Source organism: Rhizobium sp. Nf11,1 (genome assembly GCF_050587665.1).
In the GTDB taxonomy this organism is placed as follows: Bacteria; Pseudomonadota; Alphaproteobacteria; order Rhizobiales; family Rhizobiaceae; genus Rhizobium.
Genome location: NZ_JBOBHU010000007.1, coordinates 168,916 through 226,094 on the forward strand (window position 1 = coordinate 168,916; position 57,179 = coordinate 226,094).

Below are 57,179 nucleotides of genomic sequence, written 5' to 3' on the forward strand. Positions count from 1 at the left end.
ACGCGCCAAGGCCATTCGCGTCGTCGAAGCCACGGCCTGATAGAACTGAACTGACAGTTGGAAACGCCACCTTCCGGATGCGGGAGGTGGCGTTCTTGTTTTGTGGCGGGCGATGCCGGCAGGAAGGACGTTGAAGGGCGTGCCGTGCAGCCCCCTCATCCGACCCTTCGGGCCACCTTCTCCCTCTGGGGAGAAGAGGAGAAGCAAGCTGCTCGCCCTCGTTTTCAAAAGGAATGCTTTAAGAAAGACAGGACGCTGCCACGATTCCCTTCTCCCCCTCGGGGAGGTGCCGGCAGGCGGATGAGGGGGCCGGTGGCACAACGCACCGAGACCCACTCACTGGCTCGTCGAGACATCCCCGAGTGCAGTCCACTCCTTGATGGCTGTATTGAAGGCATCCGTTCCCGTACCACCCTTTTCCATCGTCAGCAGCGCACGGCGGCCGTTGCGGTAGGTGATCGGAATATCGATCCAGTTGCGGGTCGACAGCAGATCGAGATTGGCCTTGCGCGCATCGGGATAGTCGTTGAGCGCGATCATGTGAAAATCATCCGTGATCTTGGCCGGAACCGCGATCAGCGCGTCGCCGCGATCCTGCTCGGTGCGCTTCATTGAGATGCGCTGGACGCTTTCGATGCTGCCGCCTTCAAAGTTGGGCGGCACCGAAAAGACGATCTCGACGAGATGGCTCGCCGGAAGCGACGGATCGGAATTGCGCTTGAAGGTGACGAGAGCCGAGAGGTTGCGCTCGGGAACGGTGACATTGCCTTGTACCGTCGCTTCCTGCCGGCCGTCCTGGCCGGCCTCGTGCTGGACGGTCCAGACGACTGTTCCCTCGATCGCCGTCGGCGAGCTCTGGCCGATACGCTCCTCATAGAGGAACATTTTTTCCGACGAACCAACCGGCGCAGCCTGCTGCGGCGATGCCGCAGGACCGTTGGGCGTCAGCGTTTCGGGCGGGGCCGCATCGCCTTGCGCGCTGGCCGCCGGCGTATCGGCCGCCGCGACGTTCTGCTCGGCCACCGATTTTCCTTCAGCCGTCGGCGTTCCCGGCACCGTCGCCGGGCCGCTGTCGACTTCGGTCCCGTCGGAAAGCAGTCGTTGCGTGAATTTGGAATTGGCCGCCGCGCCGTCATTGTTCAAGGACGCTACTTGCTGGTTAGGCTGTGCCGGCGCCGGCGGCGTATTCTGTGCTTCTGGTGCGGCTGGCTGGGTTGGCGTGGGCGCGGGCTGGGCCGGCGTCTCGGAGCCCGCCGGCGTCATTGCCGCCTCGTTCCTCGTAGCCTGCGACGGTGCCGAACTGACAAGCCCATCGACCATCGCCACCAGCGCTTCTCTGTTCACCCAGCCGGCATAGGCGCCGCCACCGATCAGGATAAGCGCGAAGAGAAGAGTAATTATCGTGCCGATGCCGAAGCGGCGGCGCTTCGGTTCCATGCGGAAATTCTTGCCCTGCAGCTTCGAGGCGACGATCTGATCGATATCCATCGCCGGGTTGGCGTCGTCATCGTCAGTGGCGATCGGGCCGCGGCGGTCATAGCCCCGCAGCGCCTTCGCTTCGCGCCATGCCTCGCTCGGCGCGCCGGCGGGAGGTGTAGGCTTGCCGTCGTGCACCTCCGCAAAGATATCAACGTCGTCGAAATGCGAGGACACCGGCGTCTTCTTGTCGGTGCCCGCCTCGAGCGGCGGCAGGTCGTCGAAGGCAGCCTTCTCCCAGGAGAAAGCTTCCTTGGCGGCCGGCATGACAGCGGCGGGCGCCATTTTTTCGAGGCTCGATATCACGTCTTCGAAGGCACGCGCCGAAGCGTCGGCGGTAACTGGCGCCGTTTCCGAATATTGGCGGAGCTCCTCTTCGGCCCATTCGGTCTCCGCATCCTTGGGCGCCGGAGCCGGCGTCTCGACGGCAGGCTCGGCCCAGACAGGATCGAAATGTCCCGCAGCATCCGCCTGCAGCGGCTGCTCGCGGCTATGTTCGACGAATTCCTGGGCACGATTGAAATCGGCGACCGGCTCCACGAGCCGGTTGGATGCATGCTCCAGGCCGCGTGTGATCGGCTGAAACGACTCGATGGGCTCGTAAGCGGCCTCGGCCTTGGGCTCATGGCTTTCCGCCATCGCCGGTTCGGCCGCGATCTCCTCGGCCTCCACGGAATGCTCTTCATCGGCACGATGCTCGTCGGCTTCCTCGTAGGAATGATCGGCAGGTGGCGTTTCGAAGCCGTGATGTTCCGGCTGCATTTCTTCGGCGGCGACGTCACGCGCCTCGCCGGCATGCCATTCCTCGGCCGGAGCCTCCTCCTCATGCGAGGGATGCCAATAGGTCTCGGCGGGTGCAGCTGTCTCAGCGGAAACAGGTGTTTGTGCGGCCTCAGCTTCCGCGGAAAGCGGCTCCTCGGCCGCGACCTCTTCCTCAGTTTCCTGCCGTGTGTCAGCTTCATGGTGATCCGGCTCATGGGCGGCGTCGGCCGTCGCCGGTTCCACATCGGCTTCACCCGCCGGCTCGCCGACAGCGGTCTGGGGCGCAGGCGGCAAGGTGCTTTCGTCAGGAACCGCTTGTTCTTCCAAGGTTTCCGGTGCAGCACCGGCGCCGGCCGTCTCCTCGAGGGGCAGCGCTTCGGAGTGTTCAGCCTCCACTTCGCGGATGGCGGCCTCGAGCTTTTCGAGCTGGCGTTGCAGCATGGCTTCCGGCGGACGCGGCTTCATGTTCTCGAGCTGCCGCTGCACTGCACCGCGAGCACGTTCGTAGACTTTCACCCGCATCTCGGGGGTGTTTTCAGCCAAGCCGTCGACGGCCCGCCGAATAACTGCAATAAAATCCGCCATTCTTACTTTCTCAAGAAGTCCGGCCTTCTGCCGAACTGTCCTCCACAGTGGGCCGTGACCTTAATCCTCAAACGGATCGGTCACAAGTATCGTGTCGTCTCGCTCCGGGCTGGTGGAAAGGAGCGCGACCGGCGCCCCAATCAGTTCCTCGACTTGGCGAACATATTTGATCGCCTGTGCCGGAAGATCCGCCCAGCTGCGGGCGCCGACGGTCGATTCCTTCCATCCCTCAAGCGTGACATAGATCGGTTCGACCCGAGCTTGCGCTCCCTGGCTTGCGGGAAGATGATCAATCTGTTCCCCGTCGAGCATATAACCGACGCAGATCTTCAGTTCCTCGAGACCGTCGAGCACATCGAGCTTCGTGAGCGCGATGCCGGTAATGCCGTTGGTCGCAACCGACTGACGCACCAGTGCCGCGTCGAACCAGCCGCAGCGGCGCTTGCGCCCTGTCACGGTACCGAACTCATGCCCCTTCTCACCCAGGAACTGGCCAATTTCGTCGGTCAGCTCCGTCGGGAACGGGCCTTCGCCGACGCGTGTCGTATAGGCCTTGGTGATGCCGAGGATATAGCCGAGCGAGCCTGGCCCCATGCCGGAACCGGCCGCCGCCTGGCCAGCCACGGTGTTGGAGGAGGTCACGAAAGGATAGGTGCCGTGATCGATGTCGAGCAGGCTGCCCTGCGCACCTTCGAACAGGATGCGGGCGCCCTTGCGGCGCTCCCTATCAAGCAAAAGCCAGACCGTGTCGCGGAACGGCAGCACCCGATCGGCGATTGAGGTCAGCTCGTCCATGATCGCCTGGTGGCTGATCTCGGCGACGCCGAGGCCGCGGCGAAGCGCATTGTGATGCGTTAGGATACGGTCGACCTTGCCGGAAAGACTGTCGAGATCGGCGAGATCCATGACCCGGATGGCGCGGCGGCCGACCTTGTCCTCATAGGCCGGACCGATGCCGCGGCGCGTCGTGCCAATCTTGGTGCCGCTGTTGGACGCGGCATCCTCGCGCATCGCGTCGAGCTCGCGATGCAGCGACAGGATGAGCGTCGCATTGTCGGCGATGCGCAGATTGTCAGGCGTAACCGTCACGCCCTGCGCCTCCAGTCGGCCGATCTCAGCGATCAGCGCATGCGGATCGACGACGACGCCGTTGCCGATCACCGCCATCTTGCCGGGACGCACGACGCCAGAGGGCAACAGCGAGAGCTTATAGCTCGTGCCGTCGATGACGAGCGTATGGCCGGCATTGTGGCCGCCCTGATAGCGCACGACAATATCCGCACGTTCCGAAAGCCAATCGACAATCTTGCCTTTGCCTTCGTCACCCCATTGCGAACCGACCACGACTACGTTCGTCATCCAACTCTTCCTGTTACCGGCGGAAAACCGCGCACCTGCTCAAACCCGCGCATCTATAAAGCTTTGTTTTTGGGAAAGCGACCCTGTTGTCACAGACGATTGGGCTTTTTACGTGACAAATCAGCAGCCGGCAGTCTATTTCCCCTGGGAAAAATCCGAACTTCGATCGCAAGAAGACGAGGAAGAACGCTCTTGCAAGCCACAGCCTATATCTGCCTCGTCATCGCCACCCTCTGCTGGGGCGGCAACTCCGTCGCCGGCAAACTCGCGGTCGGCCATATCAGCCCAATGATGCTGACCTTTCTGCGCTGGTTCCTCGCCGTCGCGTTCATCGCCATCATATCTGTGCCGCAACTGAAGAAGGATTGGCCCGTGGCGAGGAAAAACCTGCCGCTGCTTCTTTGCTACGGCGCCATTGGCTATACGCTCTTCAACGCCATGCTCTATTCGGCAGTGCAATATACAACGGCGATCAACGTCGCCATCGAGCAAGCCGGCATTCCGATGCTGATCTTCCTGTTGAATTTTTTCTTTTTCCGCACTGGCATCTCGCTGGCGCAATGTCTCGGCTTCGGCATGACGCTGATGGGCGTGGCGCTGACCGCCGCCCATGGCGACCTCGCCACGCTGCTGCAGTTGCAGCTCAACCGCGGCGACGGGCTGATGCTGATCGCTATTGCCGCCTATTCGCTCTACACGATTTTCCTGCGCTGGAAACCGCCGGTCGACTGGCGCACGCTAATGGCCTTCCCCGCCCTCGCCGCCATGCTGACCTCGCTGCCGCTGCTTCTCTGGGAGATCGGCCGCGGCGCTGCGCAGTGGCCTGACCAGGCCGGCTGGAGCATCACCTTCTATACCGCGATCTTCCCCTCATTGCTGGCGCAGATCCTTTATATTAAAGGCGTTGAGGCTATCGGCGCCAACCGCGCCGGTCTCTTCATCAATCTCGTGCCGGTATTCGGAACACTGCTTTCCGTCGTACTGATCGGAGAAAGGCTTCAGTCCTTCCATATGGTAGCGCTGATGCTGACCCTCGGCGGCATCGCAATCGCCGAAAAGGGCCGGCCGAAAGCGTCCGCTCCCACCGTGCCCGCCTCGCCCGTGGATTAGGCTTAACCAAGCTCCAGCGTCGTCACGCCGAAGACGTGTTTCAGCGGGATCGCCGGGGCGGGTCCTCGATACATCCGCATGGTCTCGAACACCGGCTGAAGACCCATGCCTTCGGCAAGTGCAATCGCCTCGCGATTCTCGGCGGGGATATCGATGAAGATCTGAGCGCCCTTTGCCTCGGGGATCAATCCGGCAAGCAGCGCCGCGGCGCTGTCTGCATCGTTGGCGAAAAGCGGGCCGATCTTGTAGCCCTCGTAACAGCGGCGAATCGTGCCGTAACCGCGGATCTTGTGGCTTTTGCGGACTACGGCCGTACGCCGCCCCTTGCGGCTGGTGCACCAGGCGGCGAGGAAGGCATCCCGCGGCTGCGGAAAGATCGCCGCATCATAACGCTGCAACCCTTCCAGGCGTGAATCCAGCGCCGGCTGCGCGACAAGCGTGGAGGCCGGCAAAGAGGAGGCAACACCGCCGTAACGAATGGTGGAATAGGCGGGCTCGAAGCCGGCCTTGCGATAGTTCCCCTGCTGCGCGGCAACGCCGTCGAGACCGATCGTCCGGCCTTCCGCCGTGGCAATCCCCGCTTCCCAGATCGCCTTGCCGTAACCCTTGCCGCGGAAATCCGGGTGGACGATGTAGAGGCCGAGAAAGGCGAAGCTGTCGCCATATTTGACGACCGAGATCGAGCCGACGGGGACTTCACCGATAGAGCCGACGAAAAATCCCGACGGATCGGCTTCGAGGAATGCAAGCGAATCGTCGAGACCCGGATTCCACCCCTCCTGACGCGCCCATTCGAGCACGAGTTCCAATTCGCCGGGCCGCATCGAACGAACGGCAAATTCCGAATTCATGCGACCTTCCCAGATTGAATGTCCCGCAAGTCCATCCCGCCAACGGCAAAGCAATTTTCAGATCACCGCCACCCGATCGCACCGGACGAACGATGGAGAAGCCGCGCCGATGGTCTTGACCACGCGTATAATCGTTTTCGATGCAATGCAGTAAGCTTCGTTTCCGCATTACCATGAAACAATGCCGTTGCAAGCTCAAGAAAATTACTTGGCGCCCAATAACTTCCGGCGCGGATAAATGTCGCGCCGAAATCTCTCGCGTACTCAACCCGGAGGACAGGAAGCATTTCAGCGGAAATTAGCCACTATCGCTGCCCTGCGCCGGAATCAATGGTTGTGCCGTGGCAGGTTTTTCGCGATCTGGCGAAACTCCGACGCACCTTCCAGAACCGCGCCGTCCGACAGCTGCGTCACCGAGCGGCGGTAGATCTGCTGCCACGGCGTGGCATCCGCGGGCACCGGCGGAATACCGTCGCTCCTGCGCCGCTCGATCTCCGCGTCGTCGACCAACATGTCGCAGCGCCCCTGGTTGAAGTCGATGCGGATGATATCGCCGGTGCGAAGCCAGGCGAGGCCGCCCCCGGCAGCGCTTTCCGGTGATGCATTGAGGATCGACGGGCTGTCGGCGGTGCCCGACTGACGTCCGTCGCCGATTGTCGGCAGGCTGCGAATGCCACGCTTCAACAGATGATCCGGCGGCTGCATATTGACGACCTCGGCTGATCCCGGCCAGCCGAGCGGCCCCGCGCCGCGGATGACGAGGATGGTATCCTCGTCGATGCCGAGTTCGGGGTCGTTGATGCGCTTGTGATAATCCTCGGAACCGTCGAAAACCACCGCCTTGCCCTCGAAGACACCTTCCCGCCCGGGTTCCAGAAGATAGCGCTGGCGGAAATCCTCCGAGACGACGCTCATCTTCATGATCGCGAAATCGAAGAGATTGCCCTTGAGAACGAGGAAGCCCGCCCGCTCCTTCAGCGGTTCGTCAAATGGCCGAATGACCTCGCGGTCGCTGGCCTGCCGACCGTCGAGGTTCTCGGCCATCGTCCTCCCCGTCACCGTGCGACAATCGCCGTCGAGTTTTCCGGCCTGCAGCAGCTCCCACATGATCGCCGGCGTGCCGCCGGCGCGGTGGTAGCGCTCGCCGAGATAGGCCCCCGCTGGCTGGACATTGGCCAAAAGCGGGATATCGAAGCCGTACACCTGCCAATCATCGGGATAAAGTTCGACGCCGGCGTGCTTGGCCATCGCAGCCAGATGCGGCTGCGCATTGGTCGAGCCGCCGATCGCCGAATTGGTGCGGATCGCATTGAGGAAAGCAGCCCGCGTCAGGATATCCGATGGCTTCAGATCCTCGAACACGATCTCGACGGCGCGCCGTCCGGTGCGGTAGGCCATCTGCCCCCGCTCGCGGTAGGCGGCCGGGATGGCGCCACAGCCGGTGAGCGACAGGCCGAGTGCTTCCGCCAGCGCATTCATCGTTGAGGCTGTGCCCATCGTGTTGCAATGGCCAACGGACGGAGCCGAGTCGAGCGCTGCCTGCAGGAACTCCTCCCGATCGATCTCGCCTGCCGCATATTTCCGCCGCATCCGCCAGATGACGGTGCCGGAACCGGCCAGTTCGCCTTCGTGCCAGCCATCGAGCATCGGACCGCCGGAAAGCACGATAGCCGGAATATCGACCGTCGAAGCAGCCATGATCGCCGAAGGCGTGGTCTTGTCGCAGCCGGTGGTCAACACGACACCGTCGAGTGGATAGCCGTAGAGGATTTCGACGAGGCCGAGATAGGCAAGATTGCGATCGAGGGCGGCGGTCGGACGCTTGCAGTTCTCGAAGATCGGATGTGTCGGAAACTCGATCGGTATTCCGCCTGCGTCGCGAATGCCGTCGCGCACGCGCTTGGCGAGCTCGATATGCACTCTGTTGCAGGGCGTTAGATCGCTGCCGCTTTGGGCAATCCCGATGATCGGCTTGCCCGAGCGCAGCTCTTCCGGGGTGATGCCGTAATTCATGAAACGCTCGAGATAGAGCGCCGCCATGTCAATATGATCGGGATTGTCGAACCAATCCTGCGAACGCAGGCGGCGTTTCTTCGTTTGGCGGTCCGTCATCATTATCCTCCCGATCGGCCACTCTTCTCTTCGAAATTTAGAAGCGAAGCGCTGCAGTCCGCCTCAGCAACTTCCGCAAGCGCGCCGGCTTTGCCGGTCTCGCTTATCCGGACAGCGGGGCCCGCGCCGATCCTCCCATCTGCTATCCGCCTTTGATAGTCCCCTCCTCCACGGTTGCAACCGTTTTGATGAACGTAACGCATTTTCATCGGGTGCCAGAAAAACGATACGGGCGAGAACCGAAGTTCCCGCCCGATTTACTCGACAAAGGAAGGTTGAATTTCGCTTATTCCGCCGCGAGCCGAATGACCTCGGCCTCTTCCTCCTTGTGTTCGTCCGGCTTGTGCTGGATGAGCGGGCGATTGCCCGTCAGCCGCCGCAGCAGCACGTAGAACACCGGCGTCATGAAGATGCCGAAGAAAGTCACGCCGATCATTCCCGAGAACACCGCAACGCCCATCGCCGCACGCATTTCCGCGCCCGCGCCGGTCGAGACGACGAGCGGCACGACGCCCATGATGAAGGCCATGGAAGTCATGAGGATCGGGCGAAGGCGCAGGCGACTGGCTTCGACCGCGGCTTCGCGCGGCGTCCGGCCCTCGAACTCCAGTTCGCGAGCGAATTCCACGATGAGGATCGCGTTCTTCGCCGACAGGCCGACAAGGACGACCAGGCCGATCTGGGTGAAGATGTTGTTATCTCCGCCGGTGAGCCAGACGCCTGTCAGAGCGGCCAGGACACCCATAGGTACGATCATGATGATCGCCAACGGCAGGGTCAGGCTTTCATACTGTGCGGCAAGCACCAGGAACACCAGCAACAGCGCGAGCGGGAAGACGACGACGCTCGAATTGCCGGCAAGGATCTGCTGATAGGTCAGGTCCGTCCATTCGAAGTCGATGCCAGCAGGCAACGTCTCGTGTAGGATCTTCTCGATCGCCGCCTGTGCCTGGCCAGACGAGAAGCCCGGCGCCGGCCCGCCGTTGATATCGGCGGCGAGGAATCCGTTATAGCGGTTCGCCCGCTCCGGACCCGTGCTCGGCTCCACCTTCAGAAGTGCCGAAAGCGGGATCATCTGGCCCGACGCCGAACGAACCTTCAGCTGACCGATATCTTCCGGCTGAGCGCGGAATTTCGCGTCGGCCTGCACACGGACGCTGTAGGTGCGGCCGAAGGCATTGAAGTCGTTCACATAGAGCGAGCCGAGATAGATCTGCAGCGTCTGGAAGACGTCGGTGACGGACACTCCGAGCTGCTCGGCCTTGGCGCGGTCGAGATCGGCATAGAGCTGCGGCACGTTGATCTGGAAGCTGGAGAACAGCCCGGCGAGCTCAGGCGTCTGGTAGGCCTTGGCAAGCACTGCCTTGGTCGCCTCGTCGAGCGCCTGGTTGCCCAAGCCTGCGCGATCCTCGATCTGCAGCTTGAAACCGCCCGTCGTGCCGAGACCGTTGACCGGCGGCGGCGGGAACATGGCGATGAAGGCATCCTGGATTGCGCCGAATTTCTGGTTCAGCGCCATGGCGATGGCGCCGCCAGAAAGATCCGGCGTCTTGCGCTCCTCGAAATCCTTCAGCGTCACGAAGACGATGCCGGCATTCGAGGAGTTGGTGAAGCCGTTGATCGACAGGCCGGGGAAGGCGATTGCATTGGCGACGCCGGGCTGCGCGAGCGCGATATCGGTCATGCGCTTGATGACGTCTTCCGTGCGATCGAGGCTTGCGGCATCCGGCAGCTGAGCGAAGCCGATCAGATATTGCTTGTCCTGCGACGGCACGAAGCCGCCGGGAACCGTGGTGAACATGCTGTAGGTCGCGCCGACCAGCGCCAGGTAGACCACCATGACGATGCTCTTGCGCGACACCAGGCCGCCAACACCTTTACCATAGGCATTCGAGCCTGCGCCGAAGACGCGGTTGAAGCCACGGAAGAACCAACCGAAGATCGCGTCCATGAAGCGCGTAAGCCAGTCCTTGGGCGCGTCGTGGCCCTTCAGCAGAAGGGCGGCAAGCGCCGGTGACAGGGTCAGCGAGTTGAAGGCCGAGATGACGGTCGAGATCGCGATCGTCAGCGCGAACTGACGATAGAACTGACCCGACAGGCCAGAGATGAAGGCGAGCGGCACGAAGACCGCGACGAGCACCAACGCGATCGCGATGATCGGACCGGACACTTCCTTCATCGCCTTATAAGTGGCCGCGCGCGGCGACAGACCATGCTCGATATTGCGCTCGACGTTTTCCACCACCACGATGGCGTCGTCCACCACGATACCGATCGCAAGCACCAACCCGAATAGACTGAGCGCGTTGATCGAGAAGCCGAAGACATACATGACCGCGAAGGTGCCGATGATCGAGACCGGAACCGCGATCAGCGGAATGATCGACGCGCGCCATGTCTGCAGGAAGACGATGACGACGAGGACGACGAGCGCGATGGCTTCGAGCAGCGTGTCGATGACCTTCTCGATCGAGGAGCGCACGAATTTCGTCGTATCGTAGACGATCTCGTATTTGACGCCCTCAGGCATGGCCAGTTGCAGCTGATCCATGGTTGCGCGCACATTGTCGGCGATTTCGATGGCATTCGAGCCGGGCGCCTGAAGGGCGGCCACGGCGACGGCCGGCTTGCCGTCGAGCAGCGACCTGAGCGTATAGTCGGCGGCGCCAAGCTCGATGCGGGCGACGTCGCGAAGGCGGGTGATCTCCCCATTGGCGCCCGTCTTGACGATGATGTTGCCGAACTCCTCGGGCGTGCGCAGGCGGCCCTGTGCATTCACGTTGAGCTGCAGGTCGACGCCCGGCTGGCTCGGCGACGCGCCGATAATGCCGGCGGCCGCCTGGACGTTCTGCGAGCTGATCGCGTTGCTGATGTCGCTGGCGGCAAGTTCATGCTCGGCGGCCTTCTGCGGGTCGATCCAGACACGCATCGAATAATCGCCGGCGCCGAAGACCTGCACCTGGCCGACGCCGGGGATGCGGGCGAGCCGATCCTTGATGTTCAAGGTCGCGTAGTTGCGAAGATAGGTGATGTCGTGGCTGTTCCCGTCGGAGACGAGGTTGACGACCATGATGAAGTCGGGCGAGCTCTTGACCGTGGTGATCCCGAGCGCGCGCACTTCCGCCGGCAGGCGCGGTTCGGCCTGGCTGACGCGGTTCTGCACGAGCTGCTGCGCCTTGTCGGGGTCAGTGCCGAGCTTGAAGGTGACGGTGACGTTGAGCACGCCGTCCGAGGTTGCCTGGCTCGACATGTAGAGCATGTCCTCGACGCCGTTGATCTGCTCTTCGAGCGGTGTCGCCACCGTTTCGGCAATGACGCTCGGATTGGCGCCGGGATAGGTGGCGCGCACGACGACCGACGGCGGCACGACGTTGGGATATTCGGAAATCGGCAGCGCGCGCAGGCCAATCAGGCCGGCAACCACGATGAGGACCGAAAGAACGCCGGCAAAGACCGGTCGGTCAACAAAGAATCTGGAGATGTTCATATCAAAGCCCTCTCCGGGGTGAACATGGATGCAACGTCCCTTTCCGGCGGTTTGGGGAGCCGCCGGTGGGTCCTGTCATTTCGGAAATTGGCCTTCCCCGAGAGGGGAAGGCTGCGTCTTACTGCGCGGTCGCGACTTTCTCTTCCATCTGCGGAATGACGACGGCGCCCGGACGGATGCGCTGCAAACCGTTGACGACGATCTTTTCGCCGGCGGTGAGGCCGCTTTCAACCACCCGCTGCCCCTCAGCCAGAGCGCCGAGCTGCACCTGCCGGTATGCGACCTTGTTGTCGCCGTCGACGACGAAGACGAACTTCTTGTCCTGGTCCGTGCCGACGGCGCGGTCGCTGATGACGATCTTGTTCTCAGCCTTCGGCTGGCCCATGCGCACGCGCACGAATTGGCCGGGGATAAGGCGTCCGCCCGGATTATCGAAGACGGCGCGCACGCCGATGGTGCCGCTCGATGCGTCGACCTCGTTGTCGATCAGCTGCAGCTTGCCCTTGATCGGCGTGCCTTCGTCGGCGAGCGTGCCGACCTCGACCGGAATCTCTTCGACGGGCGGCAGAGCGCCGTCCGTCTGCGGCAACTGGGCGAGAGCGCGGGTCACCATCTCTTCGCTGGCGTTGAAGCTCGCATAGATCGGATCGACCGAAACGAGTGTCGTCAGCGCAGGCGAAGCCGATCCGGCCGCAACCAGGTTGCCTGTCGTCACCTCGATCTTGCCGATGCGGCCGGAAACCGGCGCCCGCACCTGAGTGTAATCGAGATTGAGCTGAGCCGACTGCAACGCAGCCTGCGCTGATCGCAGTCCTGCCTGCGCCTCGGCCAGCGCGCTCTGGCGCTGATCAAGATCGCTCTGGGAGATGGTGCGGTTGTCGGACAGCCTGCGGCCGCGGTCAAGCTCGGTCTGCGCCAGGCTGACCTTGGCTTCGGCCGAAGCGACCTGGCCTTGAGCCTGCGCCACGCTAGCCTGGTAAGGAGCCGGATCGATGGTGAAGAGCAGGTCACCCTGCTTCACCAGCGCCCCCTCACGGAAAGCCACCGAAAGGATGGCGCCTTCGACACGGGGACGGACCTGGACACGATCGACCGCTTCGAGACGGCCGGAAAAGGTCTCCCAGGCCGTCACGTCGCGGGCTTCGACCATGGCCACCGTCACCGGTACGGCAGGAGGCTGCGCGGGAGCGGAAGCTGCCGTAGCCGTCGTGCTCATCGGCAGCTCGAAAAACAATGCAGCGCCTGAAACGGACGCAATAAGTCCTATGCCGGCGCCCACGAGGGCCCAGCGCTTGCTTCTGGACGTCATCAGTACTCTCCTTGCGGCCCCAGGCCGCCGAAATATCAGATCTTCTTCAATGCAATTGCGGTTGGACACTTACGTCCTGAAGGAAACTTCCGAAATGGCGGCTGACGTGTTCCTGCCAGTCGGGTGTCTCCCCAGATTTCCCACCATAAATCGAGGGCCAGCCCGTCCCGGCGGGAAGGACATGCTGGCGCACACCGACGCCGGCCTTTTTCAGGCGGGCACCGTAACCAAGTGTTTCGTCGTGCAGAGGATCATCCTCCGCGGTGAATATCAGCGCCGGCGCGAGGCCTGAAAGACGCGAACAGAGGCAGGGGGCCGCGTAGGGGTGGCAGCCGCCACCGCTCAGATAATGGCTCCAGCCGTCCGCCCAGCGCTGCCGCATACCGATCGCTTCGGCCTTGCGGATCGACGACGTGCCCATGAAGGGATCGAGCAGCGGTGAAATCAGTACCTGGCCGTCGAGCGCGTCCGGCATCTGATCGCGCGCCTTGAGCGCCACTCCGGCCGCGACATTGCCGCCCGCCTCCTCGCCGGCGACAAACAGCAGCGACTTCCGGTCGCCCAGACCGGCGGCGCGCTTGTTGGCGAGATAAGTGAAAACGGAGAAGGAGACTTCCAATGCCTTCGGAAAGAGGTTGCCGGACAGTGTGCTGTAGTCGACGGCGGCGACGATGGCGCCGGCTTTGGCGAGACTGACGGCAACCGGCCGGTCGACATTCGTTTCGCTGTCGAGAAATGCGCCCCCATGCAGGTAAAGCACGATGGGCGGACCCTTGCCGTAATCGGCGCCCTGGTAGACACGCGCGGAAACGGGGCCGATGGCCACCTTATCCAGCATCATGTCCTTCCATTCTACCGTCATCGGTCCGGTCTCTTTTGCACGCAACCGCAGGCACACAACACCTGCCGCTTGCATTTCGTATAAAAAAGATATTGTTATTCAGAACAGGGAATAAGAAGCAATATCACGATAACACTGTTCCGATTCTCGAATAATGGTGCAACGCAAACTGCGGACTTGAAACCGATGGATCAACTTTCGGCAATGCGCGTCTTCATCCGCGTCGTGGAGACGGGCAATTTCACCCGCGCCGCCGACATGCTCGCCATGCCCAAGGCGACGGTGACCAACCTCATTCAGGGTCTCGAAGCGCATCTGCGCACCAAGCTCCTGAACCGCACCACGCGCCGGGTCATGGTGACCACGGACGGCGCACTTTATTATGAACGCGCCGCCCAGATCATCTCCGAGCTGGAGGAACTCGATGGCAGCCTCTCCAATTCGCAAAGCCTGCCGAGCGGGCGGTTGCGCATCGAAATGAGCGGCGCTTTTGCCGACGCCATTATCGTTCCGGCACTTTGCGACTTCTACCAGCGCTATCCGGATATCCGTCTGGACCTAGGGGTCGGCGACCGCACGGTAGACTATCTGGTCGAAAACGTCGATTGCGCGCTGCGGGCCGGTACGCCCACCGATCAGTCACTGATCGCCCGGCGGGTTTCGGAGATGGAACTGATCACCTGCGCTTCGCCGAGCTACATTCAGAAATTCGGCATGCCCGAACGGCCGGAGGATTTGGAGACCACGCACTACTCCGTCAATTATTTCCGCGCCCAGAACAACCGAACGCTGCCTTTCGAATTTCGCAGGGGCAACGAAATGGTCGAGACGACCCCACGCTGCATTGCCTCGGTCAATGACAGCCGCACCTATCTGACCGCGGCCCTGACGGGGCTCGGCGTCGCGCAGGTGCCGACCTTCATGGCGCGTGAACCGATGCGGCGGGGCGAACTCGTCCGCGTGCTGCCGGACTGGCGCCGTGACCCGGTGCCGCTCTATGTGGTCTATCCGCCGAACCGCCACCTCAGCAACAAAGTCCGCGTCTTCGTCGATTGGCTGGTCAAGCTCCTGGTCGAGGCCAAGCTGAACGATTTCTAGAGCATGCCGCGCGGCGGCAAAACAGAGACGGCCCGGAAGGCAGAGAAACCTTCGACGGGCCGTAAAATTTGAACATCGAACCTGTCGCGCCGCAGACTGGACGCGGCAGGCTCTGGAGGTTCGGGAGAGAGCGTCAGGGAACTCCACTCTCTCGCGATAAAACAACTATAGGCACTCTCCACACGATTGTAAGGGGGGAGACCTACAATCTTCAATCACATGATTGCGATGAGGGCGCCTTCATCAGATCACGCCGCCGTTGGCGCGCAGTGTCTGACCATTGATCCAGCCGCCGTCCGGGCCGGCGAGAAAGGCGACTGCGGAGGCAATGTCCTCGGGCGATCCGAGCCGTTCCAGCGGATTCATCTTCGACATGCGGGTAATGAGTTCCTCCGTCTTGCCGTTCAGGAAAAGATCGGTCGCCACCGGCCCGGGCGCAATGGCGTTGACGGTGATGTTACGGCCGCGCATCTCCTTGGCCATGATTGCCGTCAGCGTTTCGACGGCGGCTTTGGTGGCGGCGTAAACGCCGTAGGTTTCGAGCTTCAAGCCGACGACCGAAGTCGAAAAGTTGATGACCCTGCCGCCATCGCGCAGACGCCGGGCCGCTTCCCTGAGTGTATTGAACGTGCCCTTGAGATTGACGCCGATCTGGCGATCGAAGTTTTCGTCGTCAGTCTCGGCGAGCGGCGACAGCATCATGATGCCGGCATTGTTGACAAGCACATCAACGCCGCCAAAGGCGCCTTCCGCAGCGTCGAACATCCGCCGGACGGCTTCAGCATTGCTGACATCCGCCTTGGCCGTCAGCGCCCTGCCGCCAGCCTGTTCGATCTCCCGGGCGAGGTCCTCGGCCGCTGCCGCACTGCCGGCATAATTGACGACGACGGTGAAACCCTCCCTGGCGAGGCGTCTGGCTACGGCCGCGCCGATACCGCGGGAAGCGCCGGTGACGAGTGCGACCTTGCTGTCTTTGTTGGAAGCCATTGTTCTTCTCCTTTTACGCCGCAGCGCGTTTTCGATGAGAAGAAGATGCGCCTTTTCTTCCGCCGGTTAATCGTGCATTCTCCGGCATCACTATCCGGAGAACACGAACAAACAAGATGGACAGATTCGATGCCATGCGTGTGTTCTGCCGTGTTGTGGAGCGCCGCAGCTTCACCCTCGCAGCGGAAGACACGGGCCTGCCGCGCTCGACCGTTACCGACGCGGTCAAGCAGCTCGAGGCCCGCCTCGGCGTGCGCCTGCTCCAGCGCACGACACGCCATGTCAGCCCGACGCTCGACGGCGAGGCCTACTACCAGCGCTGCCTGTCGATCCTCGCCGACATCGAGGATGCGGAAGGGGCCTTTGCCGGCGCCAGACCGAAAGGCCTGCTGCGTGTCGATGTGCACGGCACGCTCGCACGCCATTTCGTGCTGCCGAGCCTGCCGTCCTTTCTGGAGACCTATCCCGAGATCGAGTTCTATATGAGCGAAGGCGACCGGCTGGTCGATCTTGTGCGCGAAGGCATCGATTGTGTGCTGCGCGTCGGTACGCCTGCGGATAGCGACATGACCATCAGGCGTGTCGCCGTGCTTGATGAGATCACGCTAGCCTCTCCCACCTATGTCGCCGCCCGTGGCCTGCCGCAGCATCCGGACCGGCTTGCCGGCCACCGCATGGTCGGCTTCCGCTCCAGCAGCACCGGCGGTCTGCTGCCGCTCGAATTCATCGTCGATGGCGCGGCGCGCGACATAACCATTCCGGCGACCGTCACCGTCAACGCCGCCGAAAGCTATGTTGCTGCAGCGAGGATGGGCCTCGGCCTGATCCAGATCCCGCGCTACCACGCCGAAAAAGATCTGTCCGACGGCACGCTGGTCCAAGTGCTCGAGGATTTTCCGCTGACCCCCACGCCGGTCTCCCTGCTCTACCCCCGCAACCGCCAGCTTTCGCCGCGTGTGCGCGTCTTCATCGATTGGCTGGTGAAGGTCTTCGCTCGACAAAATTCCAAAAACACGCTTTGCTAACATGAGCGCGTTTGGGGGAACGGCCATGGCACTCAGCGATATCACCGTCTACCAGACGGAAGACGGCTTCGTCGTCGAATTCGGCGGTGAAGGCGAAGACAGCATTGCCGTAACGCTGCGAAGCGCACCCGAACTGACCTTGGAAAACGCGGTCGCGCGCGCCAAGGTCCTGCTTGCGGCAGCAATCGAACCAGCCCATGGCGACGGCGCGCGCAGCAAGGATCCGGCCTTGCTCGAAGAAGAATTGGAGGAGGGCCTGGAGGATTCCTTCCCGGCGAGCGACCCGGTCTCGGTTACATCATCCTCGATTCCCATGCGTGATCCGAATGCCGGCCGCTGACGCGGCCGGCCTCATCAAATGGTTTTGGGATGACGGCGACGGCAGCGAATGTTATCTGCTCGGTTATGACCGATGGTGGAATGACAAAGGGCGCGATCGGCGCCGGCGCGCTTGCCGGCGAAGGCCTCAGGGCGTTTTTCGAGCGCGACGCGATCACCGTGGCCCGCGACCTGCTCGGCTGCCATCTGAGCGTGGATGGCGCCGGCGGCCGCATCACCGAGACCGAAGCCTATTTCCCCGATGACGAAGCCTCGCACAGTTTTCGAGGGCCCACCAGGCGCAACGGCGCCATGTTCGGCCAGCCCGGCAATGTCTACATCTACCGCATCTACGGCATGTACTGGTGCCTGAACTTCGTCTGTCATCCGGGCTCGGCCGTGCTGATCCGGGCGCTCGAGCCGGAAACGGGAATTGCCGCTATGACGGAGCGGCGCGGCACTGATATGCTGACGGCGCTCTGCAGCGGCCCGGGCAAGCTCTGCCAGGCGCTCGGCATCGACATCGAAATCAACGACAGGCTGCTCGACCGCTCGCCTTACGCGCTGACACCCTCCGCGCCGGTGCCGATCGTCGCTGGCAAACGCATCGGCATCACCAAAAATGCCGAAGCACCATGGCGCTTCGGCATTCAGGGATCGCGATATCTCAGCAAGCCGTTTCGCTGATCACTCCATGACCGCACTGTGGTCGACGGCAGGCGCGGCCTTCGGCTTGCGCAGCAACAGCACCAGCGGAATGACCGCGAGCGACATCAACATCAAGAGCTTGAAATCGTCCATATAGGCGATGATGGTCGATTGCAGCGTGATCATCTCGTTGAGCGAAGCGCGGCCGGCGGCCGTGAGCGGGCTCAACCCCTGCGCCGCGGCCGCATTGAAGGCGTGGTTGAAAGGCGTCACATAGGCGGCGATCGACTCATGATTGCTCTGCGTGTTCTCGACGATCAGTGCCGAGACGATCGAGATGCCGACCGCCGAGCCGATGTTTCGCGACAGATTGTAGAGGCCGGTGCCGTCGCCACGCATTTGGGCGGGCAGCGTCGCGAAGGCGATCGTCGTCAGCGGCACGAAGAGAAAGCCGAGGCCGGCGCCCTGGATGAAGCCGACCGAGACGATCGTCCATTGCGAAACATCAGGCGTCCATCCCGTCATATCGTACATCGCCCAGGCTGTCAGGCCGAGACCGAGCACCAGCAGCAAGCGCGTATCGACCTTGCCGATCAGCCGCCCGACAATGAACATACAGAGCATGGTGCCGAGCCCGCGCGGCCCCATGACGATGCCGGCGGTGATGACGGGATAGCCCATCAGCGTCTGCAGATAGGGGGTCATCAGCGCCAGCGAGGCGAGGTAGGTGACGCCAACCACGAAGATGAAGATCATGCTCACCGTGAAGTTCTGGTCAAGAAACAGCTTCGGATTGACGAAGGATTTCTCTGCGGTCAGCGTGTGCACCAGAAGCAGATAGAAGGCGGCGGCGCAGACAATCGCTTCGACCATGATCTCGCCCGAAGAGAACCAGTCGAGCTGCTCGCCGCGGTCGAGGAAGAGCTGCAGCGCGGCGATGAACAGGCTCATCATCCCGAAGCCGAACCAGTCGAGTTTGGCGAGTGCATCCCGCTTGGTCTCGGCAACGAAGACGACGATGCCCATGAAGGCGAGCGCGCCGATCGGCACGTTGATATAGAACACCCAGCGCCAGCTGATATTGTCGGTCAGCCAGCCGCCGATGACCGGGCCGAGCACCGGCCCGACCATGACCGAGACGCCGAAAAGCGCCATGGCCGAGCCGCGTTCCTCCACCGTATAGATGTCGAGGAGAATGCCCTGGGAAAGCGGCACCAGCGAGGCGCCGAACAGGCCCTGCAGCAGGCGGAAGGCAACGATCTGGTTCAGCGATTGCGCCAGGCCGCAGAGAACGGAGGCGGCCACGAAGCCAGCGATAGCGACGAGCAGCACGCGCTTGCGGCCGAATTTGGCGGCGAGGAAACCGGAGGGCGGCGTCATGATCGCCGCCGCAACGATATAGGAGGTGAGCACCCAATTGATCTGGTCGGCGGAGGCCGACACGCTGCCCTGGATATAGGGCAGCGCCACGTTGGCGATCGTCGTGTCCAGCGCCTGCATGATGACGGCGAGAATGACGCAGGCCGTGATCGCGCCGCGATTGGCGACCCGGGTCGCCGGAGATGCGGGAGCGTTACTCATGGTCCTTGCCCTGAGGCCGGCCCAGAAGCGTGTTGACGAAATCGGGCAGGCCGCGGGCATGGCCGGTATCGACATCGACGACCGTGCTCATGCCGACGCGCAACGGCGGCTTGCCTGCGGCATCCTCGATGCTGACGCGCATCGGAATGCGCTGCACGACCTTCACCCAGTTGCCGGTGGTGTTCTGCGCCGGCAGCAGCGAGAAGCTGGAACCCGAAGCCGGGCTGATGCTCTCGACCTTGCCCCTCCAGCTCACGCCGGGATAAGTGTCGACATGGATCTCGGCCGACTGCCCAGGCTTGACGTAAGTCAGCTCGGTTTCCTTCGGGCTGGCGGCTATCCACAAATGGTCGGTAGCGACGAGCGAGAAGGCCTGCTGCGAGGCCTGCAGGTAGGAGCCGACCTGCAGCGCGTTGACATTGGTGACGATGCCGTCGAAGGGCGCCTTGACGACACTGTGGTCGAACTCGCGCTGGGCGTTGTCGACCTGCGATTTGGCCTGCAGGTAGAGCGGGTTTTCCTCGACCGGCTGGTCGGCCCTGCCGCCGAGCTGGGCGAGCGTCGTTGCTGCTTCCGCCTTGGCGACGGCAACCTTCTGCTGAGCGGCCTCGAGATTGTGCTTGGCCTCGTCATAGGCGGATTGCGTCGCGCTGCCGTTGTTGACGAGGGCCTGCTGCCGGTCGAACTGATCCTGGTAATAGGGCAGATCGGCTTGCGCCTGCGTGATCTCGGCAAGCGACTGCTGATAGCTGGCCTTGAGGTTCATGATCTGATTGCGCTGCACGCCGAGCTGCGCTTTGGCGCCGTCGAGCGCGATCTTGAAGGAATCGGCCCTCAGGCTGAAGAGCACCTGCCCCGCCTTGACCGCCTCGTTTTCATGCACGTCGATCCGGTCGACGATGCCCGAGACATCCGTGGTGACCCCGACCATATCGGCCTGGACATAGGCGTTGTCGGTCGACATCACCTGACCGCCATTGACGTAATAATAACCGCCGACAACGAGCGCGACCGGCAGCAGGGCGAAGAGAACGGGCCGCGTGAGACTGCGCCGGCGGCGGACCTTGTTGCCGCCAGGCGCAGCCACGGCGACAGCCGGCGCTGAACTGGATGAAGGCGCTTCGGCTACCGTTTCCTGCTGTTTCGCTTCATTTTCTTCAATAGGTGACTTTGCATTGGCGTCGGCAACGACGCGGAGGGGAGATTGATCAGCCATCGTTCATCTCATTCTCGTCAACCGGGGTCCGGCATGCCTGGACCAGGTTGGTCTTCATTATGGACAGGATGTGGAAAAGCTGCTCACGCTGCTCGACCGAGACACCTTCCAGCGCCTCTGCGCGGGTCACATCGCCAAGTTCGCGCATTTCGGCGAGCAGAGGATGCGCTTCGTCGCGCATGTAGAGCAGCCAGATCCGCCGGTCAGTCGGATGCTGGCGGCGCTCAATGAGCCCGCGTTCAGCGAGTTTGTCGAGAATACGCACCAGCGTGATCGGCTCGACTTCGAGAATTTCGGCAAGGCCGCCCTGATGGATGCCCTCGTTATTCGAGAGATAGGCGAGCGTCTGCCATTGCGAACGGGTCAGCCCAAGACACTTGGCGCGTTGCTCGAAGCGCTTGCGCAGCAGTCGTGCGACATCGTGGAGAAGGAATCCGAGTGTGGGCGTGGCGTTCATGGAAACCTATGCCGGATATTTATAAGCATACTTATGATGTGCTCACATATATTGAGCGCAGGCGCTCGCACAAGAGCGTAAGCCGCAGATTCTGCAACCGGAGCCAAAATGCCGCAGCCCGCAGCCGGCAGCTTGCCGTCCCTCACAGCTTTAGGCTCGAACGGTGGCCGTGGCATCGCCTGGCCCTAGTTTCTGGCAAGAACTATCCGCTGAAATGGTCTGGAGGGCCTATGGCGTTCTTCGAAAGCATGCTGACGCTGCTCTTGGTGGCGATCATCTTCCTGCAATTCTCCAGGAAGTTCCGCGTGCCTTATCCCACCATGCTGGCAATCGCCGGCATCATTGTCGCTGCTTTCCCGTGGGCTCCGGAGGTGGCGATCGATCCCAGGCTTGCGCTGGCGCTCTTCATCGCACCCGTACTTTTCGACGCCGCCTACGATTTGCCGCCGAGGACGTTGAGGCGCAACTGGCTGCCGCTCTTTTCGCTTGCCGCAATCGCCGTCATTTTGACGGCCGCGTCCGTTGCCGCAGTCGGCGTCGCAATGGCCGGTCTGCCGCTTGCCGTGGCCGTCGCACTCGGCGCCATCGTGGCGCCGCCGGATGCGGTCGCGGCGACCGTCATGCTCGACCGCTTCAATCTGCCCCGTCAGACCTATGTAATTCTCAAGGGCGAGAGTCTGCTCAACGATGCCGTCGCCCTCCTCATCTTCAGCGCCGCAGTGGCGGCCGCCACCAACCCCGCCTTCCTGACCAGCATTCTGGCAGAATTGACGCTGGCAGCGCCGGGTGGTCTCATCCTCGGTTATCTTCTTGGCCGTCTCTACATGATCGTTGGTCTGAAGCTCGCTGGCACGCTCGGCGGCACATTGCTCGAGTTCGTCGCCACGTTCGGCACGTGGATCATCGCCGAGCGACTGCACCTTTCGGCGATCCTGGCGATCGTCGCATATGCCATGGTGATCGCCCGCTACATGCCGGAGCGGCAGACGGCCCGCCACCGCATTCATTCCTATTCGGTTTGGGAAGCCGCGGTTTTCCTGCTTAACGTGCTCGCCTTCCTGCTGATGGGCTTGCAGGTCCGCCAGATCGTCCTCGATCTCGATCCCGGCCGGCTGAGTTTTGCGATCAGCTTGGCAACCGCGGTCTTTGTCACCGTCATCGTCGTGCGCCTAGCCTGGGTGCTCGTCTATAACCGCGCCATCACCTTTCTTGCCGAGCGCGGTCTCACGACACAAGCCGCTCCCTCATTTGCTGCGAGCCTGCTTGCCGGCTGGTGCGGCATGCGCGGTCTCGTCACGCTCGCAACTGCGCTCGCCCTGCCGATCGACTTCCATGATCGCGATATTATCCTGCTCAGCGCGCTGGCCGTCGTTCTCGGCACGCTCATTGTCCAGGGGCTGACGCTCGGGCCGCTGATCCGCTTCCTGAAATTCGATCCGGACAAATCCCTGAACCGCGATCTCACCAAAGCCCGCGTGGCATTGATCGACGCGGCTCTTGCCGAGCTTGAAGGCGAGGACAAATCCACCCGAATCCTGCGCGACGTTTACACCTCGGAGCGTGAGATTGCTGCCGACGGAAGACACCCGCGCGAAGTCAGCAGGCTCGATAGGCAGCGCCGCAGCGTCATCGCCGCGAAACGCCGAAAACTGGCGGAGATGCGTCGTGCCGACGAGATTGATGACGATGTTTTCCATGCGTTGGAACAGGAGCTCGACTGGGCAGAGCTCGCCGTCCTGCCGCCCGGCCGCGACGAAATCGTCGAGAGCTGACGCCGCCCATGAGTTTTGACGGATCGCTGAACGGCAGCCAATTGGCATTTGCTATTTTTCGCCGCTGCCGTTTATATCCAGTTTCATAGCGTTACGATTTTTCCGATTTGCATTGCATGCCGGCCTTCCTTTCCAGAATTGAACGCCGGGGGAAATCACGGAGGCAAGGCCTTCGTTCAAAGCAGCAAGACATGAATAGCATCACTTCATCTTAAGTTCGGTGGCAGTCGATCGGCCATCGCGATTGGAGGGACCGATTATGACTTTCGCGCTTCGACCGATATTGATGCTCGGCTGCATCGCCACGTTCATGCCTCTGGTCGCGATGGCGCAGGGCGCACCGTCCGCCCCTCCCCCTGTCACGGTCGCAAAGCCGGTGGTGCGCGATGTCATCGACAATGACGAATTCATCGGCCGTTTCCAGCCGGTCGACGAAGTCTCCGTGCGTTCGCGCGTCGGGGGCTACCTACAGGAAGTCCATTTCGAGGACGGCGCCTTGGTCAAACAGGGCGACCTGCTTTTCGTCATCGACCAGCGGCCGTTCGTCACCGCGCTCAACCAGGCAAAGGCCACGCTTGAAGCGTCGCAGTCCACTCTTGTCTTCGCCGACGCTCAGTACAAGCGCGCCCAGTCTCTCGCTTCGAGCGGCAGCCAATCCGCGCAGACGCTCGACGATCGCCGCCGCGAATTCGATTCCGCTGAGGCCAATGTCCGCGGCGCTCAGGCCGCGGCCGACCGCGCGGCTCTCGATCTCGAATATACCGAGATCCGGGCGCCACTCAGCGGCCGTATCGATCGCCGCTTGCTCTCGACCGGCAATCTCGTGCAGGCCGACCAGACGGTGCTCACGACGATCGTCTCCCTCGATCCAATCGACTTCTATTTCGATGTCGACGAGCGCCGCCTGCTGAATTTCGCCGACACCGCACGCAAGCAGGGCAAGGACCTGCAGCTCGGAGGCGGCGGTGTCGACGTATCCGTCACGATCTCCGATCCGACCGCCAAACCTTTTATGGGGAAGCTCGATTTTGCCGAGAACAGGGTGGACAACGAGAGCGGCACCATCCGCATCCGCGCCCGCCTTGCAAATCCTGATCTCGTCCTGCAGCCGGGCCTGTTCGGCCGTGTGCAGGTCGCAGCCTCCAATACATACAAGGCCATCCTCGTCCCGGACGAGGCTATCGGCTCCGACCAGAATGAACGTGTCGTCTATGTGGTCGATGCGCAAGGCAAGGTTTCGACCAAGCCCGTGAGGCCCGGACCGCGGCTCTACGGCTATCGCGTCATCCGTGAAGGCCTCGACGGCAACGAGACGATCATCGTCAACGGGCTGATGCGCGCCCGGCCTGGCTCGACCATCACGCCGCAGATGAGCGAGCTGCCGCAGGAGCGGCAGGACACTGCGCCCGAATCCGCGAATGCGGAGACCGGACAATGAGATTTGCGCACTTTTTCGTGGACCGGCCGATCTTCGCGGCCGTCATTTCCATCCTCTTTCTGGTCGTCGGCGGCATCGCCTATACGCAGCTGCCGGTCTCTCAATATCCGGAGATCGCGCCGCCCACCATCGTCGTGCGCACCTCCTATCCGGGCGCCGACCCGCAGACCATCGCCGACACCGTTTCGACCCCACTCGAGCAGCAGATCAACGGCGTCGAAGACATGCTTTACATGTCTTCCTATTCCAGCGCCGACGGCGCCATGTCGCTGACGATCACCTTCAAGCTCGGCACCGATCTAGATAAGGTGCAAGTCCTAGTCCAGAACCGCGTTTCCATCGCCCTTCCCCGCCTTCCCGAGGAAGTCCAGCGCCTCGGCGTGACCACGGACAAGAGCTCGCCCGACCTGATGATGGTGGTGCACCTCCTGTCGCCATCGCATCGCTACGACCAGCTCTACGTCTCCAACTACGCCCGCAACCGCATCCGCGACGTGCTCGTGCGTCTCGACGGCGTCGGCGACGTGCAGATCTTCGGCGAACGCCAGTATTCGATGCGCATCTGGCTCGATCCGGAAAAGCTCTCCGCCTACGGCATGACGTCCGACGACGTCGTTTCGGCCTTGAGGGACCAGAACGTCCAGGTATCGGGCGGCAAGATCGGCGCACCGCCGGTGACCGGCAGGAACGCGTTCGAATATACGGTGCGAACGGACGGGCGCTTTTCCGATGTGCGCGAGTTCCGCTATGTCATCGTCAAATCGACGGGAGCAGGCCGGCTCGTGCAGCTGCAGGATGTAGCCCGTATCGAACTTGGCGCCCAGGACTACGTCACCAACAGCTATCTCAACAACGACCCTGCGGTCGCGCTCGGCGTCTTTGCCCGGCCGGGAACCAATGCACTCGACACGGCCCACCAGGTCCAGACGCTGATGAAGGATATTTCCCAGAATTTCCCGGAAGGCCTGGAATATCGCATCGTTTACGACACGACCGAATTCATCTCGGACTCGATCAACGAGGTCTATAGAACCATCGCCGAAGCGGCCATCCTGGTGGCTATCGTCGTTCTGGTTTTCCTGCAATCCTGGCGGACCGCGATCATACCGATCGTCGCCATTCCCGTATCGCTGATCGGCACCTTCGCGGTTCTGCTCGCCTTCGGCTTTTCGCTCAACATGCTGACGCTCTTCGGCCTCGTGCTGGCGATCGGCATCGTCGTCGACGATGCGATCGTGGTGGTGGAAAACGTCGAGCGAAATCTGGCGCGCGGAATGACGCCGAAGCAGGCGTCGCACGTGACGATGGACGAAGTCGGAACCGCTGTCGTGGCGATCTCGTTGGTCCTGATCGCGGTATTCGTGCCGACGGCTTTCATCCCCGGTATATCGGGCCAGTTCTACAGGCAGTTCGCCGTGACGATCTCCGTCACCACTGCCATATCGGCCTTGAACTCCCTGACGCTTTCGCCGGCCCTCGCGGGCATATTGCTGAAAGCCCATGATCACCAGACGAAGCGCAAGAGCATCGCCTCACGGCTGGGGACAGGTCTTGCAAGCGGCTTCAATCGCGGCTTCGACCGGATGAGTTCGGGCTACTCATGGATTGTCCGGCACCTTGTCAGAAGCTGGGTAGGCCTGACCTGCTCGATGCTCGCCTTTGCCGCCCTTCTGGGCGCAACATGGTACATGAGCACCAGGGTTCCCTCGGGCTTCATCCCCACTATGGACCAGGGTTACGCGATCATCGTCGTGCAGCTTCCCGACGGTGCCTCGCTTGCGCGTACCGATGCAGTCGTCAAGAAGGTGGGCGATATCGCCCGAACCGTGCCCGGCGTCGGCAACGCCGTGCAGTTTGCCGGCTTCAGCGGAGCGACGTTTACCAATGCTTCGAATTCGGGCGTTGTCTTCGTTCCGTTCAAATCCTTTGCCGAACGCGAGGAAGGCGGAGAGAACGCCAACAAGATCATCGGCGAACTCTTCGGCAAGCTGCAGAGCATCCAGGAAGCCTTCATCATTGCCATCCCGCCGCCGTCCGTGCGCGGCGTCGGCAACTCCGGCGGCTTCAAGATGCAGATTTCCGATCTTGAAAACCCTGATATGACGCGCGTGCTCGGCCTTGCCCGCCAGATGATGGGGGCGGCGGCTACGACCGAGGGTCTCACCGGTGTCTTTACGACGTTCTCCGATGCCAGTCCGCAATATTTCCTGTCGATCGACCGCGACAAGGCGCGCTTCCTGAACGTGCCGATCCCCAATATCTTCAATGCGCTTTCGGTCAATCTCGGCGTCGCTTACGTCAATGATTTCAACGCGTTCGGCCGTGTCTACCAGGTTCGCGCCCAGGCCGACCGACAATACCGGATGGACAAGGAAGACATCCTCGCCCTGAAGGTGCGCTCGGCCACCGGTGCGCTCGTGCCTTTGGGAACGCTGATGGACATTCAGGATTCCAGCGGACCGGCGCTTGTCCAGCGCTATAACATGTATGTCTCGGTGCCGCTCCAAGGCAATCCGACCCCCGGCACCTCGACCGGCGATGCCATCAAAAAGATGGAGGAACTGGCCGCCAAGATCCTGCCGCCGGGAACGACTTTCGAATGGACGGAACTCGCCTATCAGGAGACTCATACCGGCAACACCGCCGTCTATATCTTCGCCCTCTCCGTCATTTTCGTCTTCCTGGCGCTGGCCGCCCAATATGAAAGCTGGGTTCTGCCACTTGCGATCATTCTCATCGTTCCGCTTGCTGTACTCGCGGCACTGATTGGAGTGTGGCTCAGAGGCATGGACAACAACGTCCTGACCCAGATCGGCCTGATCGTCCTGATCGGACTGGCGGCGAAGAACGCCATTCTGATCGTCGAATTTGCAAGACAGGCGGAAGAGGAAGGCAAATCGCCGGTGGAGGCCGCGATCGAGGCCAGCCATCTTCGCCTGCGCCCGATTCTGATGACGGCATTCGCCTTCATCTTCGGCGTTCTGCCGCTTGCCATCGCCACCGGCCCCGGTGCCGAAATGCGTCAGTCACTCGGAACAGCCGTTTTCTCGGGCATGCTCGGCGTGACGCTCTTCGGCCTGTTCCTGACGCCGGTCTTCTACGTCGTGCTGCGCGGCCGACGCCGCAGCCGCTTGGTTGAAAGGCCTGTCGAAGCCGTTCCGGCCGAAAGGGAGACAGTCTGATCACTCTAGCCTGTCGCGCAAAAGTGTGCAGCGGTTTTGCGGCAACGACATGTTTGAAAACTAAGGCTCAAGCGCAGGGGAGAATCTGAAAGATTGCGACGCGCCTTATGACACAGCCTCGTGCTGGGACGATGTCAGGTGGAAAACAAATGCACCCGGCCCTGCCAGAACCGTGCGACGGTCAGCTTGCCGCTGCGAAAGGCGCGTGTATCGAGATTGAGCCGCCTCGGGCGAATGTCAGGCTCATCGCTGGGCGTATGGCCATGCACGACGAGCTTCGGCAAAGGAACCCTGCTTTCGAGAAAGCGGTGGCGGATAAGGACCAGGTCCTCCTCCGTCTGAGCGGAGAGCGGCAGCATCGGATCGATGCCGGCATGCACGAACACCACGCTCGGTGTGTCCAGCATGATCGGCAGCGCCCGCATGAAATCGATATGCGTATGCGGCAGCGACTGCCGCAGAAAGGCGTCGAGCTGCGCGCCGGAGGGGAAGACGAGCGGCAGATGCTCCGGATCGAGCCCATAGGATTTAAGCGATTCCGCCGATCCCATCCGCATCCAGTCGTCATAAGGGAGCCAGCCGTCGACATAATCGAGCATGGCGATCTCGTGATTACCGGCAAGACAGATACGGTCGAAACCATCAGGCGGCGGCTCCATGAGGTGAGTAATGACCTGTGCCGATTCCGGGCCCCGGTCGATATAGTCACCCAGCGTCACGATCAGCTTTTGCCCGGGCAATCGCGCGCCATCTTGCAGAATCGCCTCCTCAGCCTTCAGAAGCAGGTCGTAGCGGCCGTGAATGTCGCCGATCGCATAAGTTGGAATCTCGGCGATATCCAGCGTCAGGCGCGGTCTCGGCTGGCGCCCCATTTTCCAAACCTCGCTATGGCGAGCAAGTGCTTCACCCATCATATTCCTCGATTGGATAGCCCGGTTAACCATAAGTAGAGTGCAAGGCGAGGCGATCAAGTTGGTGAGAAAATTCGAAGCTTTGGGTTTTTCTGGAAAAACCGTTCTTATCATCCGGAGGAAAATCCCTCACTCCTGTCACCCGTCGAGGAAAGAGTGAGCGATGGGAACAGTATCGCAGTTTCAAGACCGCATCCGGCCGCCGGCACGCCGCATCGAAAATGAAGAGGAGGCGATATCCACGGCTCGCAACCTCGCCGACACATTCCGTCACCAGGCAAGCGAGCGCGATATCAGCCGCATCCTGCCTTTTGCCGAGCTCGACGCGCTGTCGGTCTCGGGTTTGACGGCAATCTCTGTTCCGCCCGAACATGAAGGGCTCGACGTGCCGAACGCCCTGCTGGCCGAAATCATCGCGATCATTGCCGAGGCCGACGCCTCGATCGGCGAGACCATGGAAAATCACTTTTCCGTCCTGGAAACCCTCCGCACCCAGGCGCCCGAGGATCTGAAGGCATCGCTGTTTACCCGTGTGCTGCTCGGCGACCGCTTCGCTGGCGCAACCGTTGCCGACGGCAGCGAGCTGTCGCCCGAAGGATCGGGGTACCGCCTGAGCGGACGGATGCGGCAGGCGCCCGGTATTCTCTACGCCGATTGGATTGCCGCTGACCTCACACTTCCGCCCGGCCGCCCTGTGACGCTTTACTTCAGCCGCAACAGCGAGGACGTGCAGGTGGTCGATGATTGGGACGGTTTCGGTCAGCGCACCAATGGGTCGGCAACGACGATCGCCGGCGCAGTGCATGTTGATGCCGGCACAATCGCGCCGGCCCCCTCGTCCGCATATTCGACGGGCATTTCGCTCGGCCTGCTGCTTAAGGCGGGCGTAGGCCTCGGCATCGCGCGAGCCGCATGGGCCGACCTGATGACAGCTATTGGCGATCGCACCGTCTTCCCCTCCCGGCTCGGCGAACACGCTGTCGGCATCGAAATCACGGCGGCAGCTCTGGAGCGGGCGGGCCGCAAACTCGATATTGCCCAGGTCAATCCTGTAGAGGCGGCGATGGCGGACGCCTATTTTTCTGCCTCGGCGGCCGCAATAACTGCCGGGGAAACGGCCCTTAGCGCCGCAAATGCGCTGTTCGAACTTGCGGGCGAAGCGTCAACCGGCATCGGCCTCAATCTCGACCGCCATTGGCGCAATGCACGTATCCACGCGCTGTCGCTGCCGCGCGATCGATTGCTGCACCGCGCCGGCGACCATATGTCAAGATGAGCGCTGAACGATCACAGCATGACGCCCTGGGAGTAACGCAGACCACACGAAACAAAGCGTCTCAGCTGGCGGCGGAGATCGGCAGTTCATCCCCGGTGTCCTCAATGCGGCCACCGGCGGCGACGAATTGGTCGAGGGTCATATTGTCCAGAATGGCGGCGATCGCGTCCCGAACATCGGTCATCGAACGCCGCACTTGGCAGGTTTCCGGGTCGGCGCAGTCGTCGCACGCCTCGTAAGCCGTGCGGCTGGCGCAACGGATCGGCGCGAGCGGACCATCGAGCGTGCGGATGACATGGCCGATACGGATCTCGGATGCCGGCCGAGAGAGAGAATACCCGCCGCCAGGGCCTTTCTTTGAACGCAGGATTCCGACATTGCGCAGTTCGAGCAGGATCGTGTCGAGAAACTTCTTCGGAATATTGTTCCGCGCCGCGACGTCATTGATGAAGGCGGTCTCGCCCGGCGCCAGACGCGCCAGATCGACCAAGGCCTTGAGGCCGTATTTTCCCTTCTTCGTCAGCATCGTCGTCGCCTTTTGGAAACCGAAATATTTGCCCGTCAATAGCAGCCAAATAACGTCGAAATCGTGAAGATACAACAAAATAGCTAATATTTATAGCTTGTATCGGCAACGTCCCCGGTCGGCTCTTTGCGGCAGCTTCGATCAAATTGTCTTCAGCATGCCGCCATCGACGAAATAGGTCGATCCGATACAATAGCTCGCCCGCTCCGAACTCAGAAAGACGAAGAGATTCGCCAGTTCTTCCGGTGTGCCGAAGCGTTTGGAGGCGGCATGTTCATTGGCAACGCTCTGCAGGTAGCCTTCCCAGTTTCCGCCGCTTTCGGCCGTCAGCTGCTTGGCGGTCTTGATCCAGTCGGGCGTCAGGATCAAGCCGGCGTTGATGCAGTTGACGCGGATATTGTCCTGGATGAGCTCGGTCGAGAGTGTCTTCGAAAACATCATCAGCGCCGATTTGCTGACATTGTAGATCGGCTCGTACCAGAGCGGCTGGACGGCGCAGATCGAGGCATTGTGCAGGATCACCCCGCCGCCGCGTTTCTTCATCTGCGGTGCGATGCCGCGCGCAAGCCTGACGGCGGCCATCACATGCAGGTCCCAATAGGCCTGCCATTTCTCATCAGGCGCCTCCATGACGGTCTCGTTCGATCCGGTGCCGGCATTGTTGATGAGGATATCGGCGCCTCCCTTTTCGGCAGCCGCCGCAATGATCGCCTCGGTTCCCTCAACTGTCGCCACATCTGCGGCGACAGCGACGGCGCTGACGCCGAATTTCTCGGCGATGCGGACGGCTTCCGCCTCCAGCCGTTCGCCGCCGCGCGCCGCCAGAACGAGGTCTGCGCCCTCAGCCGCCAGCCCTTCGGCGATCGCGAGCCCGATGCCGACCGACGCGCCTGTTATGACGGCGATCTTTCCCTTCAATCCCAGATCCATATCTTCCTCCCGAAGCGGCCAGCGATCCCGGCCCTAGATTAGGGGATGAGTGTTCCGTCAATGAATCCGGGCGTCAAGCACCCAAACGTCTCTTGCGGCAGGCTCCGTTCTGTCGCAGCCTGCATCCGCACCGGGAGGAATTTTCATGCGACGTTATTCAGCCTGCATAGAATGGCTGTTTGCCGAAGAGGGCGACAGCTTTGCCGACCGCATCCGTCGCGCCCATGCCGGCGGCCCGACGGCGATCGAATTCTGGCGCTGGACCGACAAGGATCTGGATGCGATCGAGACAGCGCTGAAGGAAACCGGCCTTGCCGTCACCAGCCTCGTCGCCGAGCCGATGATCGCACTGACCGATGCCGCCAACCGGCAGGCCTGGCTGGCGGGCCTTGCGGAATCCGTCGCAGTCGCCAAACGCCTCGGCGCGCCGGTGCTGATCGCCCAGGCCGGCGACGATCTGGCCGGCTTCAGCCGTGATGAACAGCGCGTGGCCCTCACCGACACCCTGAAATCAGGCGCCGATATCCTGGAAGGGAGCGGCGTGCGGCTCGGCGTAGAACCTCTCAACATCCGTATCGACCATATCGGCTACTTCCTCGATTCGACCCGCGAAGGCCTCGACATCGTCGATGACGTCGGCCGCCCCGAGATCGGTATCGTCTACGACATCTACCATTCCGCCGTGATGGACGAACGCACCGAAGACGTGCTGGACGGCCGCCTCGACCGTGTTTTCCACGTCCATGTCGCCGATCATCCCGGCCGCAACGAACCGGGCTCCGGCGGCATCGACCTCGCCCATCGCCTCAACTGGATCTTCGCCAACGGCTATGACGGCGCCGTCGGCCTTGAATACCGGCCAACGAGGGCCGGCGCGGACGCGGTCAAAGCCGCGATCGCCTCGCTAAACGGCTAGGAGCCGGTGCCTTCTGCGAAAGCCTCAAGCTCCGGGTCGAATTCGACCTCGACGACATTGTTGAAGACAGCGGTCGCCAGCATGATGCCGGCGAAGGCGACGAGATCGACGAGCGCCTTGGTTTCGTAGCGTTCTTTCAGCCTTTCCCAGAGCTCGGCCGGAACGGCGTTTGAATCGGCGACAACAGCCCTGCCGAAGGCATCGAGCAGCGCCTCCGCTTCGGAAAATTCCATAGCATCGGGATCAAACCCCTTGTTGATCAGCGCCCTGCGAAAGAAGGTGATGGCAATCTTCGATTTCGCCGCCTTCGAGATCGCATGCGAGAAGATCCAGATCTCGCGGTCGCTGATGACAGGATCGAGCTCGGCCCGCATCGTAAACCATTCGGCATAGATGCGATGGGCGACCGGCGAATGGAGGAGCGTCCGCTTCATGTTGGTCATGCGTCCGCGCAGTCTGATTTCTTCATCATGCGCCGCGCGAACCTCAGGCGAAGCGGTGTCGTAATCGATCTGCGGGAGGTGGCTCATCGGCTCCGCTCTTTCTGCTGCATCAAGGTAAATTCGGTTGGCCGTCGCGGTAGTCCCGCCTAGACTGATCCGATCAAGGCGGAGGCTAGGCATGAGCGGCGACCACCAGCATTCTCACATCGACTGGCGCGAACACGGCGTCAAGGTCATTCCCGGCAATTCGCTCGACCCGAACACCGCGCAGACCCCGGGCATGAACCGCGCGACCGCGATCAACCATGCCCGTGCCGGCGCAGAGAAAATCTGGGCCGGCACGGTGACGATCCATGCCAATGCGAAAACCGGCGCCCACCATCACGGCGATCTCGAAAGCATCATCTACGTCGTCAAGGGCAAGGCCCGCATGCGCTGGGGCGAGCATCTGGAATATACCGCCGAAGCCGGCCCCGGCGACTTCATCTATGTTCCGCCCTATGTGCCGCATCAGGAGATCAATGCCAGCCGCGACGAGACGCTGGAATGCGTGCTCGTTCGCTCAGGCCAGGAACCGGTCGTCGTCAACTTAGATATCGAACCGGTCGAGAAACCGGAAGACGTCGCCTGGATCGATCCCATCCACCGCTGACGCCGCTCAGGCGTGAACGGCGCCGGCGCTGTTCACCGCCGGGTTTTCGATGATCCGGCCGGTATCGGCGGCATAGAGGTGGATCGCATTGTGATCGATCGCGATACCGATCGGATCCCCCGATTTCACGGTCACGGACTCGGTCAGCGCCACGGCAAAGGGCAGCCCGTCGAAATCGGCATGAACGACGCGGCTTGCGCCGAGCTCTTCGATGAAATCGGCCGTTGCCACCAATGCGCCGGGCGCATCCGGGGCCACCAACCGGGCCGCCTCGGCGCGCATGCCGAGCACGACGCGTTTGCCCTTCAGCGGCGCGGCGCGTTCGCGCGGCAGCGCGATCTTGCGACTCTGGTCGTAGACGAAGACGCCCTCGTCGTTGATCGTGCCTTCGAGAAGGTTCATCGCCGGCGTGCCGACAAAACCGGCGACGAAGCGCGAGACCGGATGATGATAGACCTCTTCCGGCGTGCCGACCTGCTCCACCCTGCCGCCGTTCATCACCACCAGCCGGTCGGCCAGCGTCATCGCCTCGGTCTGGTCATGGGTGACGAAGATAGAGGTGGCGCCGAGACGGCGGTGAAGGCGGCGGATCTCGGCGCGCATGGCGATGCGCAGCTTGGCGTCGAGGTTCGACAGCGGCTCATCGAAGAGGAACACCTTCGGTTCGCGGATCATCGCGCGCCCCATGGCGACGCGCTGGCGCTGGCCGCCGGAAAGCGCGGCCGGGCGGCGGTCGAGGAAAGGTTCGAGGCTGAGCGCCTTGGCGACCTCGGCGATGCGCCGATTGCGTTCCGCCTTCGCAACGCCCGCAACCTTCAAGGCATAGCCGATATTCTCGGCGACGGTCATATGCGGATAGAGCGCGTAGTTCTGGAACACCATGGCGCAGCCGCGCTCGCGCGGCTCGAGCTGGTTGACGACGCGGCCGTCGATGGCGATTTCACCGCCGCTGATTTCCTCCAGTCCGGCGATCATGCGCAGCAGCGTGGACTTGCCGCAGCCGGACGGACCGAGGATGACGATGAATTCGCCGGACTGGATCTCCAGATCAACGCCATGAACGACAGGATGTTTGCCGTAGCTCTTCTTCACATCACGGATTGAGATCGGTGCCACAGGACTGTTCCTTCACTTCTCGGTGGAGATGAGGCCGCGCACGAACCAGCGCTGCATCAGGATGACGAGCAGCAACGGCGGCGACATGATGATAAGTGTACCGGCCATGGCGACGTTCCAGTCAGGCAGGCCGAATTCGGACGGGATAAGGGTCTTCAGCTGCGTCACCGCAATGCCGAAATTCGGATCGGTGGTAACGAGCAACGGCCAGAGATACTGGTTCCAGGCCCAGACGAACATGATGGTGAAAAGCGCGATCATATTCGACCGCGACAACGGCAGCAGTATATCGACGAAAAAACGGACGGCGCCGGCGCCGTCCATCTTTGTTGCCTCGGCGAGCTCGTCGGGGACGGTCAGATAGAACTGGCGATAGAGGAAGGTACCGGTGGCGGTGGCCACAAGCGGCGCCACGAGTCCGGTATAGGAATTCAACAGCCCCCATTCGAGCTTGATCTGGATGCCGGACACCCAGGCGACGAGCGCGGTAATTCCCGTGACGTCGAGGATTGCCTGGAACGGCTGCAGCGCGTTGGCCGCAATCGAATAGGTCGGCACGATGCGGACTTCGAGCGGCAGCATCAGCGTGATGAAGATGATCCAGAAGATCAGATGCCGGCCGCGGAAGCGGAAGTAGACGATCGAGAAGGCGGCCATGGCGGACAGGATCACCTTGCCGGCGCCGACCGCGGTCGCAAAGATGATGCTGTGAACTAGCTTGTTGCCGAGATCGGCGCGGACCCAAGCAGCTTGTGCATTTTCCCAGAAATGCGAACCCGGAGTGAGCGGCAGCGGCACCCGGTTGACCGTCTCCAGATCGAGCGTCGATGCGATGATGACGATAACGAAAGGCAGAAGTGCGATCACCATGCCGAGCGCCAGAAGCGTATAACAGACTAAATTGAATATCGGCGTGCGTTCGATCATGTCAGCGGCCTCACTTGTAGTGCACGCGCCGCTCGATGAAGCGGAACTGGAAGACGGTGAGAAGGACGACGAGCGCCATGAGGATGATCGACTGGGCGGCGGCGCCCGAATAATCGAGCCCCCTGAAGCCGTCGAAATAGATCTTGTAGACCATCAGTTCCGTCGCCCGGGCCGGACCGCCCTGCGTCATGACGTCGACGATGCCGAAGGAATCCTGGAAGCTTTCGGTGATGTTGATCACGAGCAGGAAAAATAAGGTCGGCGTCAGCAGCGGCAACTGGAGGTCCCACATGCGGCGCAGCGGCCCGGAGCCGTCCATGGCGGCCGCTTCGATCAGCGAACGCGGGATGCCCTGAAGCGCTGAAAGGAAGAAGATGAAATTATAGCCGATATATTTCCACGAAAAAGCGATGATGACGGCGATCATCGCGTCCTTGCCGTCGAGCGCCGGGTTCCAGAGGCCGGGCCAGACGTGATTGATAACGGAGAGAAGGCCGGCCTCCGGCGCCAGGATGAAGCGGAAGGCGAGACCGAGAGCGGGAGCAGCGATCGCATAGGGCCAGATAAAGACCGACCGATAGATTTTATGGCCGCGCAGTTCACGATCCGTCAAAAGCGCCAGGACGAGCGCAAACCCCATGGCAATGATCGTCGAGCTAAAGGCGAAAACCATGCTGCGGCTGATCGAATCCCAATAGATCGGGTCGCTGAGCAATTGCTTGAAATTGTCAAAGCCGACCCAGGCATTGCCGCCGCCCCATGGCTGCTCGAGCGTGAACGCCCAATAAAGCGCCTGCGCGCTCGGCCAATAGAAGAAGACGAAGATCAGCAGCAGCATCGGAAACGCGAAGAGCAATCCGATCGTCGTCGAGGAGAAAGTGACGCGCTTTTCCATGGGTGATCGTTTTCGACCTGGTCTGGTTTAAGCACGGGCGGCGAGTTCGCCTCCGCAGCCCCGGTATGAATGTACAAGGATGCCCCCGGTCCGCAAGGCAGGCCGGGGGCGGCGCATATCGGACGATCAGGGAAGCTGAACGTTCTTGTAGGTCTGCTGGAAGCGGCGCAGCAGCTGGTTGCCGCGATCGGCAGCGCCGTCGAGCGAAGCCTGGACGTCGGCATTGTTGACGAAGATTGCCTGCAGGCCGTTGGCGATCTCGGTGCGGACCTGCAGCAGGCCGCCGAGGCGAATGCCGTGCGGAGCCGTATCGTCAGCCGGCGATGCGGTCAGGCTCTGGATGGCGAGCTCGCGGCCGGCATAGGGCGCCTTCTCGTAGAAGCCCTGCTTCTTCAGATATTCGAAGCCGGAGTTACGAACCGGGATATAGCCGGTGACGGTCGACCAGGTCAGCGCTTCTTCCGGCTTGGCGATGAAGTTGAAGAAGGCAGCGGCAGCCTTGTATTCGGCATCGGTATGCCCCTTCAAGACCCAGAGCGAAGCGCCGCCGACGAAGGAACTGTGACGGGTTGCATTGCCATAGGTCGGGAGCATTGCCACGCCCCAGTTCATGCCCTGCTTGGCGGTACGGCCTATATTGCCATGGTCACCGACGGAGGTCAGGATGACCTGGCAGTCGCCGGCAGCAAAGGCTTCGACGAAGGTCTGGCCGACGGCCTTGTTCTTGATGATGGCGAGCTTGTTGTCGTACCAGGACTTGAGATCCTTGATGTAGCTGACGAGAAGCGGGTTCTTGTTGAACACCAGCTCGGCATCGAGACCTTCGAAACCGTTCTTCTTCGTGGCGATCGCTTCACCGTTGACGGCTTCGAACTGCTCGATGTACTGCCAGACTTCGTTGTTGGAGATATCGAAGCCGAGCGGGCAGGCGTAGCCGGCCTCCTTCAAGGCCTTGAAATCTTCACCGGCTTCCTGCCAGGTGGCTGGAACATGGTCCTTGCCGATCTTGGCGAAGGCGTCCTTGTTCCAATAGAGCAGAGCGGTCGACGAGTTGAAGGGGAAGGAATACATCTCGCCCTTCGACGTCGCATAGTAGTTTGCGATACCGGAGAAGTAGTCTTTCCAGTCGACCGTATAGCCCATGTCGGTCATCAGCTGGTTTGCCGGGTAGAAGGCGCCGGAAAGCATGATGTCGAGCGTGCCGGCGTCGGAAACCTGGGCAATGGTCGGCTGCTTGCCGGCGCGGAAGGCGGCAATCGTGTTCTGCAGGGAAGCGTCATAGCTGCCTTGGCTGGTGCAGACGACTTCATAATCGGCCTGCGACTGGTTGAAGCGATCGCACTGTTCCTGGACACGCTTTGCGATGTCCCCGGAATTGCCGAACCAGAAGTCAATCTTGGTCTTTTCGGCGGCGGCAGCGGGCCCAGCAAGAAACGCTGCGGCGAGAAGGGCGCCAACGGCGCCGAGAAGCTTGGCTTGCATGAGAACCTCCAACGTAGAAAGGGCGCGCTTTAAGCGCACGCCCATTTAGCTGGTTCAAATTGCCGCTGCCAATGAATATTACATGACATGAAATGTTCGAATTCTAGTTGTCACAAAAATGACATGCAATCATTATTCGAAACACCAGGAGAAGTATTTAGAGAATATTTGAGACATCCTTAAACATATTGTCAGATGTATGCGTATATATTCGAATAACCATCATTTTTAAGAGTCTGCAGTATTTTACTTATATTGCTGCAAGGCATCCCTATTCGCGCGGCCGAAGACAACGAAACTTGCGAAAACATTCGCATTTTATCGTTGCACTGCTGTGCAACGCCCGGTTTCAGCCCGAAAATCACAGAGAATCCTTCAAAATTGCAGCAAAGCGCGGATCGAATGCACGGCTGATCGGGCCGGCGGCCGCCCCGAGCGCCACCGACCAGGGATCGGCCATGCCGGGCTGCAGCCGTGGCAGCATCCGGCCGCGCCTCTCGGCGATCGAAGGGAGCAGCGGGCCGATCGCTGCAATCAGCCTGTTCACCAGCGCTTCCGGTGCGCTGCCGCAGAGGATCACCGTCTGCGGATCGAAGACAGTCTCGATGAGATGGATGCTCCAGCGCAGGTCCGCCGCCGCCGCCTCGATCCAGGCCTCGAAGCTTGGATCCCCGCTGGAGGCAAGCTCGTTGATGCGCGCATGGAGATCGGGATCGGCCGGATCGGCCGATAGGTGCTGGAAGAGCGAGGCGAGCGAGGCGCGATGTTCGAGCGGCGTCGTTTTGCCGTCGGCAAACAGCAGCGCCATGCCGATCTCGCCGGCATTGCCGTTGGCGCCTCGATAGAGCTCGCCATTCAGGATCAGGCCGGCGCCGATGCCGTAGCCGACGAACAGACAGACGGCATGGTCGATGCCGTGGGCGGCTCCCACCATGCGCTCGGCGGTCGCAGCCGCTGCCGCATCGTTCTGAAGACTGACATCGAGGCCGGTGCCGTCGCTCAGCGTTTCCAGGAGCGGAAACTTCTGCCAAGCCTCCATCATCCAGGGATCGTCGCCGCTGCCTTCCATGCCGAACGGGCCAGGCATTGCGGCGCCGAGGCCGACCAGCCGTTTTTCCGACTGCTGGACGATACCGGCAAGCCTGGAACGCACACCGGCGACGAGATCGAGAATGACCTTCGTTCCCGTCGCCGGACCTCCGGGCGGCAGTCCGGCTTCTGCGCGTACGAGAACGCTGCCGACGAGATCGACGGCGATCGCCCGCGTCACGTGCCGGTCGATCTGCAGGCCGATCGCGAAAGCGCCTTCGGGCACCAGGCCGTAGGGCGTCGAGGGCTGGCCTCTGCCCTTGCGCACAGCCTCCTGCGAACCGACGAGACCATCGCGCTCGAGCTCCTCGATGATATTCGACACCGTCTGCTTGGTCAGCCGCGTCGCCCGCGCCAGATCGGCGCGTGAGAGCGCACCATTGATCCTCAACGCATCGATCATCACGCGCCTGTTATGCGCGCTGGTGCCTTCGTGATTGGTGCCGCTCTTGGCTCGGATCGGCCTGATGTCGCTCATGTGTCAATTGCCTCTTGACTCCAGTAGAATGTTGGCGAAGTAATAAGTCAAGACATTTGACTTAATAGGGACCGGAGAGTTCCAGGGAACGCAGGAGGCCGCGAAGGGCATCCAAAGACGCTCAGAGATGATGACCCGGCACGCTTTTTCACGCGTGCCTTCTCGAAAATCGATGGCGGCGAAACCGCCCTCGGTCATGCGTAAATTTCAAAAACTGGAGGCTGCAATGCTGAAATCTCTCAATAAGACGCTTCTGGGCGCGGCCTTGATCGGCGCATCCTTTGCTCCGCATGCTTTCGCCGAAACGGCGCTGAATGCACTTTTCATGGCGCAGGCCGCTTACAGCGAGGCCGATGTGCGCGCCATGACCGATGCCTTCGTCAAGGCGAACCCGGATATCAAGGTCAATCTCGAATTCGTCCCCTATGAAGGCCTGCACGATAAGACGGTGCTGGCCCAGGGTTCCGGCGGCGGTTACGACGTCGTCCTCTTCGACGTCATCTGGCCGGCCGAATACGCCACCAACAAGGTGCTGGTCGACGTCTCCTCCCGCATCACCGACGAGATGAAGAAAGGCGTGCTGCCGGGCGCCTGGACCACCGTGCAGTATGACGGCAAATATTACGGCATGCCGTGGATCCTCGATACCAAATATCTGTTCTACAACAAGGAGGTCCTGGAGAAGGCCGGCATCAAGGCGCCACCCAAGACCTGGGACGAACTGGCCGAACAGGCAAAGACCATCAAGGACAAGGGTCTGCTCTCCACGCCGATCGCCTGGAGCTGGTCGCAGGCCGAAGCCGCCATCTGCGACTACACCACGCTCGTCAGCGCCTATGGCGGCGATTTCCTGAAGGACGGCAAGCCGGCCTTCCAGACCGGGGGCGGTCTCGATGCGCTAAAATACATGGTCGCGAGCTATACCTCAGGCCTGACCAATCCGAACTCCAAGGAATTCCTAGAAGAGGACGTCCGCAAGGTTTTCCAGAACGGCGATGCCGCCTTCGCGCTGAACTGGACCTACATGTACAACATGGCCAACGACCCGAAGGACAGCAAGGTCGCTGGTAAGGTCGGCGTCGTGCCGGCGCCAGGCGTTGCCGGCAAAAGCGAAGCTTCGGCCGTCAACGGCTCGATGGGCCTCGGCATCACCTCCGCCAGCCAGCATCCCGATGAGGCCTGGAAGTACATTACCTTCATGACCTCGCAGGCCACGCAGAATGCCTATGCCAAGCTCAGCCTGCCGATCTGGGCATCCTCCTATGAGGACCCTGCCGTCACCAAGGGGCAGGAAGAGCTGATAGCCGCCGCCAAGATCGGCCTCGCCGCCATGTATCCGCGCCCGACGACGCCGAAATATCAGGAGCTGTCGACCGCGCTGCAGCAGGCGATCCAGGAATCGCTGCTCGGCCAGTCCACCCCCGAGGACGCGCTGAAATCGGCCGCCGAGAACAGCGGTCTCTGAGCCCGGCATGAACATCCGGGCGGCGCCTGCCGCCGCCCGGCCTCCATAACCTATGAATGAAAAGGGTCGCCTCGATGTCGGGCACTTGGCTGACAACCCGCGCGTGGCTTCTGATGCTGCCGCTTCTCGTGGTGATGATCTCGGTGATCGGCTGGCCTCTGGTCGATACCGTCGGCCTCTCCTTCACCGATGCCAAGCTTGTAGGCACCGAAGGACGCTTCGTCGGCCTCGACAATTACGTGAAGATGCTCTCCGGCTCGAATTTCCAGCGCACGCTCGTCACCACAGCATGGTTCGCGATCGTCTCGGTCGCCGCCGAAATGGTGATCGGCGTGCTGGCCGCCCTCCTGCTGAACCAGCAATTCCGCGGCCGCACCGCGCTTCGTGCCCTGATGATCCTGCCCTGGGCGCTGCCGACCGTCGTCAACGCCACGCTGTGGCGGCTGATCTACAATCCGGAATATGGCGCGCTGAACGCCGCGCTGATACAACTCGGCCTGCTCGACGCCTACCGCTCATGGCTCGGCGAACCGGGCACGGCGCTCGCCGCCCTCATCGTCGCCGACTGCTGGAAGAATTTCCCGCTGGTGGCGCTAATCGCGCTCGCTGCACTCCAGGCCGTGCCGCGCGACATCACCGCCGCCTCGCTGGTCGACGGCGCCGGCCCCTTCGCGCGTTTCCGCTTCGTCATCCTGCCCTATCTCGCCGGCCCGCTGATGGTGGCGCTCGTGCTGCGCACGATCGAAGCCTTCAAGGTATTCGACATCATCTGGGTCATGACCCGCGGCGGCCCGGCCAATAGCACACGCACGCTCTCGATCCTCGTCTATCAGGAAGCCTTCTCCTTCCAGCGCGCGGGCTCTGGCGCATCGCTCGCCCTGATCGTGACGCTGCTGGTAACGCTGCTTGCCGCAGGATACGCGGCGCTCGTGCGTAAGACCGCCGGGAGCGCCGCCTGATGGAACGCCGGAGCCCGCTCTTCTCAGCATTCATTCACCTCTGCGCCCTGCTGCTTGCCGCTGTCATCCTGGCTCCGATCCTCTGGCTTTTCATCATGAGCATCGCGCCGGCTGCCGATCTCGCCGCGAAGCCGCTGCGCTGGTGGCCGCAGGCGGTGGATTTTTCGCGATACCAGGTGCTGCTGTCGACACTCGAAAACAGCGCCGGCGCCGCCTTCACCTCGTCGCTGCGCAACAGCATCGAGGTGGCGGGCACGGCGACGATCACCGCCATCGCGCTTGCCATTCCCGCCGGCTGGGCCGTGTCGCGCACACCTTCCGTCGGCTGGTCGCTGTCGATGGTGATCGCAACCTATATGCTGCCGCCAGTGGCGCTCGCCGTACCGCTCTATATGGGCCTCTCCCATCTCGGCATGCTGAACAACGTCTTCGGCCTCGCCCTCGTCTATTTGACGATCCTGGCGCCCTTCACCACTTGGCTGATGAAATCCGGCTTCGATTCCATCCCGCGCGAGATCGAATCTGCCGCGATGATCGACGGCGCCGGCCTGTTCCAGACGCTCCGGATCATCACATTGCCGCTCGCCGCCCCGGTGGTGGCGACCTCGAGCCTCTTTGCATTCCTGCTTGCCTGGGATGAATTCTTCTATGCGCTGCTCTTCACATCGGACCAGCGCGCCAAGACGCTGACCGTCGCCATTGCCGATCTCGCCGGCGGCCGCGTCTCCGATTACGGACTGATCGCCACGGCAGGCGTGCTCGCCGCCCTGCCCCCGGTGTTGATCGGTCTCGTCATGCAACGCGCCCTGATTTCCGGGCTTACCAGCGGCGGCGTCAAGGGATGAACATGACAACAGAAAGAAACCGGCCTGCCGGGCTTGCTGCGATCGATCGCGAAATGGCCCGCCAGCACGCCGATGCAATCGCCTCCTATGAAACGGCCGGACCGATGGCGGCAAGAGCCGCCGCCTCGCTGAAAAAGACCGGCCGCCTGCTCCTGATCGGCATGGGCGGCTCGCATGCGGTAAACCGCGCCGTCGAACCACTCTACCGTGGTCTTGGCATCGATGCCGTCGCGCTGCCGCTCTCCGAGCAGCTCGGCCAGCCGCTGCCGATCGGCGGCAGGACGATCTTCGTTACCTCGCAATCGGGCGAAAGCGCCGAGGTCCTGCGCTGGTTCAACGAGACCGGCGGGACGCCGGAAACTTTCGGCCTGACGCTTGAAGGCAGTTCCTTCCTGGCCAGGACCGCCCCCTCGCTGATCGGCAGCGGCGGCACCGAGCTCGCCTTTGCAGCCACCCGCAGCCTGACGGTGACCTTTGCTTTGCATCTGGCAATCCTCGCCGCCCTTGGCGAAGATCCGGCCCCGGCGCTTGCCGTCCTCAGGTCGCCGGAAGAGCATGACGTCGCAGCCGCGCTTGCAGCACTCGAAAACGTCGCGACCGTCGTCACGTCAGGCCGCCGCCTGCAAGGTGTCGCCGAAGCGCTGGCGCTCGGATTGACGGAGCTTTCGCGCCGCCCCTGCTTTTCCCTCGAAGGCGGGCAGCTCCGCCATGGCCCGATGGAAATGCTGGGGCCGGAGATTGGCGTCGTGCTGTTGCGCGGTCTGGACGAGACGGCCGGCCTGGTAACGGCAATGGCGATGTCTGCTGTCCAGACCGGCGCTCCCGTCATCCTCTTTGACTCATCGAGCGAAGCTTCAGTGGCCGGCGCGGTGACAATCCGCTTCGCCCCGGCAACCGGCCTTGCCGCGATCTTCGCCATGCTGCCGGTCGCCCAGCGGCTGATGATCGCCTTTGCCGACGCCCGCGTCGAGAATGCCGGAACGCCGGTTCGATCCACCAAGATTACCCGGAGCGAATGAATGCGGCCGCTTGCAGTCATCGGCAACGTCAATGTCGACCTGATCCTCGGACCGGCCGCCCCCTGGCCCAAGGCCGGCACGGAAATCATTGTCGATCATGACGAGTTGCGCGTCGGTGGATCAGCCGGCAACAGTGCGCTCGCCTGGCAGGCGCTCGGAGTCGAATTCGAGATCGCCGCCAATATCGGCAGCGACCAGTTCGGTCGCTGGCTGGCCGAAGCCTTCGGCCACCGTTCCGAGAAGTGGCCGGTGCGTCCTGAACAGACGACGCTCTCCGTCGGCATCACCCACCCCGACGGTGAACGCACCTTCTTCACGACGCGGGGCCACCTGCCGCGCTTCAGCCTGGCCGATGTCTTCGCCGTTATCGACGGCGAAAGGCTCCGCGGCGGCTACGCGCTTCTCTGCGGCGGCTTTCTCACCGACGATCTGACCAGCCAATATGACGCCTTCTTCGACTGGGCCGAGAGCCATGACATCGCCGTCGCCCTCGACACCGGCTGGCCGCTTGACGGCTGGACTGAGGAGAATTGCGCTGCGACACGCGCTTGGCTTTCTCGCAGCCGCATCGCGCTGCTCAACGAGGTCGAAACGACGACGCTTGCCGGTGTCGCCGATCCGATCGAAGCCGCCCGGCACATCCGCTCGCATATGCCGCAAGGTGCGATCGTCGTCGTCAAACGCGGCCCCGATGGCGCCATCGCGATCGGACCTGACGGCCAGCTGGTGTCGGTGGCCGCGCCCGTTGTCGCAGTCGTCGACACGATCGGCGCCGGCGATGTCTTCAATGCCGCCTTCCTCGCAGCGCTGGCAAAGAATGAACCTTTGACGTCTTGCCTGAGAGCGGGAACCGAGGTCGCCTCGCGCGCCATCTCCACCCTCCCCCGCAGCTACGGCGACCCGGCCTCTCCTCAGGAGCCACAATCATGAGCGCGCTCGACATCGAAAATATCCGCAAGACCTATGGCGACGTCGAGACGCTGAAAGGCATCGATATCTCTTTGGAAAGCGGCGAATTCCTCGTCCTGCTCGGTTCTTCCGGCTGCGGCAAGTCAACGCTCTTGAACATCATCGCCGGCCTTGCCGAGGCGACGAGCGGTGATGTCAGGATCGGCGGCCGCTCGGTGCTCCGCGTACATCCAAAGGACCGCGACATCGCAATGGTCTTTCAATCCTATGCGCTCTATCCCAATCTGACGGTGCACCGGAACATCGGCTTCGGGCTGGAAATGCGCAAGGTTCCGGCGCCGGAGCGCGACAGGGCCGTGCGCGATGCGGCAAAGCTCCTGCAGATTGAAAATCTGCTCGATCGCAAGCCGAGCCAGCTCTCGGGCGGCCAGCGGCAGCGCGTTGCGATCGGCCGTGCGCTGGTGCGCAAGCCGGAGGTGTTTCTCTTCGACGAGCCGCTTTCCAATCTCGACGCCAAGCTGCGCATGGAAATGCGCACCGAGATAAAGCGGCTGCACCAGATGCTGAAGACCACGGTCGTCTATGTCACTCATGACCAGATCGAGGCGATGACGCTTGCGAGCCGCATCGCCGTCATGCGCGACGGCCGCATCGAGCAGCTGGGCACGCCGGAAGAGATCTACAACAGTCCGGCGACGCTCTATGTCGCCACCTTCGTCGGCGCGCCGCCGATGAACCTGCTGACGGCAACCGTCCGGGATAATCGACTGGTGCTCTCTGGTTCCAATGCCAGCCTGCCTTTGCCCGTCCGTTTCGGCAAGGCGGCGGCCGATGGCCGAGACCTCATCCTCGGCATCCGCCCGGAGTCCCTTCGAACGGCCGGATCCGGGGCTTCGCTCGAGGCAATTTCAGAGGTTGCGGAGTTGACCGGCCCGGAGCTCGTCGTCACCGCCTTGGCCGGAAACCAGCGCCTGATGGCCTGCCTGCCGCCGCGCACGCCGGTCCGTGAGGGTGACAAACTCACCCTCTTCTTCGACGAGGAGGCGATGCACCTCTTCGATCCGCAAACCGGTCTCAGTTGCCGGAGCAAGCGATAGAACGGACGGCGCTGCTTGTTCAGTTCGCCACATCAGCGGGTTTGCGCTTGTAGACGTGGATATAGTCGACGAGCAGGATGGACGGGTTCGGCGTTTCGTCGATCGGCCAACCCGAGCCGAGCGCCAGATTCACCAGTGGATAGAAAGGCATGTGGAACTCCGTCGGTGTATCGAAGCTCCACAGGTACTGGCGATCCAGGTAGAAGGTCGTCTTGTCGGCCTGGATATCGACGCCGTAGGTATGATATTCGCTGTTCAAAATACCATCCTGGACGGTCTTCCAATAGCCGCCGTTGGAATTCTGGCCGCCATGAGCCTGGCGCCAGATATGAAAGCCCATGCTGAACTCGTAGGGCGCGCGTCCATAATATTCCAGGACATCGATCTCCGCGGTGTATTTCGCGCGGTCGAGCCCGATGAGCCAGAAGGCCGGCCACACCCCCTTGCCCGGCGGCAGCTTCATCCGCGCTTCGAAATAGCCGAATTGCTGCGAAAAGCCCTCGCCTTTCGGATTGACAGCCGAGAGGAGGCCTGATCGCCAGGTTCCATCCTCGCCCTTGCGAGCCTCGATCTTCAGGATTCCCTGATCGGTCGTAAACGGAAAATCGGGCGCCGGATCCGTAAAGCGGGCATCGCCGAAATCCCCGTTCCAAGGCGTGTGAGCGATCCAGCGGGAACTTCTCTCTCCCCATGCCGAGACGTCGAGGTTGTCGAAATTTTCTTCGAACGTCAGCTGATACGCATTCATATTGATCGGCTCCTGGGCCACGCTCGGCTTGCCGGGCAAAGCTCCCAGACCAAGAACGACGAGCAGACCCAAAGTCTTAGAAGATATCCTGTAACGCATTCCGATTCTCCGAAAACGCCAAACCCGATCGCTGGGCTTCACCTCTCGCCATCATGAGGTGAGAACTCCGTTTCGCCGCGGTGCCAGCCTTTGCACGACGATAGTCTCGATACCGTCGGGCCGTCCGACGATCTGCCACAGCAGCAGCGCCAAGGCCCAGAAAATCGCCGCGGCCGCAGCGCCGCAAACCGCCAGGCTGGCGATCAGGTTGAAGCCGACAGGCATGGCGGCGAGCATCGGCCGCACCCAGAGCAGGAAAGCGATCATCGGCACGCTGGCGGCCAGCGGCCGGCAAAAGGCGTTCAGCTGCGCGGCAAAGCTCGCTCCGATCAGCCGCCGGGTGATGATGAGCGACGCGGCATAGGCGACGAGTACGGCGATGATCCGAGCGCCGAGCGCGCCGGCCACCTGGAAATAGGCGATGCCAAGAATAGTCACCGGCACCCTGACGGCGAATTCGGCAAACATTCTGAGAGCGAGGGAACGGGTGTTATCCAGCACCATCGCCAATGCCGGCATGATATTCGTGGGAAGACCGAGCAGGCTGACAACGCAGAGCCATTGCAGGATCGGCGCGGCGGATGCCCATTTCTCGCCGACGAGGACGCGCACGGTCGGCTCGGCGAGCATGGCGAGCGCGATCAGAACGGGGGCTGCAACGAAGGTGATCGCGTTTGTCGCCTTCAGGTAGGCAGCGACCAGATTGCGGCGGTCTTCGACGGTGGAGAATCCGGCTATCAGCGGGCGCAGCAGCGGCCCGACGAAGGTTTGATACGGAATTCCGGCAATGTTGTCGGCGACGCTGAAGGCTCCGAATGTCGACAGGCCGGTAAAACGCGGCAAGAGCAGCCGGTCCAGCTGCCAGTTGATCGAATTCAGCACTTGCGACACGGTGTTCCAGCTGATCATGTCCTGAAAATGCTTCCATTCCGACAGACTGAATGCCGGCCGCATCGGGGCAAAGACATAGGAGGTGATCATCGCCGCGGTCGGGCCTGAGACCGCGCCGACCGCGAGCCCCCAATAGCTGCCCGTCGCCACCGCCACGCCGACACCGAACAGCAATGTCGATCCCTTGGTAATCAGATCGAGCACGAATTCGCGCCTGAAATCGAACCGCTGCATGAAGAGCACCATCCGCGGGCTGATCATGCTGCGCATGGCAGGCGCGATCGAGAGAACGGCGACGAGGGCAAAAAGCCGGGGATCGCCGTAGATCAGGGCCATCGGCCAGGAGAGGACGATCATCAGCAGACTGATAGCCGCCCCTCGAAGCAGGCTGAGAGTGAAAGCCGTGGCAAACATCTCTCTGGAAGGCGACGGCTGTCGCAGCAGAGCCTGCGTCAATGGCAGATCCAGAATCGTTTCGACGATGACGAGAACCGAGGTTGCAATGGCGACCAGACCGAAGTCCGCGGGACTCAAAAGCCTCGCCAGGATAAGCAGGCTTACAAAATCGAGCAGCCGCGCGAGGAACTTTCCGCTGATCGTCCAGATGCTTGCCGTCGCCGTCCTCTGAGATACGCTTGACATGATCTGCTATCTATTCCTCGTTGGCGGATTGAGACGGATTCAGTCGCGGCCGCAAGATGACGCAGCTCCGGCACCTGTTCTCAGCCCGGCCGTCTTCTCAGGCCCTCTGTGGATCGGTCGCCTCGGGCGGACAGCTGTTGCTCGATGAGATCGGCCAGACGATCGCGGAACACGGCGGAGGAGAATTTCAGCGAGTGCGCGCGGATCGCTTGCGGATCGATATCGTCCTCGATTTCTTCGAATGCTGCCATCGTCTCAAGCAGCGCTTCCGTCGTCTGTTCGGCAAAGCGGAAGCCGACCTGCGGCGACGAAACGGTTTCCCTGGCGCCGCCGGCGTCGAAGGCGAGAACCGGACGGCCCGATGCCATGGCTTCCACCGGCAGGATGCCGAAATCCTCGGTGCCCGGAAACAGCAACGCGCGGCATCGCGACAGGTGGTCGCGCAGCACGTTGAAAGGCTGATGACCAAGGAACTCAACGGTCGGCCCGGCGATCGACTTCAGATAGGACAGCTGTTCTCCCTCGCCGATCACGACGAGCTTCCGGCCGGCCTCGGTGCAGGCGCGGACCGCAATATCAGGCCGCTTGTAGGTCGTCAGCTGCCCGGCATAGAGATAAAACTCGCCTTTACCCTTGCCCACCGCAAAATCGTCGGTCGCAACGGGCGGATGGATGACGACGGAATCCCGGTCGTAGAAGCGCCGGATACGGCTGGCGACATAGTCGGAATTGGCCACGAACGTATCCACCCGCGAGGCCGTCGTCACATCCCAGGCGCGCAGCATGGGCGCGGTGAGCGACATCAGGGCGCGGCCGATCCAGGGAAGACCATGGCGATAGACATGGAACTGGTCCCAGATGTAGCGCATCGGTGAATGGCAGTAGCAGACATGCAGCGCGTCGGCGCGCGTGATGATACCTTTGGCCGGCCCGGATTCGCTCGACAGCACGAGATCGTAGTCCTGCAGATCGAACTGCTCGAGCGCGAAGGGCATCAGCGGCAGCATCTTGGTGTAATGCCGCTGCGCGCCCGGTATCTTCTGCAGAAAGGACGTGCGGATGTTCCGCGTCTTTAGAAAATCGCTGATGCGGTCCCGGTTGCAGACAAGAGTGAAGATGTCGGCCTGCGGAAACATACGGCACAATTCTTCAACGACCTTCTCGCCGCCGCGCATCGAGACGAGCCAGTAATGCACGATGGCAACGCGCAGTTGCCCGGTTTCCTTGACGCTTGCTGCCTCGGCCGCACGCTTTTTCGCCATTACCGGCGCATCGCCGAGAAATGCCCTTGCGTCGGAAAGAGAGGTTGTTGCTTTGAAGGTCAAAGGAATACTCCTTGTGTCGCCACACCGTCTGTCAGCTCGGGAACCGCATTCATCGAAAGCAGGCTGCAATATTCGGCAAGGAGCGCGTCGCGCCATTGCTCATGCGTCGAGGCTAGATCCGGAGACATCAGGAAAGCCCTCTCGCTCATGGCGCGGATTTCATGCCTCGGCATTTGGCTAAAGCGCATCAAGGCATCGGCAAAGACGATCTCATCACCCGTGTCGCAGGCGAATGCCATACCGGCCTGCTCCATTTCTTCGGCAAGGAATGCGTTGCGCGACATGATCACGGGGAGGCCGCTCCTCGCCGCTTCGATCGCCACGAGGCCGAACGGTTCGGGATAACGCGAGGGCATCAACAAGGCCCGCGCTTTGCGGATCGTGGTGCCGATCTCCGCATGCGATTGCCAGCCGACGGTCCTGACGTGATCGCCGGAAGCCTCAACCAAACCCCTCAGTGGCCCGTCACCGATCACGCAGAGCCTGGCACCCGCTCTTCGCGTCGCGGCCACGGCGTCCTCCACACCCTTTTCCTCATCGAGCCGTCCGATGAAGACGAACTCGTCGTTCGCCTCCGCCTCGATGCGCTGTTTCGACAGGGGAGCGACGGGATTGCGGATGGTCGTCAGCCGGTCGGGCCGATAGCCGGCGCCGACGAGAAAGCTCGCCATTTTCTCATGCAGCAGGATGATCCGGCCGAAATCGGCCTGCGCCTTCAAAAGCCTGAGGATATTCGAGCCGCGGGCGACCCGCCACAATTTGTGCGAATAACTTCGCTTGTCGCACGCCGTCGCAATGCAGCCCGCACCGAGCGGACGCCGAAGGCAGATCTCTTGCGCCTGGTAATCGAAGAAGGCGCCATTGGGACAGGCGGTGAAGAAGTCATGGGCGTGAACCAAACACCGTCCCGCGACCGGAGCCAGTGCTCGGAAAAGCGCCGGTGACAGTATCTGATGCCAGCCATGTACGTGATAAACGGTTTTTGCCGTATCTTCTGCGGCAATCCAGTTGGCAACCATTCGGGTTGCCGCCCCATTATGAATGCCGGTCACGAAAGCCTTCGCGCGGTCGGCGCTCAGCAGATCGCGGCTGTTCAAGCCAACCATGGAGACACCAAGCGCAGCAAGCTCCGCGTTGGCCGCGTCATCGCCACAAATATAAGTGACGGGGATATCCAGGCCTCGAAAAAGCTTGGCTGACAGGACCGCCAACCCTGTTGCCCCGCCCCTGGCCACCGAGTAGTCGTCGATGACGACCACGCGATCGATCCTTGGCGTGCCGCCGCCGGGAAAGCGGCTGGCATTTGCGGCGAATCCGTGGACATCGGAAAGCGACGGGTGCATCACTTCACCGAAAACGCGCCATTTACACAGGCCTCAAGCGCCTTGCGATTGAGAATTCTGATCTTGCCCTGCCCTCCGTCGATGATCTTGCATTCGCGCAGGCGCCGCAGGCACTGATTGACCTTCTCGCGGGACGCCGGCAGCGTTGCAGCCAGATCATTTTGCGAGATAATCACTTCGTCGCCGCTGTTTGCGGCATCTTTTCCGTAAACAGCCGAGAGCCGCAGCAGCGTGCTCGCCAATCTTGCCTGCAGCGTCGACGCCGCATTGGCGATGATCCTATCTTCAAGCTCCGAGATACGCGCCAAGGCCCTGGAGAAAACTTTTTCGCGGAAGTAAGGATCGCTGGCATACATGTCGCGCAGCAGCCGGCCTTCGAAGAAATGCAGCTCGCAATTGGAACCGGCTCGGTATTCGAGGTTCAACGTCTGCCGGCGCAAGACTTCAAGCTCGCCGATCAGACCTGTTTTCGGAATGATTTCGACGATGAATTCCCTGCCGTCAGGCAGCATCGTGCTTGCACTGACCAATCCCGAATGCACGCGAGCGAACATATCGACAAGGACGCCGGCGCCGGCAATGACCTCGCCACGACGGAAACGCCGTACGCTCGAGCGGCATGAAAGAAATTCATCTTCGATAACGATACCACTGTTGAGACGAATGCCGCCATTGGTCGAAATCGCGGCCTTGCCGATGCCGAGTCTGCGATCTGATGCATGCGTGATCCCGTCCATGCACTCCACTCCAGTACGAGAATGACTCTATAAATGCTGCGCTGCACCAATTATCTTGGATTAGTACGTTAGTCAAATAACATCAGCAAAGCGTGACAAAATTTCAAGTCTATATCAAATTAAAGTCTCAATCCCTCAAAAATTTGCGGCGCAAAGGTCAAAAATTCATCGTTCTAACTAGTATACATGCACATAAAGAGACTATTTTGATCAAAAACAATCAACGCGTTAAAAGCAACATCAGAACTACGATATCGAATATTAGAGAATATTCATCTTAGTATAGATTACAGAACCACTTAAAAGAATTGATGACACAGCTAAGCGATCGGAAATCTCTTATTCATCGTCGTAGCATAAAGAATTAATTAAGAATTATGACCTTGGTAACAGACAATCAGGGTGCGGCGCAGCAAGCTTTGAATGGTTCTTGACGGCAATTTTTTGGAGGCCGCGATGACATGGGAAGCACACAGTTTTGAGACCTGGTCGCGCGTCGAACGGACGGCAAAGGGCGGCGAGTTACGGGAGTCCCAGCCTCGCTCAGTGGGCAGGTCGGCGAAGCGAGCTATCGACCTTGTTGTCGCGATCACCGCTCTGGTCTTGCTCTCCCCGCTTCTGCTGATCGTGGCATTGATCGTGAAACTGTCCGACCGCGGCCCCGTCTTGTATTCCCATACACGCATTGGCTTCGGCGGCGCGCCCTTCGGATGCATGAAGTTCCGGACGATGAAGACCGATGCGAGCGCTCAGCTTGTCGAACTGCTGCAGAACAACCCGGCGGCCCGCAGCGAATGGGAAGCAACGCGCAAGCTGAAGAACGATCCGAGGATTACCGCAGTCGGCGATATCCTCAGGCGCTCGAGCATCGACGAGCTTCCCCAGCTGATCAATATCGTGCGCGGCGAAATGAGCCTCGTCGGACCCCGCCCGGTCACAGCCGAAGAATTGCCGCGCTACGGTGAACATATGTGGGCCTATATGGCAGTCCGTCCGGGACTGACCGGTCAATGGCAAACCAGCGGGCGCAACGACGTCAGTTACGACTACAGGGTCTCTCTCGACGTCCACTATCTCAACAATTGGTCGCTCGCTCGAGACTTCGTCATCATCGCCAAGACCATTCCTGCGCTGTTTTCCCAGCGCGGATCGTACTGAGCGTTCAGGGGGTCGGCGACCGTGCCCGAGATGGACGATGCGCTTCGCCCCGTCTCATCCTAGCTGCCATTACCTGGTTATTTCCTTGATTTCCCATTCCGGATTAGGACGACATGACCTCCAGCACGATCTTCAGCGGTGTCTCTCCCATATCCCTGCCTGCAGCAGCCACAGGCGGCGGGAATTCGCCGCTGACGCTGCGGGATATGCTCTTCTTTTTGAAAATGCGCTGGCATTGGATCGTTGTGACCACCATCGCTTTCCTGGCGATCGCCGGAATCTACCTGCTGACCGCCGAACCGACTTTCGTCGCCAGCACGCAGCTCGTGATCTTCCCCCAGGTGAGCGGCTCTGAAGCACAGAGGGCGTTCGCGGAAGATGCATTCATCGAAGGACAGCTGGAGATCGCCAGATCGAGCGATGTCGTCGGCGGAACGGTCGCGGCACTTGGTCTTGTTCACGACCCGGAGTTTGTCGATCAGACGCCTTCGCTGCAGGACAGAGCGAAGAATTGGTTGATGGGGCTTTCATCGCAAGCGGATATTCCATCGCAGGATACGGCGGGCAAGGGAGCGAGTGAAGCGCAACCGCAGACGGAGGAGGAACGGCTCCAGGACTGGGCAACCGCCAAACTGCTGAACATGATGGACATCCGACGGATCGGAAGCTCGATGATCATCGAGATATCGGCTGCGGCATCCACCCCTCAGAAGGCCGTCGACATCGCCGATACGCTTGCCAGACAGTATATCCAGAAGAATATCGCAATGAAAGCCAACGCCGCCCGCCAATACAGCGACTGGCTGGCGAAATTCATAGCCGAGCAACAGCGAGGGCTGGCGGATACCGCCAGCGCCCTCGCCAGTTTCACGAGCAATCCACGCGACCAGGCCAAGCTTGCGGAGCTACAGAGCGCGACGGATGCCCGCCGAACCCTTTATGAAAGCACCTTGAACCAGCTGACCGAAGCCAGGCAGCGCATCACTTATCCGATCTCCGATGCGACGATCGTCTCGCAGGCCACGCTGCCTCTTTCGAAGGCGAGACCACGCAGCACGCTCATCGCAGCCTTTGCGGCGGTTGTCGGCCTCGGTGCCGGTCTCGCACTCGCGATGATAAGGCACGCCAGCGACCGCCGGCTCGTCCGCCCGCATCAGATCACGGAAACCTGCGGTCTGCCCTTCGTCACAGTGCTGGCGACATCGAAAAGGATAGGGAACGGCGACCCGGCTCGTTTCCCCGCCGGGACGGACAGCAGCAGAGCCGCCTACCCCCCTATTCCTGGCATGGCGGAGCTGAGCGCAACGGTCGTCGGACTTCGGCGCAAGCGCCGGATCGTCATCGGAGTGGTCGCCGTCAATCCAGGCAGCGGAACATCGACCATCGCAAGTGATCTTGCTGTGCTGTCATCGGTATCTGGAGCGAAAACACTTTTGATTGATGCGGCCGCGCATAAATCATCGCTCAGCAACGCGCTCGCGCCTCATAGTTCCAGCGGTCTCGTCGATGTCCTCGACAATGGCGACCTCATTCAGACGGCCGCCTTGCCGCTCACCCCGACGCTGAAGTTCCTGCCGCTCGGCAAGGTGGATACCGTAACACCGGCCATTCGCCTGAGTTCCCGCCACACGCAATTGAGCTTTGCCGAGCTGAAAAAGCAGTTCGACGCCATATTCGTCGACATTTCCGCCTTCTCCGCGTCACCGGATGCCAACGCCATCGCGCCGGAGATGGACGGCGTCTTGGTTGTCGCCTCGTACGGACGCACATCGATCGACGACGCCATGCGCGTCATCGACACGATGCGGAACGTCGGCGCGGAGATCCTCGGCGCAATCATCAATCACGCCCCGAAGAGCATGCAGTCATGACCGCCCGTTCGGCAGAAACGTCCAGGCAGGGCGACCGGATCGCACCGACGACTGTTTCCCACGACACGAAAGCAATAGCGCCGCTTCCGAGCCAACCGTTGCGGATTGCCATCGGAATTGCTTCGGCGGGGCGTCCTTCGATCCTGCTGGAAACGATCGAATATCTCGCCGGCCTGCCGGATCAGCCGCAGCGGTTAATCGTCTGCGTGCCGGGGATCGACGACGCCGCCGGGCTCGCCGGCCGCCTCGACGTGGAAGTCATTGTCGGCAGTCGTGGCCTGACCTCCCAGCGCAACAGCATCATCCAGGCAGCCGCGGTCGATACGGATGTCTTGATCTTCCTGGACGACGATTTCATTCCCGCGGCGACCTTCCTGTCACGAATGATGGCCGTCTTTGCAACAAAGCCTGACGTCGCGATCGCCACCGGCGAAGTCCTGGCGGACGGCGTCCTTGATGGGGGGCTCGACATGTCGAAGGCCCTGCAGGTTCTTCACATTGCCGGCGAAGGGTCCGAGCGGGTTACGGATGTCTATAATGCATACGGGTGCAATATGGCGGTTCGCCTGGCCCCCGTCCTCGAACACGCACTGGCGTTTGACGAGCAACTGCCGCTCTATGGCTGGCTTGAGGACGTCGATTTCAGCAGGTCCATTGCCCGCTACGGCAGATCCGTGCGCGTTGAAGGCGCCCGCGGAGTGCATCTCGGCGTTAGATCCGGGCGGCAGCCTGGCCGGAGACTCGGCTATTCGCAGGTTGCCAATCCTATCTACCTGATCCGCAAGGGCACGATGTCGAAGACCCGCGCGATAGCGCAGATCGGCCGCAACATCCTGGCGAACGCATTGGGCATAGTCTTCAACGATCGCTTGGTCGACCGTTGGGGTCGTCTGAACGGCAATTTTCTGGCGATCGCCGATCTTCTTGCCGCGCGCTCCGCACCGTCCCGCATTCTCGAATTCGGCAATCCGCGGTCCCGCGCAATGGCGTCGCCGCCTATCGCAACGAAACGGAGATAGATCAATGCAGTCCACGTTCTTGCCCGATCGCGTCGTCTCCGCACTCGCCTTGCTGGTTTTCTGCTGCATGACCGGCTGGAGCGTCGCCCGCGCGCAAACATTCACCCTCGTGGCGGAAGACAAGGTCAGACTTCGTGTCGTCGAATGGCGTTCAGCGGATTCCCGCTATGCCAGCTGGGAAGCGCTCGATGGCGTCTATACCATCGACGATACTGGTGATTTGTCGATCCCGATCGCTGGCCATGTACAGGCGTCTGGAAAAACATCCGAAGAACTCGCCGATGCCATCGCCAGCGCGCTCGCCGAAAAGGCGGAACTTCCTGGCAAGCCATACATCGCCGTGGAGGTTGCCGAGCATGCTCCGATCTTTGTGACCGGCACCGTTCAAACTCCGGGACGCTACCCTTTTGAACCGCGGATGACGGTCATGAAGGCCATCAGCATCGCTGGCGGCTTTTTGCGGCAACGCGAGGACAATGCCTATTTCGAGCGCGACCGGATTCAGGCGGCCGGGGCCTTTCGGACCGCCGTCCTCAACCGGCGGGATCTCCTGATGCGGCAGGCCCGGCTGCGGGCGGAAATCGCCGGTGCGCAGAGTTTCGAGATTCCTGCCGAACTCGTGGGAACGCCCGACGTCGACAAGCTGAAGGCACAGGAATTGAACCTGATGCGGCTGCGTCGCGTCGATATCGATAGCCAGATCGAAGCGGCGAATGACCTCGCCCGCCTCTATGGTCAGCAGGTCGAGTCGCTCGAGGCCAAGATCACTTCGCAAAAGCGGCAGATTGACCTTGCCCAAAAGGAACTGGACAACGTCAACAGCCTGGTGAGCAAGGGGTTGGTCAGCAATTCCCGCCAGGTGTCTGTCGACCGCTGGGTTGCGGATGCCCAAGGTACCCTGATCGATCTCGAAGTTGCGTTGACCACGGCTCGGCAGGGCCTCAGTGAGGCCGACCGTTCCAAGATCAATATCGTCAATAGGCAGAACAGCGAAAACCAGGAGTTGCTGAATCAGGTCAACCTCGCGATCGGCAGAGCGGCGATCGATATCCAGGTGGCGCAGCTTCTTGGCGAGCAGGCCGGCTATGACGCTCAACTTGCTCAGATGAACACGGAGGCGCCGGGTATTGGCAGAGCCCAGAAGAACTACAGGATTGTGCGTCGCAATAGGGATGGAACCTCCAGCAACATCGTCGCCGACGAGCAAACCGCATTGCTGCCGCATGATCTTGTCGAGATCGGCTTGGAAACCGATCTTCAGGCGCCGACTTCGCCTATACGGCCCCTACCCCAGGCCCAGAGCTCGACACTCCCGTCGTCTGATGTGGCCGGCGATGATCGAGCGGGTCACGGTTGGATATCCCAGACGGGCTCGAATTAGGAGGCGCGATGATGATCAGAGACGACAGCTGGGGGCTATCGCCTCGCATGGGATTTGACGCATGTCGATAGAGCCGCTCGGTTTCATCGTTCTCCTGCTTGGCCTCCTCGCCATCGTCAATGGCGCTCGTTTTGCAGTGACGACCCTCTGCCTGTTGACGCTGCTGGGAGCCGCGGCGGCTCTGCAATTGCCGGCGCTCGGCGGCAGCAGTATCCAGCCAAGCCATCTTCTGCTCCTGTTTATCGTCGCCGCCACCTTGTTGCGTCCAGTCCAGACCCAAGCGGCGCTGGCGAGCATCGCTTATCCGGGGCCTGGCTTCTGGTTTGCCGCCTATATCCTGTTTTCCGTCCTCTCGTCTTTCTTCCTGCCGCGCATTTTTGCGGGCGCGACCCTCGTCTACTCCTCTGCGAGAGATG

General features: G+C 61.6%; 48 protein-coding genes (2 of these 48 only partly in view). 23 read left to right on the forward strand and 25 right to left on the reverse strand.

Features of this window, described 5'->3' with window-relative positions; all coding sequences use genetic code 11:
• On the forward strand, positions 1-40 hold the 3' end of the coding sequence (gene rpoH, locus ACQ7C1_RS13275; RefSeq protein ID WP_085779205.1) for an RNA polymerase sigma factor RpoH. It extends 869 nt beyond the left edge of the window; 40 of the gene's 909 nt are visible here — the last part of the coding sequence; its start codon lies beyond the left edge, outside the window; its stop codon occupies positions 38-40.
• Between the two features lie 296 nt (positions 41-336).
• On the opposite strand, the gene ACQ7C1_RS13280 is transcribed toward rpoH, so the two are convergent.
• Together ACQ7C1_RS13280 and ACQ7C1_RS13285 are read right to left on the reverse strand one after the other, a co-directional pair.
• Positions 337-2,823, reverse strand: a complete 2,487-nt coding sequence (locus ACQ7C1_RS13280) for a hypothetical protein (protein WP_430958578.1) — start codon at positions 2,821-2,823, stop codon at positions 337-339.
• Positions 2,824-2,883: 60 nt separating this feature from the next.
• Positions 2,884-4,182, reverse strand: coding sequence for an adenylosuccinate synthase (locus ACQ7C1_RS13285; protein WP_085779207.1), 1,299 nt, complete (start codon positions 4,180-4,182; stop codon positions 2,884-2,886).
• 192 nt (positions 4,183-4,374) lie between these two features.
• Here ACQ7C1_RS13285 and ACQ7C1_RS13290 point away from each other — a divergent pair, with 192 nt between their 5' ends.
• The gene (locus ACQ7C1_RS13290; RefSeq protein ID WP_183699076.1) at positions 4,375-5,292 is read left to right on the forward strand and encodes a DMT family transporter; all 918 of its coding nucleotides are present in this window, start codon (positions 4,375-4,377) and stop codon (positions 5,290-5,292) included.
• A 2-nt stretch (positions 5,293-5,294) separates the two neighbouring features.
• Here the strand turns inward: ACQ7C1_RS13290 and ACQ7C1_RS13295 are convergent, their stop codons facing one another.
• The 5 genes from ACQ7C1_RS13295 to ACQ7C1_RS13315 all read right to left on the reverse strand — a co-directional run bounded on the left by ACQ7C1_RS13295 (position 5,295) and on the right by ACQ7C1_RS13315 (position 13,913).
• Positions 5,295-6,143 carry a GNAT family N-acetyltransferase gene (locus tag ACQ7C1_RS13295; protein ID WP_430958579.1) on the reverse strand — a complete coding sequence of 283 codons (849 nt, stop codon included), beginning with the start codon at positions 6,141-6,143 and terminating at the stop codon, positions 5,295-5,297.
• A gap of 327 nt (positions 6,144-6,470) precedes the next feature.
• Complete coding sequence (locus tag ACQ7C1_RS13300) at positions 6,471-8,255, reverse strand: IlvD/Edd family dehydratase (RefSeq protein ID WP_430958638.1); 1,785 nt, start codon at positions 8,253-8,255, stop codon at positions 6,471-6,473.
• A gap of 286 nt (positions 8,256-8,541) precedes the next feature.
• On the reverse strand, positions 8,542-11,742 hold the full coding sequence (locus ACQ7C1_RS13305) for an efflux RND transporter permease subunit (protein WP_085779211.1): 3,201 nt from the start codon (positions 11,740-11,742) through the stop codon (positions 8,542-8,544).
• A gap of 118 nt (positions 11,743-11,860) precedes the next feature.
• Positions 11,861-13,051, reverse strand: coding sequence for an efflux RND transporter periplasmic adaptor subunit (locus tag ACQ7C1_RS13310; protein WP_097600686.1), 1,191 nt, complete (start codon positions 13,049-13,051; stop codon positions 11,861-11,863).
• A 46-nt stretch (positions 13,052-13,097) separates the two neighbouring features.
• Positions 13,098-13,913 carry an alpha/beta hydrolase fold domain-containing protein gene (locus ACQ7C1_RS13315; RefSeq protein WP_430958580.1) on the reverse strand — a complete coding sequence of 272 codons (816 nt, stop codon included), beginning with the start codon at positions 13,911-13,913 and terminating at the stop codon, positions 13,098-13,100.
• A gap of 165 nt (positions 13,914-14,078) precedes the next feature.
• Between ACQ7C1_RS13315 and ACQ7C1_RS13320 the strand changes: the two genes are divergently transcribed.
• Positions 14,079-14,990, forward strand: a complete 912-nt coding sequence (locus ACQ7C1_RS13320; RefSeq protein ID WP_097600688.1) for a LysR family transcriptional regulator — start codon at positions 14,079-14,081, stop codon at positions 14,988-14,990.
• Positions 14,991-15,233: 243 nt separating this feature from the next.
• Here ACQ7C1_RS13320 and ACQ7C1_RS13325 read toward each other — a convergent pair whose 3' ends face one another.
• The gene (locus ACQ7C1_RS13325) at positions 15,234-15,977 is read right to left on the reverse strand and encodes an SDR family oxidoreductase (protein WP_085779215.1); all 744 of its coding nucleotides are present in this window, start codon (positions 15,975-15,977) and stop codon (positions 15,234-15,236) included.
• Between the two features lie 116 nt (positions 15,978-16,093).
• On the opposite strand from ACQ7C1_RS13325, the gene ACQ7C1_RS13330 reads away from it, so the two are divergent.
• From ACQ7C1_RS13330 to ACQ7C1_RS13340, 3 genes are all read left to right on the forward strand, one after another.
• Entirely contained in the window at positions 16,094-17,002 is a 909-nt protein-coding gene (locus ACQ7C1_RS13330) for a LysR family transcriptional regulator (RefSeq protein ID WP_430958581.1), read from the forward strand.
• Positions 17,003-17,027: 25 nt separating this feature from the next.
• Entirely contained in the window at positions 17,028-17,342 is a 315-nt protein-coding gene (locus ACQ7C1_RS13335; RefSeq protein ID WP_184453633.1) for a hypothetical protein, read from the forward strand.
• Between the two features lie 65 nt (positions 17,343-17,407).
• Entirely contained in the window at positions 17,408-18,007 is a 600-nt protein-coding gene (locus ACQ7C1_RS13340) for a DNA-3-methyladenine glycosylase (protein WP_430958639.1), read from the forward strand.
• Here ACQ7C1_RS13340 and ACQ7C1_RS13345 read toward each other — a convergent pair whose 3' ends face one another.
• Genes ACQ7C1_RS13345 through ACQ7C1_RS13355 form a run of 3 tightly spaced genes read right to left on the reverse strand, consistent with a single transcriptional unit; the run spans position 18,008 to position 21,222 of the window.
• Positions 18,008-19,549 carry a DHA2 family efflux MFS transporter permease subunit gene (locus tag ACQ7C1_RS13345; RefSeq protein WP_430958582.1) on the reverse strand — a complete coding sequence of 514 codons (1,542 nt, stop codon included), beginning with the start codon at positions 19,547-19,549 and terminating at the stop codon, positions 18,008-18,010.
• Positions 19,542-20,765 carry an HlyD family secretion protein gene (locus ACQ7C1_RS13350; protein WP_430958583.1) on the reverse strand — a complete coding sequence of 408 codons (1,224 nt, stop codon included), beginning with the start codon at positions 20,763-20,765 and terminating at the stop codon, positions 19,542-19,544. Before ACQ7C1_RS13350 ends, ACQ7C1_RS13345 begins: the two co-directional genes overlap by 8 nt.
• A complete protein-coding gene (locus ACQ7C1_RS13355; RefSeq protein ID WP_430958584.1) occupies positions 20,758-21,222 on the reverse strand; it encodes a MarR family winged helix-turn-helix transcriptional regulator in 465 nt (154 codons plus the stop codon). Before ACQ7C1_RS13355 ends, ACQ7C1_RS13350 begins: the two co-directional genes overlap by 8 nt.
• A 230-nt stretch (positions 21,223-21,452) precedes the next feature.
• Between ACQ7C1_RS13355 and ACQ7C1_RS13360 the strand changes: the two genes are divergently transcribed.
• The 3 genes from ACQ7C1_RS13360 (at position 21,453) to ACQ7C1_RS13370 (ending at position 27,614) form a co-directional block, all read left to right on the forward strand.
• Positions 21,453-22,994: a cation:proton antiporter gene (locus tag ACQ7C1_RS13360; protein ID WP_430958585.1), complete on the forward strand. Its 1,542-nt coding sequence runs from the start codon at positions 21,453-21,455 to the stop codon at positions 22,992-22,994.
• 259 nt (positions 22,995-23,253) lie between these two features.
• On the forward strand, positions 23,254-24,432 hold the full coding sequence (locus tag ACQ7C1_RS13365) for an efflux RND transporter periplasmic adaptor subunit (RefSeq protein WP_430958586.1): 1,179 nt from the start codon (positions 23,254-23,256) through the stop codon (positions 24,430-24,432).
• Positions 24,429-27,614, forward strand: a complete 3,186-nt coding sequence (locus ACQ7C1_RS13370) for an efflux RND transporter permease subunit (RefSeq protein ID WP_430958587.1) — start codon at positions 24,429-24,431, stop codon at positions 27,612-27,614. Before ACQ7C1_RS13365 ends, ACQ7C1_RS13370 begins: the two co-directional genes overlap by 4 nt.
• Positions 27,615-27,748: 134 nt before the next feature.
• On the opposite strand, the gene ACQ7C1_RS13375 is transcribed toward ACQ7C1_RS13370, so the two are convergent.
• The gene (locus tag ACQ7C1_RS13375; protein WP_430958588.1) at positions 27,749-28,486 is read right to left on the reverse strand and encodes a metallophosphoesterase family protein; all 738 of its coding nucleotides are present in this window, start codon (positions 28,484-28,486) and stop codon (positions 27,749-27,751) included.
• 202 nt (positions 28,487-28,688) lie between these two features.
• On the opposite strand from ACQ7C1_RS13375, the gene ACQ7C1_RS13380 reads away from it, so the two are divergent.
• Positions 28,689-29,801, forward strand: coding sequence for a monooxygenase (locus ACQ7C1_RS13380; protein WP_430958589.1), 1,113 nt, complete (start codon positions 28,689-28,691; stop codon positions 29,799-29,801).
• Between the two features lie 61 nt (positions 29,802-29,862).
• Here the strand turns inward: ACQ7C1_RS13380 and ACQ7C1_RS13385 are convergent, their stop codons facing one another.
• Together ACQ7C1_RS13385 and ACQ7C1_RS13390 are read right to left on the reverse strand one after the other, a co-directional pair.
• Positions 29,863-30,327: an RrF2 family transcriptional regulator gene (locus tag ACQ7C1_RS13385; RefSeq protein WP_085780172.1), complete on the reverse strand. Its 465-nt coding sequence runs from the start codon at positions 30,325-30,327 to the stop codon at positions 29,863-29,865.
• 141 nt (positions 30,328-30,468) lie between these two features.
• Positions 30,469-31,257, reverse strand: coding sequence for an SDR family NAD(P)-dependent oxidoreductase (locus ACQ7C1_RS13390; protein ID WP_430958590.1), 789 nt, complete (start codon positions 31,255-31,257; stop codon positions 30,469-30,471).
• 145 nt (positions 31,258-31,402) lie between these two features.
• Here ACQ7C1_RS13390 and ACQ7C1_RS13395 point away from each other — a divergent pair, with 145 nt between their 5' ends.
• On the forward strand, positions 31,403-32,173 hold the full coding sequence (locus ACQ7C1_RS13395; protein WP_430958591.1) for a TIM barrel protein: 771 nt from the start codon (positions 31,403-31,405) through the stop codon (positions 32,171-32,173).
• Here the strand turns inward: ACQ7C1_RS13395 and ACQ7C1_RS13400 are convergent.
• Positions 32,170-32,703 carry a hypothetical protein gene (locus ACQ7C1_RS13400; protein WP_097600702.1) on the reverse strand — a complete coding sequence of 178 codons (534 nt, stop codon included), beginning with the start codon at positions 32,701-32,703 and terminating at the stop codon, positions 32,170-32,172. The two genes, ACQ7C1_RS13395 and ACQ7C1_RS13400, sit on opposite strands and share 4 nt — an antisense overlap.
• 91 nt (positions 32,704-32,794) lie before the next feature.
• Between ACQ7C1_RS13400 and ACQ7C1_RS13405 the strand changes: the two genes are divergently transcribed.
• Positions 32,795-33,268, forward strand: a complete 474-nt coding sequence (locus ACQ7C1_RS13405; protein WP_085779228.1) for a cupin domain-containing protein — start codon at positions 32,795-32,797, stop codon at positions 33,266-33,268.
• A gap of 6 nt (positions 33,269-33,274) precedes the next feature.
• Here the strand turns inward: ACQ7C1_RS13405 and ACQ7C1_RS13410 are convergent, their stop codons facing one another.
• From ACQ7C1_RS13410 to ACQ7C1_RS13430, 5 genes are all read right to left on the reverse strand, one after another.
• Positions 33,275-34,384 carry a sn-glycerol-3-phosphate import ATP-binding protein UgpC gene (locus tag ACQ7C1_RS13410; protein ID WP_430958592.1) on the reverse strand — a complete coding sequence of 370 codons (1,110 nt, stop codon included), beginning with the start codon at positions 34,382-34,384 and terminating at the stop codon, positions 33,275-33,277.
• 12 nt (positions 34,385-34,396) lie between these two features.
• Positions 34,397-35,311: an ABC transporter permease subunit gene (locus ACQ7C1_RS13415; protein ID WP_430958593.1), complete on the reverse strand. Its 915-nt coding sequence runs from the start codon at positions 35,309-35,311 to the stop codon at positions 34,397-34,399.
• A gap of 10 nt (positions 35,312-35,321) precedes the next feature.
• A complete protein-coding gene (locus ACQ7C1_RS13420; protein ID WP_183699029.1) occupies positions 35,322-36,206 on the reverse strand; it encodes a carbohydrate ABC transporter permease in 885 nt (294 codons plus the stop codon).
• A 126-nt stretch (positions 36,207-36,332) separates the two neighbouring features.
• Positions 36,333-37,688, reverse strand: coding sequence for an extracellular solute-binding protein (locus ACQ7C1_RS13425; RefSeq protein WP_430958594.1), 1,356 nt, complete (start codon positions 37,686-37,688; stop codon positions 36,333-36,335).
• Between the two features lie 361 nt (positions 37,689-38,049).
• Positions 38,050-39,255, reverse strand: coding sequence for an ROK family transcriptional regulator (locus ACQ7C1_RS13430; protein WP_430958595.1), 1,206 nt, complete (start codon positions 39,253-39,255; stop codon positions 38,050-38,052).
• A gap of 226 nt (positions 39,256-39,481) precedes the next feature.
• Between ACQ7C1_RS13430 and ACQ7C1_RS13435 the strand changes: the two genes are divergently transcribed.
• The 6 genes from ACQ7C1_RS13435 to ACQ7C1_RS13460 all read left to right on the forward strand — a co-directional run bounded on the left by ACQ7C1_RS13435 (position 39,482) and on the right by ACQ7C1_RS13460 (position 45,549).
• Complete coding sequence (locus tag ACQ7C1_RS13435) at positions 39,482-40,720, forward strand: extracellular solute-binding protein (protein ID WP_430958596.1); 1,239 nt, start codon at positions 39,482-39,484, stop codon at positions 40,718-40,720.
• A gap of 74 nt (positions 40,721-40,794) precedes the next feature.
• Positions 40,795-41,679: a carbohydrate ABC transporter permease gene (locus tag ACQ7C1_RS13440; protein WP_430958597.1), complete on the forward strand. Its 885-nt coding sequence runs from the start codon at positions 40,795-40,797 to the stop codon at positions 41,677-41,679.
• Positions 41,679-42,524 (forward strand): carbohydrate ABC transporter permease, encoded by an 846-nt coding sequence (locus tag ACQ7C1_RS13445; protein WP_430958598.1) that lies wholly within the window; start codon positions 41,679-41,681, stop codon positions 42,522-42,524. The genes ACQ7C1_RS13440 and ACQ7C1_RS13445 overlap by 1 nt, the downstream gene beginning before the upstream one ends.
• Positions 42,521-43,543, forward strand: a complete 1,023-nt coding sequence (locus ACQ7C1_RS13450) for an SIS domain-containing protein (protein ID WP_430958599.1) — start codon at positions 42,521-42,523, stop codon at positions 43,541-43,543. Before ACQ7C1_RS13445 ends, ACQ7C1_RS13450 begins: the two co-directional genes overlap by 4 nt.
• Positions 43,544-44,473 carry a PfkB family carbohydrate kinase gene (locus ACQ7C1_RS13455; protein WP_430958600.1) on the forward strand — a complete coding sequence of 310 codons (930 nt, stop codon included), beginning with the start codon at positions 43,544-43,546 and terminating at the stop codon, positions 44,471-44,473. It begins immediately after the preceding gene.
• Entirely contained in the window at positions 44,470-45,549 is a 1,080-nt protein-coding gene (locus ACQ7C1_RS13460; RefSeq protein WP_430958601.1) for an ABC transporter ATP-binding protein, read from the forward strand. Before ACQ7C1_RS13455 ends, ACQ7C1_RS13460 begins: the two co-directional genes overlap by 4 nt.
• A 19-nt stretch (positions 45,550-45,568) precedes the next feature.
• On the opposite strand, the gene ACQ7C1_RS13465 is transcribed toward ACQ7C1_RS13460, so the two are convergent.
• From ACQ7C1_RS13465 to ACQ7C1_RS13485, 5 genes are all read right to left on the reverse strand, one after another.
• On the reverse strand, positions 45,569-46,396 hold the full coding sequence (locus ACQ7C1_RS13465) for a glycoside hydrolase family 16 protein (protein WP_430958602.1): 828 nt from the start codon (positions 46,394-46,396) through the stop codon (positions 45,569-45,571).
• Positions 46,397-46,447: 51 nt separating this feature from the next.
• Positions 46,448-47,929, reverse strand: a complete 1,482-nt coding sequence (locus ACQ7C1_RS13470; RefSeq protein ID WP_430958603.1) for a lipopolysaccharide biosynthesis protein — start codon at positions 47,927-47,929, stop codon at positions 46,448-46,450.
• Between the two features lie 80 nt (positions 47,930-48,009).
• Positions 48,010-49,254, reverse strand: coding sequence for a glycosyltransferase family 4 protein (locus ACQ7C1_RS13475; RefSeq protein WP_430958604.1), 1,245 nt, complete (start codon positions 49,252-49,254; stop codon positions 48,010-48,012).
• Positions 49,251-50,597: a glycosyltransferase family 4 protein gene (locus tag ACQ7C1_RS13480; protein ID WP_210282723.1), complete on the reverse strand. Its 1,347-nt coding sequence runs from the start codon at positions 50,595-50,597 to the stop codon at positions 49,251-49,253. Before ACQ7C1_RS13480 ends, ACQ7C1_RS13475 begins: the two co-directional genes overlap by 4 nt.
• Positions 50,597-51,334, reverse strand: coding sequence for a Crp/Fnr family transcriptional regulator (locus ACQ7C1_RS13485; RefSeq protein WP_085779244.1), 738 nt, complete (start codon positions 51,332-51,334; stop codon positions 50,597-50,599). Before ACQ7C1_RS13485 ends, ACQ7C1_RS13480 begins: the two co-directional genes overlap by 1 nt.
• A gap of 456 nt (positions 51,335-51,790) precedes the next feature.
• Here ACQ7C1_RS13485 and ACQ7C1_RS13490 point away from each other — a divergent pair, with 456 nt between their 5' ends.
• From ACQ7C1_RS13490 to ACQ7C1_RS13510, 5 genes are all read left to right on the forward strand, one after another.
• A complete protein-coding gene (locus ACQ7C1_RS13490) occupies positions 51,791-52,492 on the forward strand; it encodes a sugar transferase (protein ID WP_430958605.1) in 702 nt (233 codons plus the stop codon).
• 113 nt (positions 52,493-52,605) lie between these two features.
• Positions 52,606-54,363 carry a GumC family protein gene (locus tag ACQ7C1_RS13495; protein WP_430958606.1) on the forward strand — a complete coding sequence of 586 codons (1,758 nt, stop codon included), beginning with the start codon at positions 52,606-52,608 and terminating at the stop codon, positions 54,361-54,363.
• Positions 54,360-55,382: a glycosyltransferase family 2 protein gene (locus tag ACQ7C1_RS13500; protein ID WP_430958607.1), complete on the forward strand. Its 1,023-nt coding sequence runs from the start codon at positions 54,360-54,362 to the stop codon at positions 55,380-55,382. Before ACQ7C1_RS13495 ends, ACQ7C1_RS13500 begins: the two co-directional genes overlap by 4 nt.
• Positions 55,383-55,386: 4 nt before the next feature.
• Positions 55,387-56,763 carry a polysaccharide biosynthesis/export family protein gene (locus tag ACQ7C1_RS13505; RefSeq protein WP_430958608.1) on the forward strand — a complete coding sequence of 459 codons (1,377 nt, stop codon included), beginning with the start codon at positions 55,387-55,389 and terminating at the stop codon, positions 56,761-56,763.
• Positions 56,764-56,824: 61 nt separating this feature from the next.
• Positions 56,825-57,179, forward strand: the beginning of a protein-coding gene (locus ACQ7C1_RS13510; protein ID WP_430958609.1) for a hypothetical protein. 1,112 nt of this gene lie beyond the right edge of the window; 355 of the gene's 1,467 nt are visible here — the first part of the coding sequence; the start codon lies at positions 56,825-56,827; its stop codon lies beyond the right edge, outside the window.

What these genes read in the sequence shown, in the direction of transcription:
- ACQ7C1_RS13280 (WP_430958578.1), bottom strand. Translation starts at nt 2,823, where the DNA reads ATGGCGGATTTTATTGCAGTTATTCGGCGGGCCGTCGACGGCTTGGCT.
- ACQ7C1_RS13285 (WP_085779207.1), bottom strand. Translation starts at nt 4,182, where the DNA reads ATGACGAACGTAGTCGTGGTCGGTTCGCAATGGGGTGACGAAGGCAAA.
- ACQ7C1_RS13295 (WP_430958579.1), bottom strand. Translation starts at nt 6,143, where the DNA reads ATGAATTCGGAATTTGCCGTTCGTTCGATGCGGCCCGGCGAATTGGAA.
- ACQ7C1_RS13300 (WP_430958638.1), bottom strand. Translation starts at nt 8,255, where the DNA reads ATGACGGACCGCCAAACGAAGAAACGCCGCCTGCGTTCGCAGGATTGG.
- ACQ7C1_RS13305 (WP_085779211.1), bottom strand. Translation starts at nt 11,742, where the DNA reads ATGAACATCTCCAGATTCTTTGTTGACCGACCGGTCTTTGCCGGCGTT.
- ACQ7C1_RS13310 (WP_097600686.1), bottom strand. Translation starts at nt 13,051, where the DNA reads ATGACGTCCAGAAGCAAGCGCTGGGCCCTCGTGGGCGCCGGCATAGGA.
- ACQ7C1_RS13315 (WP_430958580.1), bottom strand. Translation starts at nt 13,913, where the DNA reads ATGACGGTAGAATGGAAGGACATGATGCTGGATAAGGTGGCCATCGGC.
- ACQ7C1_RS13320 (WP_097600688.1), top strand. Translation starts at nt 14,079, where the DNA reads ATGGATCAACTTTCGGCAATGCGCGTCTTCATCCGCGTCGTGGAGACG.
- ACQ7C1_RS13325 (WP_085779215.1), bottom strand. Translation starts at nt 15,977, where the DNA reads ATGGCTTCCAACAAAGACAGCAAGGTCGCACTCGTCACCGGCGCTTCC.
- ACQ7C1_RS13330 (WP_430958581.1), top strand. Translation starts at nt 16,094, where the DNA reads ATGGACAGATTCGATGCCATGCGTGTGTTCTGCCGTGTTGTGGAGCGC.
- ACQ7C1_RS13335 (WP_184453633.1), top strand. Translation starts at nt 17,028, where the DNA reads ATGGCACTCAGCGATATCACCGTCTACCAGACGGAAGACGGCTTCGTC.
- ACQ7C1_RS13340 (WP_430958639.1), top strand. Translation starts at nt 17,408, where the DNA reads ATGACCGATGGTGGAATGACAAAGGGCGCGATCGGCGCCGGCGCGCTT.
- ACQ7C1_RS13345 (WP_430958582.1), bottom strand. Translation starts at nt 19,549, where the DNA reads ATGAGTAACGCTCCCGCATCTCCGGCGACCCGGGTCGCCAATCGCGGC.
- ACQ7C1_RS13350 (WP_430958583.1), bottom strand. Translation starts at nt 20,765, where the DNA reads ATGGCTGATCAATCTCCCCTCCGCGTCGTTGCCGACGCCAATGCAAAG.
- ACQ7C1_RS13355 (WP_430958584.1), bottom strand. Translation starts at nt 21,222, where the DNA reads ATGAACGCCACGCCCACACTCGGATTCCTTCTCCACGATGTCGCACGA.
- ACQ7C1_RS13360 (WP_430958585.1), top strand. Translation starts at nt 21,453, where the DNA reads ATGGCGTTCTTCGAAAGCATGCTGACGCTGCTCTTGGTGGCGATCATC.
- ACQ7C1_RS13365 (WP_430958586.1), top strand. Translation starts at nt 23,254, where the DNA reads ATGACTTTCGCGCTTCGACCGATATTGATGCTCGGCTGCATCGCCACG.
- ACQ7C1_RS13370 (WP_430958587.1), top strand. Translation starts at nt 24,429, where the DNA reads ATGAGATTTGCGCACTTTTTCGTGGACCGGCCGATCTTCGCGGCCGTC.
- ACQ7C1_RS13375 (WP_430958588.1), bottom strand. Translation starts at nt 28,486, where the DNA reads ATGGGGCGCCAGCCGAGACCGCGCCTGACGCTGGATATCGCCGAGATT.
- ACQ7C1_RS13380 (WP_430958589.1), top strand. Translation starts at nt 28,689, where the DNA reads ATGGGAACAGTATCGCAGTTTCAAGACCGCATCCGGCCGCCGGCACGC.
- ACQ7C1_RS13385 (WP_085780172.1), bottom strand. Translation starts at nt 30,327, where the DNA reads ATGCTGACGAAGAAGGGAAAATACGGCCTCAAGGCCTTGGTCGATCTG.
- ACQ7C1_RS13390 (WP_430958590.1), bottom strand. Translation starts at nt 31,257, where the DNA reads ATGGATCTGGGATTGAAGGGAAAGATCGCCGTCATAACAGGCGCGTCG.
- ACQ7C1_RS13395 (WP_430958591.1), top strand. Translation starts at nt 31,403, where the DNA reads ATGCGACGTTATTCAGCCTGCATAGAATGGCTGTTTGCCGAAGAGGGC.
- ACQ7C1_RS13400 (WP_097600702.1), bottom strand. Translation starts at nt 32,703, where the DNA reads ATGAGCCACCTCCCGCAGATCGATTACGACACCGCTTCGCCTGAGGTT.
- ACQ7C1_RS13405 (WP_085779228.1), top strand. Translation starts at nt 32,795, where the DNA reads ATGAGCGGCGACCACCAGCATTCTCACATCGACTGGCGCGAACACGGC.
- ACQ7C1_RS13415 (WP_430958593.1), bottom strand. Translation starts at nt 35,311, where the DNA reads ATGATCGAACGCACGCCGATATTCAATTTAGTCTGTTATACGCTTCTG.
- ACQ7C1_RS13420 (WP_183699029.1), bottom strand. Translation starts at nt 36,206, where the DNA reads ATGGAAAAGCGCGTCACTTTCTCCTCGACGACGATCGGATTGCTCTTC.
- ACQ7C1_RS13425 (WP_430958594.1), bottom strand. Translation starts at nt 37,688, where the DNA reads ATGCAAGCCAAGCTTCTCGGCGCCGTTGGCGCCCTTCTCGCCGCAGCG.
- ACQ7C1_RS13430 (WP_430958595.1), bottom strand. Translation starts at nt 39,255, where the DNA reads ATGAGCGACATCAGGCCGATCCGAGCCAAGAGCGGCACCAATCACGAA.
- ACQ7C1_RS13435 (WP_430958596.1), top strand. Translation starts at nt 39,482, where the DNA reads ATGCTGAAATCTCTCAATAAGACGCTTCTGGGCGCGGCCTTGATCGGC.
- ACQ7C1_RS13440 (WP_430958597.1), top strand. Translation starts at nt 40,795, where the DNA reads ATGTCGGGCACTTGGCTGACAACCCGCGCGTGGCTTCTGATGCTGCCG.
- ACQ7C1_RS13445 (WP_430958598.1), top strand. Translation starts at nt 41,679, where the DNA reads ATGGAACGCCGGAGCCCGCTCTTCTCAGCATTCATTCACCTCTGCGCC.
- ACQ7C1_RS13450 (WP_430958599.1), top strand. Translation starts at nt 42,521, where the DNA reads ATGAACATGACAACAGAAAGAAACCGGCCTGCCGGGCTTGCTGCGATC.
- ACQ7C1_RS13455 (WP_430958600.1), top strand. Translation starts at nt 43,544, where the DNA reads ATGCGGCCGCTTGCAGTCATCGGCAACGTCAATGTCGACCTGATCCTC.
- ACQ7C1_RS13460 (WP_430958601.1), top strand. Translation starts at nt 44,470, where the DNA reads ATGAGCGCGCTCGACATCGAAAATATCCGCAAGACCTATGGCGACGTC.
- ACQ7C1_RS13465 (WP_430958602.1), bottom strand. Translation starts at nt 46,396, where the DNA reads ATGCGTTACAGGATATCTTCTAAGACTTTGGGTCTGCTCGTCGTTCTT.
- ACQ7C1_RS13470 (WP_430958603.1), bottom strand. Translation starts at nt 47,929, where the DNA reads ATGTCAAGCGTATCTCAGAGGACGGCGACGGCAAGCATCTGGACGATC.
- ACQ7C1_RS13480 (WP_210282723.1), bottom strand. Translation starts at nt 50,597, where the DNA reads ATGCACCCGTCGCTTTCCGATGTCCACGGATTCGCCGCAAATGCCAGC.
- ACQ7C1_RS13485 (WP_085779244.1), bottom strand. Translation starts at nt 51,334, where the DNA reads ATGGACGGGATCACGCATGCATCAGATCGCAGACTCGGCATCGGCAAG.
- ACQ7C1_RS13490 (WP_430958605.1), top strand. Translation starts at nt 51,791, where the DNA reads ATGACATGGGAAGCACACAGTTTTGAGACCTGGTCGCGCGTCGAACGG.
- ACQ7C1_RS13495 (WP_430958606.1), top strand. Translation starts at nt 52,606, where the DNA reads ATGACCTCCAGCACGATCTTCAGCGGTGTCTCTCCCATATCCCTGCCT.
- ACQ7C1_RS13500 (WP_430958607.1), top strand. Translation starts at nt 54,360, where the DNA reads ATGACCGCCCGTTCGGCAGAAACGTCCAGGCAGGGCGACCGGATCGCA.
- ACQ7C1_RS13505 (WP_430958608.1), top strand. Translation starts at nt 55,387, where the DNA reads ATGCAGTCCACGTTCTTGCCCGATCGCGTCGTCTCCGCACTCGCCTTG.